This is a genomic window from Indiicoccus explosivorum, from assembly GCF_002167005.1.
GTDB lineage: Bacteria > Bacillota > Bacilli > Bacillales_A > Planococcaceae > Indiicoccus > Indiicoccus explosivorum.
In genome coordinates this window covers 1-41,482 of sequence record NZ_NHTN01000011.1, presented here as the reverse complement: position 1 = coordinate 41,482, position 41,482 = coordinate 1, and the positions used below count along the sequence as shown (strand labels likewise).

Sequence of the window (41,482 nt, the reverse complement as noted above, 5' to 3'; positions counted from 1 at the left end):
CAACTCGGGCATGGCAGGAACCTGCGATGTGTGGCGGGAATGTGGCATGGGATGAGGCGGATTCTCGGTTATTCTCGAATCTCCCCTGTTTATTCTCGAAATTGGGTTGTTTATTCTCGAATACGCCACGTTTATTCTCGAATTCACCCCCATTATTCTCATTTGTGCGTTTTCAGCCGATATCCCGCATCGCATTTGCACAAATGAGTGCCGGCATTCAACTCGGGCATAGCAGGAATCTGCGACGTGTGGCGGGAATGTGGCATGGGACGAGGCGGATTCCCGGTTATTCTCGAATCTCCCCCGTTTATTCTCGAAATTGGGTCGTTTATTCTCGAATATGCCACGTTTATTCTCGAATTCACCTGCTTTATTCTCATTTGTGCGTTTTCAGCTGATATCCCGTCCCGCGATATGCCCCTACTCGCTCCAAATCCATCTCACGCAGCAACCTATTGACGATTTTCACCTTATCCAGCCCCAGCATCTCCCTCGCTGCCCGGTTCGTGACCGGCTCACCCGTGATCAGCAGCCAGTCCCGGATCGCCCGCTTATGCGCGTCCTTATCCTTCGCCCCGCAGCTGCACACCCAATAGCCGTGCACCCGCCGCATCCCGAGCCGCCCGCAATCCTTGCACCACACACCCTTTTTCATCAATGAAACCGGGTATCGCTTATCCTTGCAAATCGGCGCATGCACATACGGGCGGTGATACCGCAGCATCTCGTCCGCAATCTCCCGCATCTCGGTCTCGCGCAACACCGCGGGCTCTGCCTTAAGCTTCGCGAGAAACATCGGCAGCTGATGCGAGAACAGGACGATCTGCCCTGGCGGAATGCCTTCGGGAATCTGCTTAGGATACGAAAACACGAGGATCGTCCGGATGGGCGCGATGAGATTGTGACGCATGAGCCACTCCTCCAGCAGCCAGGCATGGGTCTCCAGCTCTTCGACGGGGCTCCGCCTGCCGGATGCCGAGCCGTCGTCTTTCGTATGGATGCTCTGCGCCGGGTTGGTCCGTATTTCGGTGACACCTTTCAAATTCTTGACGGAAAATATGTACAGGCACCACGGCGTGATCATCACGGAGTCAAGCTGAAACGGGGATACCGATTTCAGTGACACGTCATGCAGAATGAGATGCGGAAACTTCGGTCCGCACCGGTCGATGTAAAAATCGAACCGCTCTTCGCCTCCCTCGCCGGCACAGGCCGCGGCGTATTCGTTCACCAGCAGGTCGGCACGCGGAAACCGGCGCATCAGAATTTCGAGACGCTCTTTATCCGCCTGTTTCCCCCTTCTTTTGATAATCAAAGCTGATCCCTCTTTTTGATTTTCACGTTACCACCCGCCGGACCGCTTGCCAATGCCTTTTCCCAAACCCGTAATTTGAATGCCTGAATCGGCGCAAATCCGTGTTTTGCGGACGTTTCGGCTGCCGCTGACCGTGGTTTATTTCCAAAATGGGATTTTCAGCGGGTGGCCGCCCCCAAAGACCCAATTTTGGCACATAAAAAACCCGCGGCCCTTTCGCCGCGGGTCTGTTTCATCGGACTTCCACCCAGCCGTTTTTGATGGCTGTGACGACTGCCTGGGTGCGGTCGTTCACCTGCATTTTCTGCAGGATGCTGGAAACGTGGTTTTTGACGGTTTTTTCGGAAATGAATAACGTTTCGCCGATCGCGCGGTTGCTCTGTCCGTCTGTCAGCAGCTGGAGCACTTCGCTCTCGCGCTTTGTGAGCAGGTGATACGGACGGCGGATCTCCGACTGATGGAACGAGCCCTTGTTCTCCCGTTCGCTCAGGCGGCGGAATTCCGCCACGAGGTTGCGCGTCACTTTCGGATGCAGGTACGAGCCGCCCTTGGCGACGACTTTGATCGCCTGGACGATCGCTTCGGCGTCCATCTCTTTCAGCATGTACCCGAGCGCGCCCGTCTTCAGCGCGTGGGTCACATAGGATTCATCGTCATGAATGGAAAGGATGATGACTTTCGCATCGGGGAACTGGGCAATCAGTTCGCCGGTCGCTTCCACGCCGTTCTTCTGCGGCATGTTGATGTCCATCAGGACGACGTCCGGCTGGTGCTCTTCGTACAGCTTCGTGACTTCCGTGCCATCCCCGCCTTCCGCCACAACGTCGAATGTCTCTTCAAAATCCAGGATCCGCTTGACTCCTTCGCGGAACAGCTGGTGATCGTCAATAATGATAATTTTCGTCATCAGTCATCCTCCTCCACTCGAAAATTCAGCTTTCGTTCAACGGTATTTGAAACATCAGCACAGTCCCCGAACCGGGTGCCGAGTTAATGAACAGTTTACCATCAATGAGGTCGACACGCTCGCGCATGCCGAGCAGCCCGTAAGACTGCTGCTTGACGACGGACGGATCGAACCCGGTTCCGTCGTCCTTTACAATGAATGTCACCTGGTTTTTCAGCCATTCGGCCTTCACCTGGATGTGCCTCGCCTTGCCGTGGCGGATGGCATTGGATACCGCTTCCTGCACCATCCGGAACACCGGCACTTCCCGGTTCGCCGGGAGCCGGCGCTCCGTGCCTTCCGACTGGAACGTAATCCGGCATTCAGTGTTATAATCTTCAATTGTCGCCAAGTATTTCTTCAGCGTCGGCACGAGGCCGAGGTCATCGAGCGCCATCGGGCGGAGATCGTAGATGATCCGGCGCACTTCGATGAGGGCGTTGCGGACCATCTCCTTCAGCGAACTGATTTCCTGGAACGCCTGCGCCGCCCCTTTTTCGCGGTAGGTCCGCTCGATCAGGTCGGAGCGCAGCAGGACATTCGCCATCATCTGGGCCGGCCCGTCGTGGATTTCGCGGGAGACGCGCTTGCGCTCCTCTTCCTGCGCTTCGATGATCCGCAGGCTGTAATCCTGTTTGAGCTTGGCGTTCTCCAGTTCACTGCTGACTTCCTTCAGGTCGGTCGTCAAATAATTCACGACGACATTGACTTGATTGACAAGGTGCTCGGCGCGTTCGATCGTCTGGAGCAGCTGATGGAGCCGCCGCTCCAGTTCGTCCCGCTTATGCCGGAGCTGTTTTTCTTCGGACCGGTTGACTGACAGCTGCACCTGAAGATCGTTCGCCTGTTCGTATGCCAGGCGGACTTGGCTTTCCGTGAAGGAACTGAAGCGTTTCGAGACTTCCGCCAGCCGTTTTCTCGCCACATGGGCCTTTTCTTCAAGCACGTCGCCTTCGTCGATGACCCGGTGGATGTCGGAACGGACCTTTTCGAGTTCCGCCAGCATTTCTTCGTAACTTCGGCGGCTCTGTTCGCTTATAATGAAAATATCTTTCTTCGACTGGTTCATCGTTTCGACCATCCGGTTGAAAATGAGATCCAGTTCATGAGCGTCCACTTTCTTGGAAGTCACGTGCAACCCGCCTAACGTGTGCTGAAAAATTTGCTTCAGTGCTTCTTTTGAAGAACCGGAATAATTGTTGTTACCTACTGCCTATAACTTCTCAATTATAGCATGAAGAGCCTAGGACCATATTAAGAAATCATTACAAATAGTCTGATTATATTTTACACCAGGGGGAACTAAAATGCGAGCCAATTACAAAACGATCCGTGCGTTTTCTGCTGCGGAAGTCAGCATTCAAAAGTCCCGTTTCATCGGGCATGCCGCCCGGGCGGAAACCGAGGAAGAGGCGCTGGAATTTATTCGAAAAATCAAACAGGAACACAGCGGTGCGACCCACAACTGCTCCGCCTACCTGATCGGTGAACATGATCAGATCCAGAAGGCGAACGACGACGGCGAACCGAGCGGCACTGCGGGGGTGCCGATGCTTGAAGTACTGAAGAAGCAAGGGCTGAAAGATGCCGTCGTCGTCGTGACCCGCTATTTCGGCGGCATCAAGCTTGGCGGAGGCGGCCTCATCCGCGCGTATGGGCGGTCGGTGACGGAAGCGCTGGATGCGGCTGGCATTGTGGAACGGCGCCTCCACAGCCTGATGAAAGTATCGATCGACTACACATGGCTCGGCAAGGTGGAAAACGAGGTCCGGCAGTCCGTCTATCCGCTGAAAGAGATCCTCTATACGGACAGCGTCGATCTGTATGTGTATGTTCCGGCCGAAGAGACGGACGCGTTCACCGCCTGGATGAACGAACTGACGAACGGCCAGGCAAATATTGAGCAATCTGGAGAAGAATTCCTGGAGTTTCCGGTCTGAAATCATTCATTTTACTCAGCGTCCTCCCCGTTGTATAATGGAAGTTAGGCATCAATCGTGCAACCGAAAAATGAATCGATGACGGATATGGAAGAACGCCGGCAAGAGCCCGGCCCCATTTCATTTTCTTGGAGGAGTCTAATACGATGAACAGAAAAGAGTACCGCAAGAGGAAGAACGGCAGGCGAAGGAACGTTCTCAAAGCGGTCTTGGCGATAGCCGTCACGCTGCTGCTCGCCTTGTCGGCTTACGGCATTTACTTGATGAAGCAGGCGGAGCACGCAGCGAACCAATCCTATGAAAGCCTGGAAGGGCGAGCGATGTCCGACCTGCGGACTGAAAAGGTGGAACCGCTCGAAGACAATGTCTCCGTGCTGTTCATGGGACTGGACGACAGCAAGAAACGCGATCAGTCGGAGAGCAATACGCGGACGGACGCACTGATCCTTGCGACGCTCAATAATGACGATAAGTCCGTCAAACTGGTGAGCATTCCGCGTGATTCATACGTCTATATCCCGGAAATCGGCGCATATGACAAAATCACGCATGCCTACGGCTATGGCGGCGCCCGGTCGACGATCGAAACGGTCGAAGAACTGCTCGACGTGCCGGTCGATTATTATGTAAAGATGAACTTCAATGCGTTCGTCGAAGTGATCGACGCGCTCGGCGGCATTACGGTGGACGTGCCATATGCGCTCGAAGAGAAGAACGAAGCGGATATCCACGGCGCCATCCAGCTGGAGCCGGGGATTCAGGAAGTGAACGGCAGCGAAGCGCTCGCGCTCGCCCGGACACGTCACTACGATAACGACATCGAGCGCGGCAAACGGCAGCAGATGATTCTTGAAGCGATCCTCGATGAACTGCTGTCAGCCGGTTCGATCTTCAAGTACGATGACGTGATCGATGCGGTCGGCAGCAACATGAAGACCGATCTGACGTTCAAGGATATGCAGGCGTTCCTCGAATACGCTAAAGACGGCAGTCTCGATATCGAGAACCTGACACTCGACGGTTACGATGACATGTCGACCGGCGTCTACTACTGGCAGCTCGACGAGGAATCCCTTGAAGAGATCCAGGATGTGCTCCAAAGCCACCTCGGCTTCAAACCGGACACATCGACGCTCACGAACAGCGATTCTTCCTACACCGGTGAAACGGAAAGCGGCGAATACGCAACGGAATGATACGGAAAAGCCCGCCAGCCGGCGGGCTTTTCGTTTGCCTATTTTACTGCGCCGGTCCGCCTGAAGGATCCTGATCAAAAAACAGACCGCCGAGCCCTTTCACGGGTCCAGCGGTCTGTCGTTTATTGTCAGGAATGAAACCGCGTCAGTTCTTCCCGGTCACTTTCCGGTCGGGCCTGAGCAGGTTCAGGAGCGGCCGGTAGTTCTTGCCGGCCAGGCCGATGACTTCCACGAACAGCTCGATGACGATCAGCATGACCGTGATGAGCAGGATCGCGCCCCACACCGTCGCCTGTGAGAACAGGAGCGCGGCCAGGCCGAACAGCGCCGCAATCCCGTAAATGATCAACACCGTCTGGCGGTGTGAGAAGCCCGCGCGCAGAAGGCAATGATGCAGATGGGATTTATCGGCAGCCGACAGCGGCTGTTTCTCCCGAAGTCTCCGCACGATGGCGAAGAACGTGTCCGAGATCGGCACGCCGAGCATGATGATCGGGATGATCAGCGCGACGGCAGTGACGTTCTTGAAGCCCATGAGCGCGAGGACCGAGATGATGAACCCGAGGAACAGCGCCCCGGTATCCCCCATGAAGATCTTCGCGGGGTGGAAATTGTAGAACAGAAAACCGAGCGTGCTGGCGACGAGCAGGCCGGCCATGACGAGCACGAACATGTCGCCCATGATATAGGCCATGCCGGCAAGGGTGATCATGGCGATCGTCGAGACGCCGGCGGCCAGTCCGTCAAGCCCGTCGATCAAGTTGACGGCGTTCGTGATGCCGACGATCCAGATGATCGTCAGCGGGATGCTCAAGTAGCCGAAATCCACTTGTCCGCCGAACGGCAAGTTGATGAATTCGATCTGCAGGCCGCCCCACGTGACGACGATGGCGGCGGCAAGGAGCTGTCCGGCGAGTTTCGCCTTTGCCGTGATTTCCAGCATATCGTCAAGGACACCCGTCGCGACGATGATCGCGGTGCCGATCAGGATCGGCAGCACGGCCGGATCTTCCGGTCTTGCAATGATATATCCGATCAGAAAAGCACAAAAAATGGCCAGACCGCCAAGACGCGGCATAATTCTCGCATGCACTTTCCGGTAGTTCGGCTGGTCGACGGCACCGACCCGGAAAGCGATCCGCTTGACTATCGGAGTCAGTATGATGGATGCAATGAATGCTGCTACCAGCCCTAGGTATAGCATGGGTTTCCTCCTCTGGCACTTTTCGTGCGCATAAATCCGCTTCTTAGTATACCATGTTCCCATTTCCAAATAAACAGAAACATCTGCCCAACTCAAACAATTGGACGCGCAACGCCGGCAAAGGTTTCCCGCTCCGGTAGAGATTACTGCAAAACTCTGATAAAATAGGCAGGAAGCATTGCCTAAAAAAGGAGATTACATCGGATGGTATCGTTATTTAAACGCTCAGATAAAACAAACGCCCGCCAGCTAAAAAAGTATCAGCGGACCGTCGAACGGATCAACAGCCTGGAGTCCGTCTACGAAGCCAAGACGGACAGTGAACTGCAGAATGCGTCGGCGGAATTCCGCGGACTGCTCGCGGACGGCAAGAAACTGGAGGACTTGATCCCCGATGCGTTCGCAGCCGTCCGGGAAGCTTCCCGGCGAGTGCTCGGCATGCGCCATTTCGATGTGCAGCTGATCGGGGGACTTGTCCTCGCGGAAGGAAACATCGCGGAAATGCCGACCGGCGAAGGAAAAACGCTCGTCTCTTCCCTCCCTGCGTACGTGCGCGCGCTGACCGGTGAAGGCGTACACGTCATCACGGTCAACGATTACCTCGCGCAGCGGGATTACCGCCAGATCGGCCAGATCCATGAATTCCTCGGTCTCACCGTCGGCCTGAACTTGCCGCAGATGGATACCGGGGCCAAGAAGGAAGCGTATGCCGCCGATATCACCTACGGCGTCGGCACGGAATTCGGCTTCGACTATCTGCGGGACAACATGGCCGGGACGAATGCCGATAAAGTCCAGCGCCCTTACCACTATGCCATCATCGATGAAGTCGACAGCGTCCTGATCGATGAAGCGAAGACACCGCTCATCGTCGCCGGCAAAATGGCCGGGAACAGCGACCTCCACACCGTCGCCTCCCTTCTCGCCCGCCGGTTCGAGAAAGGCCGTGACTATGAGTTCGACAGTGAAACGAAAGCGACGTCGCTGACGGATACGGGAATCGGAAAAGTCGAGCAGGCGTTCGACGTCGGCAACCTGTACGAACTGGAACACCAGACGCTGTATCATTATGTGATCCAGGCGGTCCGTGCCCACGTCATGTTCGAGCGGGACGTCGACTACATCGTCAAAGACGGCAAAGTGCTGCTGATCGACATGTTCACCGGCAGGCCGATGGAAGGCCGGACGCTGTCTGAAGGGCTCCATCAGGCGATCGAAGCGAAAGAGAAACTCGAGATTACGGAAGAAAACAAAGCGCAGGCGCAGATCACCATCCAGAATTATTTCCGGATGTATCCGCTCCTTTCCGGCATGACCGGCACCGCCAAGACGCAGGAGCGGGAATTCCGCGAAGTGTACGGCATGGACGTCATCCAGGTCCCGACGAATAAACCCGTCATCCGCCAGGATCTGTCCGATCGCTTTTTCGATACGGCGGACCAGAAATACCGGGCAGTCGCCAAGGAAACGGCGGAACGCCACCGGTCAGGACAGCCGGTGCTTGTCGGTACGACGTCCATCATCCAGTCGGAAGCGGTCGCCCGCTACTTGCGCGAAGAAGACCTCTCCTTCCAGCTGCTGAACGCCAAGAGCGTCGAACAGGAAGTGGAGCTCATCTCCCAGGCCGGCCAGCCGGGCAACATCACGGTCGCGACCAATATGGCCGGCCGCGGGACCGACATCATGCTCGGTGAGGGCGTCGCCGCCCTCGGCGGACTTCACGTCATCGGCACGGAAAAGCACGAAAGCCGCCGTATCGATAACCAGCTCCGCGGGCGGTCCGGCCGGCAGGGCGACCCGGGCTCTTCCCAGTTCATCATTTCGCTGGAAGACGACATGTTCCGTCGCTTCGCCGAAGAAGACACCGAAAAATTCAAGAAGAAGAATTTCCCGGATGCCGAAGGCGAATACCGCGGCAAAGCGGTCCAGGAACTGTCGGACCGCACGCAGCGGATCGTCGAAGGCGCCCATTTCTCAATGCGTGAATACAACCTGAAACTGGATGACGTGATCAACGAACAGCGGAAAATCGTCTATGATCTGCGGAGCCGCGCACTGAATGGCGATGAAAACGGCCACTTGCTGAAGACGATGCTTGAAGACGCGGTTTCCTTCATCCTCGATGAAGCGCTGCCGCCCGACGGACTCATCGAGCCGGAGCAGCTGCAGACAGCGGAAGCGGCACTCCAGGAACTGTTCGGCGGATCGTTCCGTCTGCCGCAAGACCTGGACAGACGGAAACAGGCGGATGCGCGGACGGCGCAGCCTATTGCCGAAGCAGGGCAGATGATCGACGCCCAAATCGGACACCCCCGCGTGAATGCGGTCACGACGAACGTTCTCCGGACATTCATCGATCAGATGTGGGTCAAACACCTGGAAATGATGTCCCACTTGAAAGAAGGGATCGGACTTCGGATGTACCAGCAGGAAGATCCGATGCGGATTTACCAGCGTGAAGGGCTTGAACTCTTCACCATGAACTTTCAGAACTTGCGGATGAAATCAGTGACGGAACTCCTGTCATTCATGCGGCTGCGGGAGTCAGAACAGAAGGAGGCAAACTGAACATGGGAATTTTTTCATTCTTTAAGAAAACGACCAAGACCGGTGCGGACACAACTGTCGAATCATCGGAATTGACCGGGCAGACAGACGAACAGGAAGAGCTGGAGGGCCAGGAACCGGAGCCCGGTCAGGAAGGGGCTGGCCAGGCGGAAGCTCCTGCGGAAGTCGGCACTTCCCTCTCGGTCCATCCGGACTGGGAAGTGAGCAAAGAACAGGAATACGTGCTGAAATTCCTGTCGAACGACTTGCCGAAATTGAAAGCGAACCAGCTGTCGCTGTCCGGCATCGACATCGAACCGGAAGAAAAAACCGGGAACTGGCAAGTCGAGGCCTTCCTCCGTTCTTCGCTCAATAAAGAAATCAAGCTCGGCAGCATGGAGCTCCTCGTCCTCGACAGCAGCGGCAAACCGGTCGCTGCCCAGGAATTCGATATGTCGGAACTCGGCACCATCCCGGCCCGCTCGGACCGGCCGTGGGTATTCGAATTCCGGAAAGAGAACATCCGGACGGAGGAAGTGCCGGGTGAAGGCTGGAAGTTGACATTCAACATCAAGTCGCTGCTGCCGCATATGCTGGATCTCGATCCAACATGGAAGGACGCGCTGACGGACGACCAGAAGAAAGTGCTCGCCAAAGCGGTCAGCACGCTGCCGAAGCTGAAGCCTGGCGAAGTGAACGTGACCGGCTTCCAGATCCGGCAGCTTGACAACGGGGCGCTGGCTGTTTCCCTTCTGATCCGGAACGGCCGCAAGCGGAACCTGGTCATCGAGAAGATTCCGCTCGAAGTTCTTGATGCGCAGGGCCGCCGGGTCGCCGCTGGGTCCTTCAACCTGGACAAGCTGCAGGTGCGGGCGAACACGACGAAGCCGTGGAATTTCATCTTCCCGAAAGAGATGCTGCTGGTCGATGAACCGGACTTCTCCCGCTGGACGGTCCGCGTCATCCAGCCGAAAAAAACCGACAGCAAACCACCCGTGCAGTGATCATAGTAAAAGCTTGCAGCCAGTGTGCTGCAAGCTTTTTTGATTCACCGCTTCCGCCCTTCGGCAAGCAGCCGCTGTTCCCGTTCTGTGGAAATGCCGGTTTTCAGCAGGCGTCCCTCGGAGCGGAACCATTCGCGGGTGTCTTCGCCGGTTTTATTCACCGGAGTGAACACAGCGCCATGCCGTTTGGCTTTCGAGTTGTCCGTGAGCAGGAAGCCTTCGGGATAGTCCGGCGATTCCGGGATCCACAGCGGAATTTCGAACGGCTGGACCCCTTCCTCCGTCAGCGAATCATCCGGCACCCATACGAGGGAAGCGGCACCAGTGCCGACCTGCTGCGTAAAGGTTTCCATCTTCATCGGATCGGCGGCTACGTTGAACATGCCGGCCGTCTTTTTTTCTGTCTGTTCCACGGTGAACCGCGCCAGATCCCTTGCATCGATCCACTGGATCTGCCGGTCCCGGCTGCCCGGCACAGGAAGCGGCCCATCTTCGGCCAGCTTCACCGCCCAGTATGTAAAGCGGTCGGTCGGATCGAACGGTCCGGCCACGATGCCCGGCCGGATGACGAGCGCCTGACTGCCGAACTTTTCAGCGATCCGTTCTTCACACATCACTTTCAGCGGCCCATATGTCTCCCCTGTCACTTCATCCGTCTGCGGACGTTCGGTATGGACGGGTGATTCTTCGGTCACCGGCCCGCGCGCGAAACTTTCGTAGACGGAGATGGTGGAAATGAAGGTATAGTGGCCAGTCCTGATGTTCCGCAAGACCGGATCCAAATCCGCCGGCGTGTAGGCGCTGACATCGATGACCGCATCCCATTCCTCCTTCGCCAGCTTTTTGGCGTCCGTTCTCCGGTCGCCTTTGATCCGGGGCAAATCCGGAAAGGCATCCGGATGGCTTTTCCCTCTATTGAACAGTGTGACGCTGTGTCCACGACTAGCCGCTTCCGCGGTGATATGGCGTCCGACGAAAGAAGTTCCGCCAAGAATCAAAATTTTCATAAAATACCCTCCTAAAATAAAGTTTCATGCTTTTCTTTTCGGGAAAATGTGATATGATATTGCAAATCAACTGAACGGCTGAAACATAAAATCCCCCCGGCAAGCGTCCGGGCGGACGGATGCGAAGCCGGCCAGGACCAAATCAACCAAAACAGAGGTGCTCAACACAATATGAATGACGAATTTCGCGAGTATGCCGTAAAGACGCACTGGTCTCCTTATGATGAGGCAGCCGTTCTCCGCATGGATTGGCTGAAACGGGCGGAGCTGGCAAAGTCCATCACGTGTCAAGGGTTGCTTGTCGATTTGTCACTGGATCAGCATCCGGAAGTCCGGGAAGGGGCTGCACAAAACCCCAAAACACCGGTCTCCACACTGAAACGGCTTTCGGAGCAGGATCTCTGCAGCAGCGTCCAGGATGCTGCAAAGCGGACATTGGATTCACTGATGCCGGCGTCATCGTAAACGAAAACCGTATCTGTTGCAGAAACAGGCTCCCGGCATACCGCCGGGAGCTTTTACAATTGTGCCGCGCAATACTGGTAGACGTGTGCGGTCACCAGACAGTCCCCGAGCGCATCATGCGCATCGTGTTCCAGCTCGAGGAAGGCGGACAGCGTCGTCAGTTTGTGGTTCGGTACGTTCCGCATCACCCGCTTGGCCAGCCGGACCGTATCGATAACGGTGTAATGCGGGACGGGTACGATGCTGCTGAGCGCGCAGAGGAAACCCATATCGAACGGCGCATTATGCGCGACAATCGGAAGTCCGCCGATGAATGCGATCAGGTCCTCCGCCACTTCTTCGATCACCGGTGCATCCGCGACGTCTTCGTCCCTGATTCCGGTGATCCGGGTGATGGTGCGCGAAATCGGCTGTTCCGGGTCGACGAGCAAATAAAGCGTCTCCGTCCGGACATGGCCGATGTACTTCACCGCACCGATCTGGATGATTTTATCCTCACCTGCCCGAAGGCCCGTCGTTTCAAAATCGAGCACGACATAATCTGGTGAGATTTCCATACTCATTGTGTAGTTCCTGCGGGACGGGTTCCGCCGCGCAGTGGGCTGCGTTTTTCTTTTTTGTTTCAGCCAATAGCCGGCTGCCTGTCTCTTCATTCGATTCCCTCCTGGACTTATGATTCATTTTACAGGAAAGCGTTTCGTTTTTCCGCTTCGGGGAAAAGAATAAGACTAAACCTGAAGGAGGAACCCAAGATGGGTAACAGACTCACTGAACAGGTAAAAGGGGCTGTCAGCCGCGCGAAAGGCGAACTGAAAGAAAAAACCGGAACCCGGAGCGGCAAGGTCGGCTTGCAGCGGGAAGGCCGGTTCGAGAAAGTGAAAGGGGACATCCAGACAAAAATCGGGACTCAGAGACGTCGCCGTCCGAAATGACCCGGGACGCGGCATACTGGAGGAGACGTTGAAAGCGGTGGTGCCTGGCACCATTTTTCTGAATTTTCTTCAAACATGTAACTTTTACAGAAACGGATAACAAAAAAGCCGCCCGCTGGCGGCTTTTTTCGTGTTTTCCCTATTCGTCTATTCGTCTGCCGATTAGAAGAATCTCGGTGACGGCGGCAGGTCGTCATCGCGCCGTTCCTCGTAGTTCTTGTCACGCTTGTCGATGATTTTGACTCGCTCATCCCCCTTTACGTCACGGCCTCTCCGCTCCTTTTCTTCCATCAGATGCTGCTCCTCGGAGTCGCGGCCGAATGGTGCCGGTCCAAGATTCGGATCATTGCCCGGCGACGGTTCGTCATCGCTCCGGTTCACGCCTTCACGTTCATCTTCGTATGGATGTTCCCGCTTTTCATCTGCTTCCTCTTCTGTTCTCCGGACCATCGGCGGTTCGTGGTTATCCCTTGCCGGTGATGCCGGTTCGAGGTCACCGTCGCTGGAAGACGGATGGATCGGTGCTCCGTGCTCCCGACGGCCGTCATCTGATCTGCCGCGTTCTTCACTGTACATCGTTCTCTCTCCTTTCTCCACATCTTCATCATCTATCTGCGGATCGTCATGCCGGAGTTCGTCCCGTTCGATGTCCCGCCCGAATGGGGACAATGCCGTATTGCGCCCTTGTACATGATCGCCGGTCACATCCCGGTCGGTGACGTACCGCGTGTCCTCATAGCGCGGGTCGACATGGGATTCGCCTTCGTTATTCGTCCGGCGCCGCTTGTGGTCAGCCGGGCTTTGCCCGACAGGCTCCACATCCGTATCGTCACCTTCAAAATTCGTTCCCGCCGCAATAACCAGGCCGTCATCGAATTTATCCCCGATATCGACGCCCCGGTCATTGATCCGGTCACGATACGGAACCTGATGATCGGTATAAATGATGGCCGCCCCATTACTCAGGTCGTCCTTGAACTTCCCTGCATCCTGGTCCGTCAAGTTCAATGTCCGCATCCGCTCCTCGTTGATGTCGCTTTCTGTGTAAAACGACTTGAAGCGCGTAACATCGTGCTTTTCACGGTCAACCAGCTTATCTTCGTTATTCGAGAGGACATGGAGATCGTGGGCTTCATACCCCTGTCCTTTCAGTTCATCCAGTTTCTGGTCGAATTCACCTTGCGTATAAACCACTTCCACTTTTCGGTCCTCGGATTTCATTGTTTCAGCCTCCTGTCTTCCGTTTTGGATCTACTGAATGTTTACCCGGGACCGTGAATCCATTAAACCAAACCCTGCCGGCATTTAGCCTGCGGATCAAGCTGGGAAAAGGGCTTTCCGAAAAGCCCAGTCCCCCTCAGACATGGTTCCGGGCAGCGACGCGTTCAACCGCTTCGGCGACTGCCTGGTGGACGGCAGGGTCGAGCGCGTGCGGCACGAGATCGCCTTTCTTCGTATGCGCCACAATCGCTTCCGCTGCGGCAATCAGCATGTCATAAGTGATGGCATTCGCGCGCGCGTTCAGCGCGCCTCTGAAAATCCCCGGAAAACCGAGTACATTGTTGACGAGACGGCCATCCGCCGCAAAAGCGGCGCCGGCTTCCAATGCGTCTTCCGGACGGATTTCAGGATGCGGGTTCGACAGCGCCAGAATGACTTGCCCTTTCTTCACCATCTCCGGCTTGATCAGTCCGGATACTCCGGTCGTCGCGATGACGATATCGCAGCGGTCCATCAGCTCATCAAGCGAATCGAGCGTTTTGCCGCCGTACCCTTGGAGCCGTTTGACCGCTTCCTCGTTCAAATCGACGCCGAACACATCCTTCACGCCATACTCCATGAGCATCCGGCATATGGCGATCCCTGCTGCACCGAGGCCGATCTGCCCGACGTCTGCTTCCGCGGGATCGATGCCGGCCGCCTTGCAGGCAGTCAGGAAAGACGCGAGCGTTACGACCGCTGTGCCGTGCTGGTCATCATGCATGACAGGGATCGGCAGTTCCTTCTTCAGGCGCTCTTCGATTTCAAAGCAATGCGGCGACCCGATATCTTCCAGCAGGATGGCGCCATAGCTCTGATGGATATGCTTGACCGTTTCGACCACTGCGTCGGGATCGCTTGTGTCCAATAAAATCGGCACGCCGCTGATACCGGCGAACTGGTCGAACAGCACCGCTTTCCCTTCCATGACCGGCATGCCGGCGACCGGTCCGATATTCCCGAGACCGAGGATCGCCGTGCCATCCGTCACGATCGCCACTGAATTCCCAATGCTGGTGAAATAGCGCGCCTGCTCCGGATCCTTTTGGATTTCTTTGCAGACATTCGCCACCCCAGGTGTATAGACGCGGCGCAAATCACTCAATGAGCGCACGTCCCTCTTGCTTTTCATATGGATTTTTCCGCCTTCATGCGCTTTCAGCACATCGTCGGTCACTGCGTGCACTTCAACGCCGTCGACCGCCCGGACGGATTCGACCACCTGCTTCAAGTCATCTTCTGTTTCGCAGACCACCGTGATGTCCCGCACGGTGGACAGCGTTCCGATTTTAATGGTTTTAATGTCTCCGATATCCCCGTCGGCATCACCGATCGCTGTCGCGACTTTGGCGAAGTTGCCGGGCGCGGATGGAATTTCCACAATCAATGTGCGGATTGTCTGTTTTTCGATCATCCAAACCCTCCTCAGTAAAATTGGTCCTCTACGTTATTGCATACCCTTTTTGGCGCAGAGCAAAAGTGCAGTCGCCGCTTTTTGTGCCCGTCCGGCCGAAATGCACGTTTTCCCTTATTGACCCCTTCCCCTCTCAGGAGTACGATGCAAGTGAACAAACTATTTCGCCAAGGAGGCGCATGGAATGAGACTCGAAGGGAAAGTGGCAGTCGTGACAGGCGGGGCAAGCGGAATCGGGGAAGCGACAGTCCGGAAATTCATCCAGGAAGGTGCGAAAGTAGTCATCGCCGACTTCAATGAAGAAGCCGGAAGGAAACTTGCAGATGAACTCGGGGACATGACGGCTTTTGTGAAAGTGGACGTGTCGGACGAAAAGCAGATCGATCAGATGATCGCATCGGTTGTCGATACATTCGGCAGAATCGACATCCTGTTTTCGAATGCGGGCATCGGCTCACTCGCTCCGTCCCATGAAGAATCGCTCGACCAGTGGAAGAACGTGGTGGATATCAATTTGACAGGCGTTTTCCTATGCGCGCAATATGCACTGAAAGAAATGCTCAAGCAGGGCAGCGGCAGCATCATCAGCAACGCTTCGATCCTCGGCCATGTCGGCCAGGCACAGACAGCGGCATACACGGCAGCGAAAGGCGGAGTCGTCAATCTGACACGGGCGCTCGCCGTTGAATACGCGCCGCAGGGAATCCGCGTGAATTCTGTCTGCCCCGGCTACATCAACACGCCTCTCTTGGATCAGCTGGATGAAGAAATGAAAAACCACCTCATTTCCCTTCACCCGGTCGGCCGGCTCGGCGAACCGGAAGAAGTCGCGAATGCGGTCGCATTCCTCGCCTCCGATGAAGCGAGTTTTGTCACCGGTGTCAATTTCCTAGTGGATGGCGGCTATACCGCCCAATAAAAAAACGGGCTGTCCGGCGCACCTGTAAGGCGCGGTTCCGGACAGCCCGTCCGCTTGTCATTTCTCAGGATTTGATCGGGTCTCCGTTTTGCTCATGCCGGCGCGCGGCCGTTCCACAAGCGGTTTTTCCCCGGTCGTGAAGGAATAATGGTGCACATCCTTCAGAAGGATCGGGAACACATTGAACGTACCTGTCGGAATGAATGTCTCCCCTTCATCATACCGTTCTTCCTGCTGGCCGTATTCGTTGTCGACCGAATTGACGAACTGGTTCGTCGACGGGCTGATGTGCGCGTCCGGCGCCGTAGCCGAACGATCTTTGTAATCGCCGTCTTCCGCCACATCGACCGGTCCGCGTCCTTCCCTTCCAATATCATCCCGTTCCTCGACATATAAAAGCACACCGCCGCTGCGGATAGCTTCCCGGGATTTCTCGCGTTCCGCTTCCGTCAGATTCAGCCGGTCGAGCCCTTCGTCCGCCTGTTCACGGCCGCCCAGGAAATTCTTGAACTTATCCGTAAAGGATTCATGCGGGTGGTCCGACTCCACATGGACTCCGAGCGTCCGTTCCCAGGAACGGAATTTATCTTCATCATCCGCGATGATATGGATGTCACGGGCTGCATAGCCTCTTTTTTCAAGTTCCGCGATCCAGTTTTTCGCCTCTTCATCGCTGAAGGCGATTCCAGCGTACCGTTTATCAACGTTCATGCATAAAACCTCCAGTTAGCTTCTTTTCAGACTCTTTACCCGTAAAAAGCGGCCCTGTAAACACAAAAACCCTCTGCCAAAAAGGCAGAGGGCTGCTTCGTTTATTCCGCTTGCGGCTCGTATTCGCCGCTGGTGCCTCTCGGCGCAATCGTAAAGCCGATCAGGCCGTAAATGATGGAAATCAGCGGCACTGTGTAATTAAAGACGGCAAACGCCGCATACTCGAACGCACTGACGCCGAGGGTGCCGAGAATGAACACACCGCACGTGTTCCAGGCGAAGAAAACGGAAGTCAGTGTTCCGCCGTCCTCCAGTGCACGGGAAAGGTTTTTCGAAGCCAGGTTCTTTTCTTTGTACGAACTTGCGTACATCCGCGAAGGGACGACGATGGAGATGTACTGCTCCGCACACATCGCATTCGTCGCTGTCGCCGAGACGACCGTGGACGCCACGAGACTGCCGCCGGTTCTGGCGAGTTTCAGGATTTTTTCCATGATCGCCTTCAGCATCCCGGTGTATTCGAGGATTCCGCCGAACGACATCGCGACGAGGATCAGCGACACCGTGTACATCATGGAATCGAGCCCGCCCCGGTTGAACAAGTCATCCACGAGCACATTCCCCGTTTCGATGACATAGCCGCCCTGGAGCACACCGACGGCTTCCGCGATCGATCCGCCCTGGATGAAAATCTGGGCCAAAGTCCCGAGAAACGCGCCGATCAAGAGTGCCGGAATGGCCGGGACTTTGAATCCGACCATGACGAACACCGCGAGCGGGATGAGCAGCAGCCACGGTGAAATGACAAAACTGTCCTGCAGCACTCCGACAGTCGTTGCGATATCCGCTGTATCCGTTCCGGCTGCCGAGAATCCGCGTCCCAGGAACCAGAACGCAATCAGCGCGATGGCAAATCCGGGAACTGTCGTCCACCACATGTGCTTGATATGTTCGAAGAGGTCCGTGTTCGTCAGGCCGGCCGCCAGATTGGTCGTGTCTGAAAGCGGTGACATTTTATCGCCGAAATATGAACCGGAAATGACGGCTCCGGCAATCATAGCGGCAGGAATGCCCATACTGAGGCCGATCCCCATGCCGGCCACACCGATCGTCCCCATCGTCGACCATGAACTTCCGATGGCAAGCGACACGACGGCGCAAATGACGGCGATCGTCACAAGAAACAGCGAAGGGCTCAGGATTTCAAGCCCATAAAGGATCATCGTCGCCACGACGCCGCCGCCGATCCAAGAACCGATGATGAGTCCAATCAGAATCAGAATGATCACAGCGGGGAGCGCGAGGCGGATGCCTTTGTAGATGGCTTCTTCAATTTCCGGCCATTTCGAACCGTTGCGCCAGGCGACAAGAGCCGCTACGGCGGTACCGAACAGCAGCGGCATGTGCGGCCCCTGTTCCAAATAAACGATGGTGATCAGCATGGCTGCCACCATGGCGATGAGCGGTACGATCGCCCACCAGAAAGAAATCTGTTTTTCCATTTTTGTTCCCCCTCGAAAGGTTAAATGATAACTTTTTAAACATTCTCTACTTTATTCACTGAAAAAGCAAGGTCTCCTCTCAAAAAGTGCATAAATGTTAGTAGATGCTTCAGCCCTAGGAGGACCAGAAGAACTAACGACCCCTTGGACATTCTATACGAAAATAGATTCATTTTATGAATTTTCTCAAAAAATAGGAGTTCTTTTTTTGTAAAAAGTGGTAGTATGAGATTCATAGAATTGAGAGAACAGAATCGGAAATGGAGGCGGAAACCATCGTACTAGGCAGCCGTTTGAATACGTCCGTGACTAAGAAAGACGGACGCTCCGCTCGTTATGAAAAATCGATCATCACCACTTTCCTGCCTGTCGGGTCTGAAAGGAGAAGCCGCATGGATTTAGGCGCACGCATCAAGTATCACCGGAAGAAGCAGAACATGGAACTGGAAGAGCTTGCTGAAGGTCTTCTGTCTCCTGCTGAACTCAAAAAGATTGAGCTGGGCGATATGGCCCCTTCCGCTGATCTGCATAAAGCGCTGTGCGAGAAACTCCGGATTCCGCTTGCGCCGGTGGAAAACCCGATCGGCCAGCAGCTCATCGAACAATTCAAGGAATTGCTGCTGCACCCACAGGATCGAGTGCGGATCCGGGAACTTTACTCAATGATTTCAGAGCATCCGCTTCTGAATATTGATGAGGAAATCGAGATTGATTATAGCATCCAGCTAATTCGCTTTTTTATCGTAACTGGTGACTTAGATAGTGCGGAAGAAAAAATAGAAGACATGGAACAATTAAAAGAATTCATGAACCAAGAGCAATACTTTTTGTTCCATAAATACTGCGGCACTTTCCAATACATGAATCGGAACTTTGAAACGGCACTGAACTTGTACCTCCTTGCCGAAAAAATAGCCCCCGCAAATATTTCGCCGACAGAATGCGGGGATTTATATTACTCGATCGGAATTTCTTCGACTCAAGTTAAAAAGAACGAAGCTGCTGACAAATATACCAGAATGGCTCTGGCTATATATGAAGAAGAATTTCTCCCTAAAAGAGTGGTAGAGTGCCATATAAATTTAGGCATAAGTCAGCAACGCATGAAGAATCTCAGGTCATCAATCGAGCACTTAAAAACAGCACTTAAAATCAGTAAAAAATTGGATTTCGAACATCTTTTATATGTAGCGGAATATAATTGCGGAGTCTTCTATTTTATGCACGGCGAAATCCAATCTGCTATTTTCATATGAAAACTCTTTAGAGTATGTTCCAGAAGAATATTTAGCAGATATTCTTTCAGCATATTCAGTTCTTGTTAAGTCTTATCTGGAATTAGGAGATAAAAATGAGCAGCGTAAATGGGTGAACAAGGGGCTAGAATTAATTGCAGATAAAGAAATTGATTTGGAAGCAATAAACGACGGTAAATTTGTTGAAGCTTACCACGAATTTATTTCTCTTCAATATCTTGTAAACGGAGATCTCTTGAGCTTTGAGCAAAATGTTATAGAAAATTTAATTCCCGCATTAAAGATTGATATTAATTTTTCTGATTTAGGATATTACTATGGTAAACTAGGAAATGTTTACTTAGAATTAGGAAAATATAAGAAATCTGCTATAATGTTAGACAAGGCCCAAAAGGCCACAAGGCAATTTATGATTTTAACCTAAAAGGAGGAGAGAAGATGAAAAAAGCAGGTTCTTTATTACTAATGGCTGGAATTGCAGCCGCGGCGTTGTTGAATGGACCAGTCAGTCCTAAAGAAGTGAATGAACAAGACTTGGCTGTCCAAGTTACTGTTCCACCGCCATTTGTCTCAAGCTATGATGTCGCTGTTCAAGTCACTGTTCCACCACCATTCAGCATCAAAAGCGACCTAGTTTAATCAGCCCTACATAAACCGCCGCCATCCTGCGGCGGTTTAGCTTTGCCTTCACTTTCCGCCAAAAAACCGGTTTCCGCTGTCTACAGAAACCGGTCAATCGGGTCGTGGTAGTAAATATAGGCGAGGATATCTTCCCCCTGTTCAGACTGCCACTCCACCCATTCCTTGTGCTCCTCGTCGAAGTGTTCGAGGCCGAACAGGTAGTTGGACTTCCGGTCCAGCCGTTCGAATTCCTGAATAAAGATTTTGATGACTTTCGCGGCCGTTTCGACGGAATCCACGTCGTATTCCCGGAACTGTTCTTTCTTTCCGTTCACGAATACAGCAAACCAGACTCTGTATTTCCCCGCGTTCTCTTCTGTCATGGAATCCAATCCCTTCCGTCCGCTCTTCAGCTCCTTTAGATCTAATGCAATCCCTTAGCCCGCGATTTCGCGCTTTCTGCAAACAGTTTCCGGACATCCGGATTGCGGATGAACCACTCACAGTAATCGGCGATCATATCCGCTGCGCCAGTCGGCACGACCAGACCGGCGGGGCCGAGCCGATTCCCTTCTTCCCCGTAAAGCAGGTCGATCGTTTCCGGGGTGCCCACCGCAATCCATGGCACCCCTATCTTCATACCTTCCATCATATAATGCGCTGCGGAATCCGAAATGCCGACGAACAGGCACAGATCGAGACGCGCGAAAAATTTGTCTGCTCCTGCCATTCCCACATCGACTGTCTCGTACAGCCGGATTTCCCCTGTATTGAACGCCGGTTGATTTCCCTGTCCCGCCATCCTGGCCAAGACTAGCTTGAACCGGCATTTCCGTTTCCGCAGAAGTTCAGCTGCAGTCAGCAGCGTATGTACTGAATCGGCCGGTTGTTCCGTGCAGAAGGCACCGATACAAAAGATCTTCGCCTTCCCTTCGCTCCCGGTCACTTCCGGGGCGTCCGTATTGAACATACTTTGCGGCGGATTCCCGTTCATGGATAGCCGCCGGTCATCGGCTGCTGCAGATTTCATCGTTACCAGTCCCTTCTGAACATCTCCCGCAGGGCCCTGCAGCTCACCGGTTTTCATTTTTCCCCTACAGCCGGATCGTCTCCAGTTCTTTTACAGCCGCATCGAAAAGTCGCTGCTTCTGCTCGAAGCGGTAGTGACGCCGCCACGTGATGAAAATTTCTTTGACCACACCCAATTTTTTCGCGCCTTCCGAAGCGGTCAGCTGCTCGACCACACAGGTTTCGTACATCACTTGTCTCAGCGGCTTATTGAATTCCCGTTCAACGACTCCCTTGTACTGTGCATAGCGCATGCTTTTCACCTGCCCCTAGTATTTGGAAAGACTCATTGAACCCCCTGATTTTTTATCTCTGTGAATTCTCTTGGTTTTTCGGTTCCCTGGACATATATTCCGTGACAAGTTCCTCTGCAAACTCATACAGCGGCAGCATCCCGGCTTCCGGGTCAAGCCCTTCGCTTTCAGCCCGGCGCTTTTTGTAATACGCGACGTTTCTGCTGATTTCTTCGGCAAGTCCGCGGAGAGAGGTTTCATCCGCATACTTTGGAGGGCTATTCAGCACTTCGGCGCCGGCATCCGCAGCAAATTCTTCACCTCGTACATCCAGCTCGGTGACGGCCCGATCGAATGCCAGCTGCTTCGGTTCCAGGCGGTAGTGATGACGCCAGTAGATAAACATCTCTTTCGGTACGCCCAGACGCTTCGCACCTTCCGAAGCGCTCAGCCGTTCTTCCTTGCACAATGAACGCATCAGCGAGCCGAGCGGTTTACCGAATTCCCGTTCCACCACTTTTTTATACTGGCCGTATCTCATCTTCACCCTCCTCGCCGTTGAAAAGCTGGACCGTGACAATGAAACTAAAAAGTACTAAATTTTTAGAATAGTTTATCATAGGTTCTAACTTTTTGAAAGCCACAAATCTGCAAAATGAAGGACCTAATGTCTACAGAATTTACCTTTTTACACCTTTCCTTAATCCAAAAGAGTGTCATGACAGTATTGCTTCTAGTAATAAAGGAAAAAAGGTCTATTGACCGCCCCCCTCTTTTTTCTTAATAAATGAATCCTAGGAACTAAAAAAAGAGCCCGGAAGCTTTTGCTTCCGGGCTCTTTCGTTATCTGTTTATTTTTTCCAAAGGCCGATAATTCCATTCCGCCGATAAATCAGCTCGTTACTTTCCAGTATTTTCAATATTTTTGTAAGCGTCTGGTGGGGCATATCCAATTCCCTGGTCAATTCTTGGATCGTCCGGAATAAAACCCCCTCTTCTGTCGCATGATACTGAAAATATTCCAGAAAGCGGTCCCCTTTTTCAGCAAGTGCCGGCGATGCGGAGCGGAGGCTGTTTTGGCACTCCTGGATGCTTCGTTGCTGAGGGTAGTGAACTTTTTCCGTATTACGGTAATTAATGGAAGATGACATCCGATAACCTCCTAAACTGCTGAGTAAAATCCATCTCTATAAGATTATACCCATAATCCGACAAATTACTCAATGAATTTTTAAATTTTTAGATAGTTCTTTTTAAGCAATTCTCCCCCAGCAATTTTAATCGGTCAGCCGGGACCACCGGCTGCCCGATTTTATGCCTACTCCTATTCCGGAACGGCGACATCCGGTCAACGGATGATCCGGTCGAAGGTTTCGGCGGCTTTCATGCTGTTTTCCTGCCCGAATGCTTCTTCCATGTAAAGTTCCGCCATGAGCGCATAGCGGCCGCCGAAACGCTCGGCCCATTCCGAAGCGACCACGCTTTCATAGCATTTCGCCATGTCTTCCATCAGCTTTTTCGCTTCCACCGTCTGCCGGTCATGGCCGTAGTCCGCAAACCGTTCCAGCTTTTCACAGAGTTTTGCGATTTCCCGCCGGGCGGCTGCCGGCAAGCCGGCCTGCCGCTGTTCAAGGTGATCGATGAACAGAAGGTGGCCGCTGAATTTATTGACAAGACGAATCAGTTCGAGCGCAAGGATGTTCGCGGTGCCTTCCCAGACGGTCAGGACTTGGGCGTCACGAAGCAGCCGGGGCGTCACGAAGTCTTCGATGTAGCCGTTCCCGCCATGGAGTTCGATCGCTTCGTGGGCGAAACGGACCGCCTGTTCCGCGGTCTCTTTTTTCATGACGGCGATGAGGAGGCGGCACAGGATGCTTTCCGCTTCCGTCGTCTGCCCGGCAGTCACCCGGTCATACAATCCGATCAGGTCGAACAGCGCGGCGGTTTCCATCTCCTGTTTAACGGTGAGTTTCACGAGCGTATCCCGGACTGCCGGGTAGTCGGTCAGGTAGCTGCCGAACGCCTGCCTCCGGGATGTGTAATCGAGCGCTTCGGTGAATGCCCGCCGCATGATGCCGACCGAAGCCGCGGCATTGGAGATCCGCGACAGGTTGAGGGCTTCCATCATGTATTTGAGGCCGTTTTTCGGATCGCCGACGATGAATGCTTCCGCCCCGTCGAATTCCACTTCGCCTGACGGGACCGCGCGCACGCCGAGTTTGTCCTTCAGCCGCCGGATACGGATGCCGTTCAGCGAACCGTCTTCTGTGCGCCAGGGCACCGCGAAGAGGGTCAGCCCTTTTGAACCGGCCGGCGCGCCTTCCATGCGGGCAAGCACCATCGCGACGCCCGCCATCCCCGCGTTCGAGGCGAAGTACTTTTCGCCATAGAGCCGCCACGTGCCGTTTTCTTCAGCCGCTTTCAGCGAATTCGCTCCGACGTCCGACCCTCCCTGCCGCTCCGTCAGGAAGGTCGCCCCTTCGAACAGTTCCGTCTCCCCGGTCGAGCAGACGTGCGGAAGGAATTTCCGCTTCAGTTCATCATCCGCAAAGTGATCCAGCAGATAGGCGGTGGCCATCGTCAGTGTGACGGGGCAGTAAAAACCGGGTTCCGACTGGGAGAGCACGTAGCCTTGGGCGAAGCTGTACGTGTAATTGCCGGTCCTGCCGAGCTCGGGGATCTCTTTATGGACGTAAGCGGCGATACCCGTCCGGTACGTTTCATCGACCGTCCGGCGGTACCCTTCGTTTACCCATACTTCGGAAACCTCTTCGCCGTACTTGTCATACCTGATCAGCTGCGGCGCCCCGTTCCGGTCCGTATGGCGCGCCCGCTCATCGAGTTCGCCCGCGCACTTCGCCCCGAATTCCGTAAGCTGCCGGTCTGCGTAGCCGAAAAACGGGCCGTCCAGCGAGTGTTGCAGGATGCGGCGGAGCGTCTCATCCGTCGTGTAGAAGTTCGGCCGCCCCCCATGTGCTGCCTCACGCGACAGTACAGTCATGTCATCATCCCCCTCTTCTTTTTTTCGGAATGTCCCTGTTTTCCATTTTATCACTGTCACTAGCGGATGCAGCTTATTTTCTGAAAACTTTTTTTGGCAATAAAAAACGGCTCCCTTTACGAAAAAGGGAAGCCGCTGATCATGCCCGCTGCCGGAGGAGGCTGAGCTGAAGCTCACGCTGCCGGCTCATCCGGCGGTTCGTATTGCGTTCGAATTCTTCATCATACCGTTCCCGGGACAGCGGCTGGTGGAGGATCGAAAATGCCTCCTCCAGGAGCGCCTGCTGGGCGTCCCCTTCGGCGTACAGTCTTTTTTTCTGTTCATAGGCGGTTCTGATTTCCTTGCGGGAAGCCAGCTGGGATACACCCAGTACGTAGTAGTAGTTCGTGAATTTCTTCATCTTCCCTGTCTCCCCTCTCCGTGTCGCTCTTATCATTCATTATAATCACTTCACTTGATTTTGTACAGGCTTTTTGACCTATTACTAATTTTTAATTGGAGGGCTGAAAGATACAGGAATGTTTCGCTATTTAGGTGCAGGAAAAGGACGGGCTACGCAAAAAACGCGGGAAAAGGAGTCGGTTTCCTTTTTCCGCGTGCGGCTGAAGTTAAGCTTATATTTTGAACCGGCCGATCAGGTCATTGAGCGCGCCTGCAGAACGGGACAGTTCTGTCGAGCTGCCGGCGACTTGTTCCATCGATGAGCTGATCTGCTGGGACGAAGCCGCCGTCTCTTCGATGCCCGCTGCCGCCTCCTGGGAAATGGCGGCGATCTCTTCGATGTTCGTGCTCATCTTCCGGCTGTCTTCGGACACGTCTGTGATCTTCGCAGTGATATCCTCGATCCGGACGACCATGCCCGCAAGATTTTCACTGATGACTGTGAAGGTCTCGCCGGTCGATTTGATCTGTTCCGTGCCTTTTTCGACTTCATGATAGCCGCCTTGCAGCGACTTGGCGACTTCGGCGGATTCCTTCTGAATGCCGGATACGATCCCCGTGATATCCGTCACGGAATTGGCGACCTGCTCGGCGAGCTTGCGCACTTCGTCCGCCACCACCGCAAATCCCTTGCCGTGCTCACCGGCGCGGGCCGCTTCGATGGCCGCGTTGAGCGCGAGCAAATTCGTCTGGCCGGCGATTTCTTTGATGACCGACACCAGTTCGCCGATCCGTTTCGACTGTTCGTCGAGGCCGCTGACTTTTCCGACCGCTTCCTGCACGATCCGGTCGATCGCCGCCATCTGCCGGACGGAGGCCTCCATGAGCCGGCTGCCCTGTTCCGTCAGTCCGGCCACTTCGTTCGCCGACTCCCAAACGGTCTCGCCGGTTTTATTGACTTCAGCCATTTTCTGCGAGAACTGTTCCATGGACTGGGACAGGTCGACCGTGTGGTGGGTCTGCGATTCCGTCCCGGATGCCAGTTCCTGCATCGTGGCGGCCATCTGGTACGATCCTTCTTTCACTTCTGTCGCCGCATGCGTCAGCTCATCGCTCTGCACAGAGACGTTTTTGGACACGCCGGTGATCTGGCTGACGAGGTCCCGCATGCTGCTGTTCATGATGTTCACCGCGTGGATGAGCTGGCCGGTTTCATCTTTCGACCGGACTTCGAGCTGGCCGGTGCTCAAATCGCCTTCCGCGACGGCGGTCATGCGTTCGGTCACCCGTTTCAGCGGGCTGGCGATCAGGCGGGCTGTGTAGAGCGCGACCGCGATACCGGCCGCAAAGACGGCTGCAAGCAGGATGAGGGTGATGAGTTTGCTTCTGTCCCCCTGCTTCATAGCTGCCGCGCCTTCAGCTTTGATGCTCGCTTCACGTCCGTCGGCAAGGGCCGTGAATCCTTCGATCACTTTCTCGGACACCGGCGCCAGCATGACGTCCAGGTTGTAGCGGGCGTCTTCCGTATTGCCGGCATCGTATTCGTCGAACACGTCGGTCTTCAGCGACTGCCGCCAGCTGATGCTTTCCGCGATGAGTTTGGCGGCTTCTTCCGAAGTGGAATGCTCCAGCAAGTAGTCCTGCAGCGGCTGACTTTCTTCCGTCAGCGCCTTGAAGTCCTCTTTGTACGTCAGCTTCCCGAGCAGGATGTACCCTCGTGCCGCGGAGAGCTGCTGCGCCATGATGAATGCCAGTTTTTCGTCTACAAGCAGGAATTCCAGCTCTTGTTCCGCGATTTTCTCTGTCGTGCGGTTCATATTGGATACGGACTGGTAATTGACAGCCCCCATGATGAGGACGAGCGCGATCACTGCAGAAAAGCCGAGCAGGATCTTCGCTTGAATGCTGCTGAATGACAACCGGCGGCCGGTTGCCGATTGGATCGGTTTCGGTTTTTTCCATTTCTTCCATTTGCCGGATTTGCTGACGGCCTTTTCTTTATCCATCCCCTGTACCTCCAGTTCGCTGATTGCCTGTGCGGATTCCTGTTACGATGGATATATCGGCCTGACCGGCGTAAATTTCACTCTCTTCCGCCAATTTTTCGTGTTTGTCCTGAAACAGCGGCGGGAAAATAAGGAATACCGAATCAAACAGGAGGGATTTCAATGGCTGCATATCATTCCGATCAGAATAAGAGCAATCAGGAAAAAGCGGAAGAACTCCTGAAGAAAAAGCGCCGGGAAGAAGATGAACAAGCTGCCGGCAACGACTTGAAGCAGGAGCAGCAATCTCTGGAAGACCAGGAACGGCTGCCCGATCAGCAAAACCGGATGAAGCCCACCGTCGCCAACCGGAAGCAGGCCGGCGAAGACCTTTAAGCGCGACAGGATCTGCCGCGGACAGCAAAAGGCTGCCTCGGACTGCCAGTGTTCACTGACAGTCCGGGCAGCCTTTTTGTGGTGTTCAGGAAATCGAGCGGATGAACGCTTCCAGCCGGTCCATCCCTTCTTTGAGCACCGGCATGCTGTATGCGTAGGAGATACGGAGGAAACCTTCCCCATATTCCGTGAAGGCGGATCCCGGCACAGCCCCTACGCCCCCTTCCTTCAGCAGCCGTTCCGCGAATTCCGCCGAAGACAGACCGAACTTCCTGATCGAAGGGAAGATATAAAAGGCCCCGGTCGGCCGCACGACGTCCAGCCCCATTCCGGACAGCCGGCTGTACACGAAATCCCGGCGTTCAATGTAGGCTTGATTCATTTCGGCAGGGACATGTCGCTGCCCGTTCAGCGCTTCGATGGCCGCATACTGGCTCGGAAGCGAAGCGCAGGCGGCGTTGTACTGGTGGACTTTCAGGACGTGCTGCATGACGGAGGCCGGCCCGGCGATGAAGCCGAGGCGCCAGCCGGTCATCGAGTGCGACTTCGACAGGCCGTGCACGATGAACGTCCGGTCCCGGAGCGCCTGGAAATGGGCGAATGAACGATGGATGCCGTCGAAGCGGTTCTCACTGTATACTTCGTCCGAGACGATGAACACCTCGTGCCGCGACAGGACGTCAGCCAGCTGGCCGAGACGGGCATCGCCCAGAGTGACGCCGGTCGGATTGGTCGGGAAGTTCATCAGGACCGCTTTCGTTTTCGGCGTGATGAGCGCCTCCAGCCGGTCGGGGTCCGGCTGGAATCCCGTATCCGATGTATCCAGGAACACCGCTTCCGCCCCCGACAGCCGGATCAGCGGCGCGTATCCGGGATAGGCCGGCGCCGGGATGATCACTTCATCCCCTTCTTCCAAGATGGTGCGGAAGATGGAATCGAGCCCTTCACTCGATCCGTTCGTCGCGATGATTTCACTGGCCGCATCGTATGCAAGCCCGTGCACTTCACTGAAGAACGACCGGATGGCCAGCCGCAGATCCATCAGCCCCGCGTTGTGAGAATAGCCGGTTTTATCGTCCGAGATGGCCCGCATCCCCGCTTCCTTCACGGCTTCGGGCGTCGGAAAGTCGGGCTGTCCGACCGTCAGCCCGACCGCATCCGGGTAATCGGCCAACAGATTGAAAAACTGCCGGATGCCGGAAATTTTGATCTCCTCTGTCCAGCTGTTGATTGAAATTCCCATGGACTCGCACCTTTCTCTCTTCTGCTGAATCCTCACATTATCGCATAAAAACGGGTGCCTGGCACCAAAATTCACGATTGTGTGAGCAATTGTGAAAAATGGTGCCAGGCACCGTAAAGTAGCGTCTCAAAAACCGAGCCGGTCCCGGATGTCCGCTGTGAAGTTCTGGCTGATGGGCAAGAGCGAGCCGTCGGCCATCTTCAGCAGCAGACCTGATGAGATGTCGCGGGTGATTTCCTTGATCCGACCGGTATTCACGATATACGACCGGTGGCAGGTGAGGAAGGATTCGGGCAGCCGCGCGCGCAGTTCCTTCAATGTAAAGGAAGTGCTGAACCGCCCTTCTTCCGTGCAGAACCATGTCTTTTTCTGCTGGCTTTCGATGTAGAGGATATCGTTCACCGGAACCGGATGCCAGCGATCGTCCGATTTGCCGGTGAGTACGGTCACCGGCCGTTCTTTTTTGACTATGTAAGCGGAAGGCAGCAGTACGATGATCGCCCCGCCCGGAATCGGATAGCCGACGCCGCAGCAGTCCGTCTCCCCCAAAAACCGCATCCCCCGCCGTTCGATCCGTTCGCCCGTTTCCGCCACCTGCCAGGCGAGGCTTCCCGGTTCGACCGGCTGTCCGGGGCGGATGGACACGCCGGGCACGCCCGGACGGAAGTAGATGTACTTCCCGTTTCGGGCCACCGCGACCGCCGCTTCGTCCGGTACCCAATCCAGCCAAAACCCTTCGAATTTCAACACGTCCGTCCATTCCACGATCACAAAACCCCTTTCATCCGCTTATTTCGCCTTTCGTCCCCCAAAATCGGTGTTCTGTCGGAATCTTGTTTCAAACAGAAAATTCTGTACTATATTAGAAACACGATAACATACTGTTATAAAACAGTAAATCTTTTTCCGAAAGGTGTGGGATGTTTGGTGAATAAACAACTGCAAATCGATGAACTGGAAAAGACGTGGACGGAAGACGCCCGATGGCAAGGCATCGAGCGGCCGTATTCAGCGGAAGATGTCGTGAAGCTCCGCGGTTCTGTGATGATCGAGCACACGCTCGCGAAAAGAGGTGCCGAGCGGCTGTACCGGTCGCTGCAGGAAGAGGATTTCGTCAATGCCCTCGGCGCCCTGACCGGCAACCAGGCGATCCAGCAAGTGAAGGCGGGGCTGAAAGCCATTTACTTGAGCGGCTGGCAAGTGGCGGCGGATGCGAATGTCGCCGGCCAGATGTACCCCGATCAGTCGCTGTACCCCGTCAATTCGGTGCCGCACGTCGTCAAGCGCATCAATCAGGCGCTGGAGCGGGCGGATCAGATCGATCAGACGGAGAACCGCGAAGATGGCTTCGACTGGTTCGCGCCGATCGTAGCGGATGCGGAAGCCGGTTTCGGCGGCCCGCTGAATGTTTTCGAATTAATGAAAGCGATGATCGAGGCGGGCGCGGCGGGCGTCCATTTTGAAGACCAGCTCGCGTCCGAGAAGAAATGCGGTCATTTGGGCGGCAAAGTGCTGCTGCCGACGCAGAATGCGGTCCGGAACCTCGTTTCCGCCCGGCTGGCGGCGGATGTGCTCGGCGTACCGACGATCCTGATCGCCCGCACCGACGCCGACGCCGCGGATTTGATCACAAGCGACATCGACCCGGCGGACCATGGTTTTATTACCGGAGAACGCTCATCGGAAGGGTTCTACCGGACGGTTCCCGGCATCGACCAGGCGATTGCGAGAGGCCTCGCCTACGCACCGTACGCCGATCTCGTCTGGTGCGAGACCTCCCACCCGGATCTGGAAGAAGCGAAGCGGTTCGCGGATGCCATCCACGCCCGCTTCCCGGGCAAACTGCTCGCCTACAACTGCTCGCCTTCCTTCAACTGGCAGGCGAAGCTCGATCAGGAAACGATCGAGAAATTCCAAGTGGAACTCGGACGGATGGGCTATAAGTTCCAGTTCGTCACACTCGCCGGTTTCCATGCGCTGAACCACAGCATGTTCGAGCTGGCACACAGCTACCGCGACCGCGGCATGGCCGCCTACTCGGAGCTGCAGCAGGCGGAATTTGCGAGCGAATCGAAAGGGTACACGGCGACGCGCCACCAGCGGGAAGTCGGGACCGGTTACTTCGACGAAGTCGCCCAGGTCATTTCTGGCGGCACATCATCGACTACAGCCATGCGGGGTTCGACAGAGACGGCACAGTTCGTGCCGGTAACGTGAGAGGGGGGATGCACATGACTGTCAATCAGACTTCTGTTGAACGCATTACGGTCACAGGCGGGCCGGTGACGGGAAGCGACAGGATCCTGACCCCCGAAGCGCTGGAGTTCCTGTATGAGCTGCATGTGCGGTTCAACCGCCGGCGGGAAGAACTGCTGCACAAGCGGGACCGGCGGCAGAAGGAAATCGATGCGGGTGACCTGCCTGATTTTCTGCCCGAAACCGCACATATCCGGGAAGCGGAATGGACGATCGCGCCGCTCCCCCATGACATGCAGGACCGGCGTGTGGAAATCACAGGACCCGTCAGCCGGAAGATGATCATCAACGCGCTGAATTCCGGCGCCAGCATGTTCATGGCGGATTTGGAAGATGCCACTTCCCCTACATGGCAAAACATCATCGAAGGACAAGTGAATCTGCACGATGCCGTCCGGCGGACAATCACCTTCACGGACCCGAAGACCGGTAAGGCGTATGAGGTGAATAACGAAACGGCCGTGCTGATGGTGCGGCCGCGGGGCTGGCATCTTCCCGAAAAACATATCCGCATCGAAGGACGGCCGGCTTGTGCCAGCCTTGTGGATTTCGGCCTTTATTTTTTCCATAACGCACAGGAGCTGATCGACCGCGGGACCGGCCCTTACTTTTATTTGCCGAAGCTTGAAAGCCATCTGGAAGCCCGGCTCTGGAACGAAGTGTTCGGCTTTGCCCAGAAAGCGCTCGGCATTCCTGAAGGCACCATCCGGGCGACCGTGCTGATCGAGACTGTGCTGGCAGCCTTCGAAATGGACGAGATCCTGTATGAGCTCCGGGATCACTCCGCCGGCCTCAACTGCGGGCGGTGGGATTACATCTTCAGCATGCTCAAGCGGCTGCGCAGCCAGCCGAAGGTGCTTTTTCCCGACCGGGCGCAAGTGACGATGACCGTGCCGTTCATGCGGGCGTATACGCAGCTGGCTATCAAGACGTGCCACAGGCGCGGTGCCCCGGCCATCGGCGGGATGGCTGCACAGATTCCTGTGAAAGGGGATCCCGAAGCGAATGCGGCGGCGTCCGAAAAAGTGCGCGCGGATAAGCGGCGGGAAGTGAACGACGGCCACGATGGCACATGGGTCGCTCATCCGGCGCTCGTCCCGATCGCAAAAGCGGAATTCGATAAAGGGATGCCGGAGCCGAACCAGATCGGCCGGAAGCGGGAGGATGTCCAGGTGACGGCGGACGACTTGCTGGCGGTGCCGCGCGGCATGATCACCGAAGCCGGCCTGCGGGAGAACATTTCAGTCGGCGTGCAGTATTTGGCTGCCTGGCTGGACGGCCGCGGCGCTGTCCCGATCCGCAACCTGATGGAGGACGCCGCCACGGCGGAAATTTCCCGCGCCCAAGTTTGGCAGTGGATCCGCCATCCGCAAGGGTGCCTGCAGGACGGCCGGAAAGTGACCGTGCGCCTGTTCAAGGAAATGCTGGCCCAGGAACTGGAAGCCATCCGGGAATCCGCCGGCGGGGAAGCTTTCGCTGAAGGGAATTATGAAGCCGGCGCTGAGCTGTTCTCGTCCCTCGTACTCGAACGCGATTTCATCGAATTTCTGACGCTGCCCGGCTATGACAGATTATCCTAAAAAATCGGAGGCGATTCATTATGATGGAAACACTCGAATTTTACCGGAATTTGCCGAAAAAGGTGTGCATCGAATGCGGACAGGAAATCGAGGAACAGCATGAGTCGTACTTGTACGAATGCGAGCGCTGTATCGGCCACGGCGATGAATAAAAAATAAGGAGGCGGCCTTTTTCGAGGGCCGCCTCCTTGTGTGTTTGTTTCCGGCATTGTGCTTCATTCGCAGACGGGCCGGCACGCGGCGCATGCAGGTACTTGTACAAAGGGGCCGGATACTTGCGAAACCGGGCGGAATACTTGTGAAACCCAAGTGGATACTTGCAATACACCCCTGCCCCTGATTTATTCGCTGCACGGATGGCCGCCCGGTTCCATGGCTACATCCACGTGTTAAACAGCGGGCCATCTTCCCCGCGGACCGGATCCTGCGCCGGCAGCGGCACACTGGCGATCTGTTCGAGCGCGTAGGGCCGTTCCTCGGGTTCACCCAATTTTTTATTCGGGCTCAGCCCATCGGGATAGGCGCCGACCACCTGGAAGTCTTCGCTCGCGCTCAGTCTTTTATGGCCGGTTCCTGCCGGCAGCACAGCGACGTCCCCTGTCCGTACGGTGAACGTCTTCCCTCCCTCTCCGCCGAGCTGGAGTTCCGCCGTTCCGGATTTCACTCCGAGCACTTCATGCGTGTTGCTGTGGTAATGGTGATAGTCGAAGACCCCGTCTGTCCAGCTGTTCGTCCAGCCGTTTTCGTTGAAGGCGCGTTCGATCCGGTCAGGATCGGTCCGGAACGCCCCTTCATACAGCAGGACGGGCAGATGCGGATTGTTGGGGATCCGGCCGTCATCATCAAACCGGAAAGTCTGGAGTTGTTCCATGCATTTTCCCTCCTTTTCACAACCATTCCCGTTTCCGCGGCCGGTTTAACGCCGGAAGCCGCCGGGAATCAAAGAAATAAGGAGGGATTTTTGATGGCCGACAAAAAGGACTTCTTTGATAATGAAAAAGAGCAGGAACAGGAAAATCAGTCGATCAAGGACCAGGCACGGAAACCGGATCAGCAGAACAATATGAAACCGCAGGAAAATCAGCGGAAATAACAGCAGAGCGGCTGTCCGGAAGTCGGGTTACGGCTTCCCGGACAGCCGCTTTTTGGTATGATAGGGGAAAGGAGTGATTGCATGCGCGCGGCCATATTCGATTTTGACGGGACGCTGTACGCAGGCGAGACGTTCGACCTGCTGATGAGCCATCTCAAACACCACCCGACGCACAAAAACCGCTATAAAGCATTCTACCGGGCCATCATGCCCCCTTACCTCGGATACAAACTGAAAATCGTCCCGGAACCCGTCATGCGGGAGCGTTCCATGAAGGCGTATCTCTCGGCCTTCCATGAACTCCCGGAGCTGGAGTTGACCGGTTATTTCCAAGAAGTCGCGGAAAAAATGAAGGACGGGTTCAACCCGGAAGTCATCCACCGGATGCGGCAGCACGCCGATCAGGGAGACTTCGTCATGCTCGTTTCCGGTGCCTTCACGCCCCTTCTGGAGGCGGCGACAGAAGAATTGCCGGTCGATCAAGTGATCGGGACGCACGTCGCCTATCCGAACGGCGCGCTCGATAAGCGGTCGCCTGTCCGGCATATCCAGTCCGAACGGAAAATCGAGGAAATCAACGCGGTGCTCGGCGACCGGCAAATCGACTGGCGTGAAAGTTTTGCGTACAGCGACAGCGTTTCCGACCTGCCGATCCTCGAACTTGCGGGCCACGCCGTGGCGGTCCGGCCGGATGACCGGCTGCGGGCGATCGCCGCTGAACGCGGATGGGAAGTTCTCTGACAAAACGGATGGCCATCGATTCATTCGGCAGCCATCCGTTTTTTATTGCACTGTATAGCCGCCGTCCAGGACCACAGCCTGACCGGTCATGCCTTTTGCGGCATCGCTTGCCAGGAATAAGGCAAGGTCCGTGATTTCCTGCACATCCAGCAGCCGTTTTTGAGGGATCAGCGGGTACAGCACCTCTTCCAGCACCTTTTCCACTGGAATGTTGCGGGTTTTCGCCAAGTCATCGAACTGGCCGCGGACGAGCGGCGTGTCGACATAGCCCGGACAAATCGAATTCACGGTGATTCCGTCCGCCGCCGTTTCGAGCGCCGCCACTTTCGTGAGACCGATCACGCCGTGCTTGGCGGAATTATAGGCGGCCTTTCCGGCAAAACCGATCAGTCCGTTTATGGAAGCCATGTTGAGGATGCGGCCGGACTGCTGCTTTTTCATGTGCGGCAGTGCATATTTCATCGCAATGAACGGAGCTGTCTGCATGATCTTCACGAGCAGCTCGAACTTCTCCACCGGAAAATCCTCGATATACGAGACATACTGCATGCCCGCATTGTTGATCAGGACATCGATGCGGCCGAATTCCTTCACGGTGTAATCGATGGCGCCCCGGATGTCTTTTTCTTTCGTCACATCGCAAACGATGCCGCGTACATGGTGGCCGCATGCCGCAGCGGCGCGCTCCGCCGCTTCCTGATCCAAATCCGACAGCACTACGTTCGCACCCGCATCCGCGAACGATTTCGCAATATCGAATCCGATGCCGCGGGCAGCTCCTGTTATGAACAACACTTTCCCTTTCACAGCATCTCCTCCTGTCACTTCTCAGGGAGTGCCTGGCACCAATTATCTGACAATTGGTGCCAGGCACTATTTTTCACGCCCGGACTTCGCCGCGCAGTGCGGTTTTGAGCACTTTTCCGCTGGCGTTCCGCGGCAGGGTGCCGATGAATTCGACTTCCGCCGGCAGTTTGTAGTTGGCGATTTTGCCCCGGCAGTAATCGAGCACTTCTTCTTCCGCAAGGCTCTGCCCTTCTTTCAGGACGACGAACGCTTTCGGCACTTCACCGAGCACTTCGTGCGGCACGCCGACGACCGCCGCTTCGAGCACTTCCGGCATTTCGTACAGCACTTCCTCGACTTCGAGCGGGTAAATGTTCTCGCCGCCGCGGATGATCATATCTTTCTTGCGGTCGACGATGTACAGGAAACCTTCCTCATCGAACTTGCCGAGATCCCCAGAAAACAGCCAGCCGTCGCGGATCGTCTGGTGCGTCGCTTCCTCGTTCTTCAGGTAGCCCTTCATCACTTGCGGGCCTTTGACGATGATTTCACCGACTTCGCCCACCGGCAGCGCGTTCCCTTCCTCGTCCGCCACCCGTACACCTGTATAGAGGAGCGGTTTGCCGACCGAGCCGATTTTCTCAAGTGCCGACTCATCCGTCAGGCTTGTCGCGGCCGGCGCGTTTTCCGTCTGGCCGTACAGGTTCTGCACTTTGACGTCCGGGAACAGCGTCTTCACCCGCTTCACGAGTTCATACGGCATCGGCGAGGCGCCGTAGGTGAATAAACGAAGCGACGACAGATCGGTTTTTTCCAGCTGCGGCGTGTTGAGCAGCACGCTGTACATCGCCGGCACGCCGAAGAAGATCGTCACTTTCTCCTGTTCCATCACGCTCAAATTATGCTCCGGCGAAAACCCTTCCTCGATCACGACCGTCCCGCCTTTATGGATGAGCGGGATGCTGAAGACGTGGCTGGCCGCGCAATGGAATAACGGCGCGACGATGAGCACCCGGTCATCCGCTGTCATTTCCATCGATGCCGACCAGATTTCCGCAGCCGCTTCGACGTTTTTATTCGACAGCATGACACCTTTCGGTTTGCCGGTCGTCCCCGATGTGTAAAAAATGACGGACGTATCGTCCGCTTCCCGTCCGACAGGCAGCGCTTCATCGCCGGACTCCATGAGCTGATCGAGCCCTTCCCCACGCACGGCTTCATCCTCCAGCGCCGTCAGATCCGGCCGGATCCCATCGAGCATTTCCCGGTACGAACGGTCATAAATAAGGCCGCGCGCTTCCGAATGGGTGAGGATGTAGCGGATTTCGTTCGGCGCGAGCTTCGTGTTGACCGGCAGCACGGTGAATCCGCCGATCTGACATGCATAGTAGCAAACCAAAAAATCGTCGCAGTTCGGCAGCAGAAGCGCGACGATATCATCCGTCTTATACCCCTTGTCCTGGAAGTGACGGGCGAGCGATGACGCTTTCCGGTGCAGTTCACCGTAACTCGTCACCTTCCCGTTGAACACCGTGATCGGCTGATCCGGCTGCTGGCTCGCGAACTGTTCCAGTTTCTCTGCAATAAACACTCTTCCATTCCCCCTCGCAAAAAAAATGATTACTCATTCATTATACACAAAAAAGGATTGAATTTTACGAATTTTACATTAAATGATGCTATACTTTATTCGACTACATTTTGAAGGAGGATCTTCGGATGAAGACTGCACAAGAGACGCTGCTCGTGAACCGGTACGTGAACGGTGTGCTGGATCCCGGGCTTGACATGCTGGGGCCGGTGAAAGACGGCGGCCACATCATCGCCCATACGGCGCCGGGCTGCTGGGGGCCGATGATCACGCCATGCATCCGGGGCGGCCATGAAGTGACGCAGCCGGTCTACGTGGAAGGCGCCGAGCCGGGGGATGCCATCGCCATCCGGATCAAGACGGTCGAAGTGACGTCCCGCGCCACTTCGTCGGGCAACGATCAGCCGGTGGAAGGACGCTTCCTCGGCGATCCGTTCATCGCCGTCAAGTGTCCGGGCTGCGGCACGATGTACCCGGATACGGTTATTAAAGGCACGGGCGATGACTCCATCCGCTGCGCGAACTGCGGGGAAAACGTCACTCCGTTCGTGTTCACGAACGGCTACACCATGTTCTTCGGCGAAAACGGCGACGTCGGTGTGACGCTGTCGAAGGAAGCCGCGGAGACCATCGCCCGGGATGGCAAAGCGTATATGAAGACACCGGAACATTCGGTGCAGAATCCGATCGTCACGTTCGCGCCGCATGACCTCGTCGGCACCATCGCCCGCATGCGGCCGTTCCTCGGCCAGCTCGGCACGACGCCTTCCCGTCCGACGCCGGATTCCCACAATGCCGGGGATTTCGGTTCGTTCCTTGTCGGCGCGCCGCATGAATATGCGAGCACGCAGGAAGAACTCGACGAGCACCGCACCGACGGGCATCTCGACATCAGCCGCGTCCGGGCGGGCGCGACGCTGATCTGCCCCGTGAAAGTGCCGGGCGGCGGCGTGTATCTCGGCGACATGCACGCCATGCAGGGCGACGGCGAAATCGCCGGCCATACGACCGATGTATCCGGCATCACCCATCTTCAGGTGCATGTGCTGAAAGGCGTGAAACTGGACGGCCCGATCCTGCTGCCGCATCCGGACGATCTGCCGTATACCGCCAAACCGTTCACCGCCCAGGAAAAAGCGGCGGCCGCAAAAGTGGCGGCGCAGTGGAATGTGCAGACGCTCGAAGAATCCCTCCCCGTTTCGTTCATCGGGACGGGCCCGACGCTGAACGACGCCACGGACAACGGACTGCAGCGGGCGGCCGATCTGTTCGGCGTTCCGGTCCCTGAAATCCTGAACCGCGCCACCATCACCGGCTCGATCGAGATCGGCCGGCATCCGGGCGTCATCACCGTGACATTCCTGGCGCCGGAGCACTATTTGAAAAACGCCGGGCTGTACGAACTGGCGGACAACCAGTACCGCCAGCGGGAATAAAGGAAGGGATGCAGGCAGCCGGTCCTCCGGCTGCCTGCATAACTTATACATAGCTATTCGGATTTTATTTCAAAAAAACACAAAACCCCTTCACAAGGGACGACCAATCTGCTAAACTTCACTTTATCGAATTTTTATTCAATAAAGGGAGGATTTATACATGATAAAAAACAAATGGATGGCTGCCGGCCTGACATCTTTCGCGCTGACGCTCGGCGCGTGCGGCGCAGAGGAAGCTGCGGTCACGGAGGACGGCGCAGCTGAAGAAACGGAAACGGAAGTGCTCGAAATGGCGACATCAGCTGATTTTCCGCCGTTCGAATCCCGAAATGCCGAAGGTGAGTTCGTCGGTTTCGATATCGATCTGGCCAACTACATCGCCGATGAACTCGGTTATGAACTGGAAATCACGGACATGAAATTCGACGGGCTCATCGGCGCCCTGCAAAGCGAACGTGTCGACATGGTCCTCTCCGGCATGAGCGCGACGGACGAACGGAAACAGAACGTCGACTTCTCCACGCCGTACCACCATTCCGGTGAAATGTTCCTGACCCAGCCCGGCTCTGACATCGATTCCCTCGAAGACTTGGAAGGCAAGACGGTCGGCGTTCAGCTCGGCACCATTCAGGAAGACGGCGCGCGCAAATTGCTCGAAGAACAGGATTTGAACTTCGAAATCAAAGCGCTCGATAATGCCGGCATTCTGATCCAGGAACTGCTGACCGGCCGCGTCGATGTGGCTTATATGGATAAATCCGTTGCGGAAGGCTACATCGAAGAGCAGGGGCTCGAAGGATTCGATGACCCGACGACAAGTTCACCGGGCATGGCGGTCGCCTTCCCGAAAGGCAGCGATCTCGTCGATGACGTGAACGAAGTGCTGGCGGAAGCCGAAGAGAGCGGCTATCTTGCTGAACTGGAAGAAAAGTGGCTGGCAGAGGAATAAAACCGGACAGCTGACGGGCAGAGTCGCCGGACTTTGCCCGGCTTATTTTTTTAAGGCATCGCCGGGTTTATTCGGCTAAAAACAACACAGATGGGAGATTTGCATCATGGTGAAAAACAACTGGCTGCTCGCAGGGGCGGCAGCACTGACACTGGCGCTCGGCGCATGCGGAGAAGAGGCGGCGGACACCGGTGCCGCAGCTGCAGAAGAAGAAACGGAAGTCCTCGAAATGGCGACATCGGCGGATTACCCGCCTTACGAATCGCGCAATGCGGAAGGTGAATTCGTCGGCTTCGACATCGAACTCGCGCAGTATATCGCGGACGAACTCGGCCGCGAGCTTGAAATCACGGATATGAAGTTCGACGGACTGGTCGGCGCGCTGCAGGCGGGCCGTGTCGATATGGTGCTCGCCGGCATGAACGCGACGGATGAGCGCAAAGAGAACGTCGATTTTTCGACGGTCTACCACAATTCCGGGGAGACGTTCCTGACGCTTCCGGACGCCGGCATTGATTCCATCGGGGATCTGGAAGGCAAGACGGTCGCCGTGCAGCTCGGCACGATGCAGGAAACGACGATCGAAGGGCTCGTGGAAGAAAAAGGCATGGACATCGACATCAAATCGATCGATGACGCCGGCCTCATGATCCAGGAGCTGCTGGCCGGACGTGTGGACGCCGCTTACCTGGATACGACGGCCGCGGTCGGGTTCATCGAGGAACAGGGCCTTGCCGGCTTTGAAGATCCGACGGTCGAGTCACCGGGTGTCGCCATCGCTTTCCCGAAAGGCAGTGAACTCACCGAAGAAGTGAATGCCATCCTGGCGGAAGCGGAAGAAAGCGGCTACCTGCAGGAACTGAGAGATGAATGGTTCACCGAATGATGTGCCCGTCAAATCCACTGCAAAAGGTGTGTGTATCTGAATGAATCTTGATTTTTCGCAGCTTGGACCGTTTCTTCCGTTCATTTTTGCCGGAATATGGGCGACATTGCGGTTCGTTATTGTGGCTCTCATTTTCGGCTCGGTGCTCGGCGTCCTGCTCGCTCTGTGCAAGATCGGCAGCAGCCGGTTTCTCCGCTGGTTCGCCGACGCTTATACGTCGGTGTTCCGCGGCACGCCGCTCCTGCTGCAGCTGATGATCATTTATTTCGCCGTACCGCAGCTGACCGGTTATGACATCAGCGCATTCCTGTCGGCCGTTCTCGCGTTCGGGCTGAACTCGGCCGCCTACATTTCGGAAATCATCCGCGCGGGGATCAATGCGGTCGACCGCGGGCAGGTGGAAGCCGCGCAGGCGCTCGGCGTCCCGTACCGCGCCATGATGAAAGACATCATCCTGCCGCAGGCGTTCAAGAACATCCTCCCTGCCCTGATGAACGAATTCATCACGCTGACGAAGGAATCGGCGCTCGTATCCGTCATCGGATACTTGGACCTGATGCGCCGCGCGCAAGTCGTCGGCGCGGAACTGTACCGCAATTTCGAGCCGCTCCTGCTGGTCGGCGCCATCTACTGGGTCATGGTGATGGGGCTGACCATCCTCGGCAGACAAGTGGAACGGAGGCTGAGAGCAAGTGATTAAAACGGAAAATCTTTTCAAACAGTTCGGCAAGAATGTCGTCCTGAAAGACATCAATACGGAAATAAACGCAGGTGAGGTGATCGCCGTCGTCGGCCCTTCCGGCTCCGGAAAGTCGACGTTCCTGCGCTGCCTCAATATGCTCGAAGTCCCGACTTCCGGCAAAGTGATCTTCCGGGATCAGGAACTGACCGACCCGAAAACGAACATCCAGAAAGTGCGCGCGCACATCGGCATGGTGTTCCAGCATTTCCATCTGTTCCCGCACATGACGGTGCTCGACAACTTGACTTACGCTCCGCAGACCGTGAGCGGTGTGTCGAAAGCCGAGGCGCAGGAACGGGCCCGGACCTTGCTGGCGCGTGTCGGACTGGCGGAAAAAGCGGATGCTTACCCGTCCAGCCTGTCTGGCGGGCAGAAGCAGCGTGTCGCCATCGCGCGTGCGCTCGCGATGGAGCCGGATCTCATGCTGTTCGATGAGCCGACGTCGGCGCTCGACCCGGAAATGGTCAAGGAAGTGCTTGATGTCATGAAAGACTTGGCGAAGTCCGGCATGACGATGTTCGTCGTGACGCACGAAATGGGCTTCGCCCGTGAAGTCGCGGACCGCGTGCTGTTCCTGGATCACGGTGTGCTGATCGAAGAAGGCACGCCGACCGAATTTTTCGATCATCCGAAAACGGATCGTGCGCGGGATTTCCTGGAAAAAGTGCTGTAAATGCGTGTGTAAGAAAGCCCGCGTCCGGCGGATTGCCGGACGCGGGCTTCTTTTTTATGGGTGCCGTTTTGCTGGGTGCGGGTTAGTGGCGGCGCGTTAGGGGCGGATTGTGGGCGTCGTGCCGGAGGCGGATTTGATTCGGTGCGCTGAACGCGCATAAATCCCGCTGAACGCGCATAAATTCCGCCGAACGCGCATAAATC

44 protein-coding genes are annotated in these 41,482 nt (G+C 55.7%); 21 read left to right on the top strand and 23 right to left on the bottom strand.

The genetic code is table 11. The features are described 5' to 3' along the window. Positions 1-376 precede the first annotated feature (376 nt). The 3 genes from CCE92_RS03965 to CCE92_RS03955 form a co-directional block, all read right to left on the bottom strand. Positions 377-1,315, bottom strand: coding sequence for a nuclease-related domain-containing protein (locus CCE92_RS03965; RefSeq protein ID WP_088006225.1), 939 nt, complete (start codon positions 1,313-1,315; stop codon positions 377-379). Between the two features lie 232 nt (positions 1,316-1,547). Beyond that, positions 1,548-2,222 carry a response regulator gene (locus CCE92_RS03960; protein WP_088006224.1) on the bottom strand — a complete coding sequence of 225 codons (675 nt, stop codon included), beginning with the start codon at positions 2,220-2,222 and terminating at the stop codon, positions 1,548-1,550. Positions 2,223-2,247: 25 nt separating this feature from the next. Continuing rightward, positions 2,248-3,393, bottom strand: a complete 1,146-nt coding sequence (locus CCE92_RS03955; protein WP_088006223.1) for a sensor histidine kinase — start codon at positions 3,391-3,393, stop codon at positions 2,248-2,250. Between the two features lie 175 nt (positions 3,394-3,568). Here CCE92_RS03955 and CCE92_RS03950 point away from each other — a divergent pair, with 175 nt between their 5' ends. Further along, positions 3,569-4,201 (top strand): YigZ family protein, encoded by a 633-nt coding sequence (locus tag CCE92_RS03950; RefSeq protein WP_088006222.1) that lies wholly within the window; start codon positions 3,569-3,571, stop codon positions 4,199-4,201. 146 nt (positions 4,202-4,347) lie between these two features. Continuing rightward, a complete protein-coding gene (locus CCE92_RS03945; protein ID WP_088006221.1) occupies positions 4,348-5,397 on the top strand; it encodes an LCP family protein in 1,050 nt (349 codons plus the stop codon). A gap of 145 nt (positions 5,398-5,542) precedes the next feature. Here the strand turns inward: CCE92_RS03945 and CCE92_RS03940 are convergent, their stop codons facing one another. Next, positions 5,543-6,601, bottom strand: coding sequence for a glycosyltransferase family 4 protein (locus CCE92_RS03940; RefSeq protein WP_088006220.1), 1,059 nt, complete (start codon positions 6,599-6,601; stop codon positions 5,543-5,545). A gap of 204 nt (positions 6,602-6,805) precedes the next feature. Between CCE92_RS03940 and secA2 the strand changes: the two genes are divergently transcribed. Beyond that, complete coding sequence (secA2, locus tag CCE92_RS03935) at positions 6,806-9,169, top strand: accessory Sec system translocase SecA2 (protein WP_088006219.1); 2,364 nt, start codon at positions 6,806-6,808, stop codon at positions 9,167-9,169. A gap of 2 nt (positions 9,170-9,171) precedes the next feature. Further along, positions 9,172-10,152 (top strand): accessory Sec system S-layer assembly protein, encoded by a 981-nt coding sequence (locus CCE92_RS03930; RefSeq protein ID WP_088006218.1) that lies wholly within the window; start codon positions 9,172-9,174, stop codon positions 10,150-10,152. Positions 10,153-10,196: 44 nt separating this feature from the next. Here the strand turns inward: CCE92_RS03930 and CCE92_RS03925 are convergent, their stop codons facing one another. Beyond that, positions 10,197-11,159, bottom strand: a complete 963-nt coding sequence (locus CCE92_RS03925) for an NAD-dependent epimerase/dehydratase family protein (protein ID WP_088006217.1) — start codon at positions 11,157-11,159, stop codon at positions 10,197-10,199. Positions 11,160-11,330: 171 nt separating this feature from the next. Between CCE92_RS03925 and CCE92_RS03920 the strand changes: the two genes are divergently transcribed. After that, positions 11,331-11,624, top strand: a complete 294-nt coding sequence (locus CCE92_RS03920) for a hypothetical protein (protein WP_088006216.1) — start codon at positions 11,331-11,333, stop codon at positions 11,622-11,624. A 53-nt stretch (positions 11,625-11,677) separates the two neighbouring features. Here the strand turns inward: CCE92_RS03920 and CCE92_RS03915 are convergent, their stop codons facing one another. Continuing rightward, positions 11,678-12,277 carry a 3'-5' exonuclease gene (locus CCE92_RS03915; protein WP_088006215.1) on the bottom strand — a complete coding sequence of 200 codons (600 nt, stop codon included), beginning with the start codon at positions 12,275-12,277 and terminating at the stop codon, positions 11,678-11,680. 99 nt (positions 12,278-12,376) lie between these two features. Here CCE92_RS03915 and CCE92_RS03910 point away from each other — a divergent pair, with 99 nt between their 5' ends. Then, positions 12,377-12,556, top strand: coding sequence for a CsbD family protein (locus tag CCE92_RS03910; RefSeq protein ID WP_088006214.1), 180 nt, complete (start codon positions 12,377-12,379; stop codon positions 12,554-12,556). Between the two features lie 162 nt (positions 12,557-12,718). On the opposite strand, the gene CCE92_RS03905 is transcribed toward CCE92_RS03910, so the two are convergent. Both CCE92_RS03905 and CCE92_RS03900 read right to left on the bottom strand, forming a co-directional pair. Next, the gene (locus CCE92_RS03905; protein ID WP_088006213.1) at positions 12,719-13,777 is read right to left on the bottom strand and encodes a general stress protein; all 1,059 of its coding nucleotides are present in this window, start codon (positions 13,775-13,777) and stop codon (positions 12,719-12,721) included. A gap of 136 nt (positions 13,778-13,913) precedes the next feature. Then, the gene (locus tag CCE92_RS03900) at positions 13,914-15,230 is read right to left on the bottom strand and encodes an NAD-dependent malic enzyme (RefSeq protein ID WP_088006212.1); all 1,317 of its coding nucleotides are present in this window, start codon (positions 15,228-15,230) and stop codon (positions 13,914-13,916) included. Between the two features lie 184 nt (positions 15,231-15,414). Here CCE92_RS03900 and budC point away from each other — a divergent pair, with 184 nt between their 5' ends. After that, positions 15,415-16,149, top strand: coding sequence for a meso-2,3-butanediol dehydrogenase (gene budC, locus CCE92_RS03895; RefSeq protein ID WP_088006211.1), 735 nt, complete (start codon positions 15,415-15,417; stop codon positions 16,147-16,149). Positions 16,150-16,206: 57 nt separating this feature from the next. Here the strand turns inward: budC and CCE92_RS03890 are convergent, their stop codons facing one another. After that, positions 16,207-16,860 (bottom strand): general stress protein, encoded by a 654-nt coding sequence (locus CCE92_RS03890; protein ID WP_088006210.1) that lies wholly within the window; start codon positions 16,858-16,860, stop codon positions 16,207-16,209. Between the two features lie 101 nt (positions 16,861-16,961). Beyond that, entirely contained in the window at positions 16,962-18,362 is a 1,401-nt protein-coding gene (nhaC, locus tag CCE92_RS03885) for a Na+/H+ antiporter NhaC (RefSeq protein WP_088006209.1), read from the bottom strand. Positions 18,363-18,622: 260 nt separating this feature from the next. On the opposite strand from nhaC, the gene CCE92_RS03880 reads away from it, so the two are divergent. The 3 genes from CCE92_RS03880 to CCE92_RS03870 all read left to right on the top strand — a co-directional run bounded on the left by CCE92_RS03880 (position 18,623) and on the right by CCE92_RS03870 (position 20,257). Further along, on the top strand, positions 18,623-19,618 hold the full coding sequence (locus CCE92_RS03880; protein WP_088006208.1) for a helix-turn-helix domain-containing protein: 996 nt from the start codon (positions 18,623-18,625) through the stop codon (positions 19,616-19,618). A gap of 112 nt (positions 19,619-19,730) precedes the next feature. Next, positions 19,731-20,042, top strand: a complete 312-nt coding sequence (locus CCE92_RS15925) for a hypothetical protein (RefSeq protein ID WP_088006207.1) — start codon at positions 19,731-19,733, stop codon at positions 20,040-20,042. A 14-nt stretch (positions 20,043-20,056) separates the two neighbouring features. Then, positions 20,057-20,257, top strand: coding sequence for a hypothetical protein (locus tag CCE92_RS03870; protein WP_088006206.1), 201 nt, complete (start codon positions 20,057-20,059; stop codon positions 20,255-20,257). 80 nt (positions 20,258-20,337) lie between these two features. Here CCE92_RS03870 and CCE92_RS03865 read toward each other — a convergent pair whose 3' ends face one another. The 8 genes from CCE92_RS03865 to CCE92_RS03830 all read right to left on the bottom strand — a co-directional run bounded on the left by CCE92_RS03865 (position 20,338) and on the right by CCE92_RS03830 (position 26,928). Then, complete coding sequence (locus CCE92_RS03865; RefSeq protein WP_088006205.1) at positions 20,338-20,622, bottom strand: hypothetical protein; 285 nt, start codon at positions 20,620-20,622, stop codon at positions 20,338-20,340. A gap of 41 nt (positions 20,623-20,663) precedes the next feature. Next, positions 20,664-21,269, bottom strand: a complete 606-nt coding sequence (locus CCE92_RS03860; protein ID WP_162287806.1) for a glycosyltransferase — start codon at positions 21,267-21,269, stop codon at positions 20,664-20,666. Between the two features lie 64 nt (positions 21,270-21,333). Further along, a complete protein-coding gene (locus CCE92_RS03855) occupies positions 21,334-21,561 on the bottom strand; it encodes a hypothetical protein (protein WP_088006203.1) in 228 nt (75 codons plus the stop codon). A gap of 52 nt (positions 21,562-21,613) precedes the next feature. Further along, on the bottom strand, positions 21,614-22,081 hold the full coding sequence (locus tag CCE92_RS03850) for a hypothetical protein (protein ID WP_088006202.1): 468 nt from the start codon (positions 22,079-22,081) through the stop codon (positions 21,614-21,616). A 310-nt stretch (positions 22,082-22,391) separates the two neighbouring features. Further along, complete coding sequence (locus CCE92_RS03845) at positions 22,392-22,691, bottom strand: winged helix DNA-binding protein (protein ID WP_088006201.1); 300 nt, start codon at positions 22,689-22,691, stop codon at positions 22,392-22,394. A gap of 197 nt (positions 22,692-22,888) precedes the next feature. Further along, positions 22,889-24,541 (bottom strand): acyl-CoA dehydrogenase family protein, encoded by a 1,653-nt coding sequence (locus CCE92_RS03840; RefSeq protein ID WP_088006227.1) that lies wholly within the window; start codon positions 24,539-24,541, stop codon positions 22,889-22,891. 139 nt (positions 24,542-24,680) lie between these two features. After that, on the bottom strand, positions 24,681-24,941 hold the full coding sequence (locus CCE92_RS03835) for a DnaJ domain-containing protein (RefSeq protein ID WP_088006200.1): 261 nt from the start codon (positions 24,939-24,941) through the stop codon (positions 24,681-24,683). A 214-nt stretch (positions 24,942-25,155) separates the two neighbouring features. Beyond that, positions 25,156-26,928, bottom strand: coding sequence for a methyl-accepting chemotaxis protein (locus CCE92_RS03830; RefSeq protein WP_088006199.1), 1,773 nt, complete (start codon positions 26,926-26,928; stop codon positions 25,156-25,158). A 162-nt stretch (positions 26,929-27,090) separates the two neighbouring features. Between CCE92_RS03830 and CCE92_RS03825 the strand changes: the two genes are divergently transcribed. Beyond that, positions 27,091-27,303, top strand: a complete 213-nt coding sequence (locus tag CCE92_RS03825) for a hypothetical protein (protein WP_088006198.1) — start codon at positions 27,091-27,093, stop codon at positions 27,301-27,303. 85 nt (positions 27,304-27,388) lie between these two features. Here CCE92_RS03825 and CCE92_RS03820 read toward each other — a convergent pair whose 3' ends face one another. Next, positions 27,389-28,546, bottom strand: coding sequence for an aminotransferase class I/II-fold pyridoxal phosphate-dependent enzyme (locus tag CCE92_RS03820; RefSeq protein ID WP_088006197.1), 1,158 nt, complete (start codon positions 28,544-28,546; stop codon positions 27,389-27,391). A gap of 126 nt (positions 28,547-28,672) precedes the next feature. Continuing rightward, positions 28,673-29,311: a LytTR family DNA-binding domain-containing protein gene (locus CCE92_RS03815; protein WP_162287805.1), complete on the bottom strand. Its 639-nt coding sequence runs from the start codon at positions 29,309-29,311 to the stop codon at positions 28,673-28,675. A gap of 159 nt (positions 29,312-29,470) precedes the next feature. On the opposite strand from CCE92_RS03815, the gene aceA reads away from it, so the two are divergent. Genes aceA through yhfH form a run of 3 tightly spaced genes read left to right on the top strand, consistent with a single transcriptional unit; the run spans position 29,471 to position 32,534 of the window. Next, entirely contained in the window at positions 29,471-30,763 is a 1,293-nt protein-coding gene (gene aceA / locus CCE92_RS03810; RefSeq protein WP_088006195.1) for an isocitrate lyase, read from the top strand. 14 nt (positions 30,764-30,777) lie between these two features. Continuing rightward, a complete protein-coding gene (gene aceB / locus CCE92_RS03805) occupies positions 30,778-32,382 on the top strand; it encodes a malate synthase A (RefSeq protein WP_088006194.1) in 1,605 nt (534 codons plus the stop codon). 23 nt (positions 32,383-32,405) lie between these two features. Continuing rightward, on the top strand, positions 32,406-32,534 hold the full coding sequence (gene yhfH / locus CCE92_RS03800; RefSeq protein ID WP_088006226.1) for a protein YhfH: 129 nt from the start codon (positions 32,406-32,408) through the stop codon (positions 32,532-32,534). A gap of 224 nt (positions 32,535-32,758) precedes the next feature. On the opposite strand, the gene CCE92_RS03795 is transcribed toward yhfH, so the two are convergent. Beyond that, complete coding sequence (locus tag CCE92_RS03795) at positions 32,759-33,253, bottom strand: cupin domain-containing protein (protein ID WP_088006193.1); 495 nt, start codon at positions 33,251-33,253, stop codon at positions 32,759-32,761. 93 nt (positions 33,254-33,346) lie between these two features. On the opposite strand from CCE92_RS03795, the gene CCE92_RS16295 reads away from it, so the two are divergent. Together CCE92_RS16295 and CCE92_RS03785 are read left to right on the top strand one after the other, a co-directional pair. Next, the gene (locus CCE92_RS16295; RefSeq protein ID WP_277621512.1) at positions 33,347-33,475 is read left to right on the top strand and encodes a hypothetical protein; all 129 of its coding nucleotides are present in this window, start codon (positions 33,347-33,349) and stop codon (positions 33,473-33,475) included. Between the two features lie 81 nt (positions 33,476-33,556). Then, positions 33,557-34,216, top strand: coding sequence for an HAD family hydrolase (locus CCE92_RS03785; RefSeq protein WP_088006191.1), 660 nt, complete (start codon positions 33,557-33,559; stop codon positions 34,214-34,216). 42 nt (positions 34,217-34,258) lie between these two features. Here CCE92_RS03785 and CCE92_RS03780 read toward each other — a convergent pair whose 3' ends face one another. Together CCE92_RS03780 and CCE92_RS03775 are read right to left on the bottom strand one after the other, a co-directional pair. Then, the gene (locus tag CCE92_RS03780; RefSeq protein ID WP_088006190.1) at positions 34,259-35,023 is read right to left on the bottom strand and encodes a 3-hydroxybutyrate dehydrogenase; all 765 of its coding nucleotides are present in this window, start codon (positions 35,021-35,023) and stop codon (positions 34,259-34,261) included. A gap of 73 nt (positions 35,024-35,096) precedes the next feature. Beyond that, the gene (locus CCE92_RS03775) at positions 35,097-36,593 is read right to left on the bottom strand and encodes a class I adenylate-forming enzyme family protein (RefSeq protein WP_088006189.1); all 1,497 of its coding nucleotides are present in this window, start codon (positions 36,591-36,593) and stop codon (positions 35,097-35,099) included. 128 nt (positions 36,594-36,721) lie between these two features. Here CCE92_RS03775 and CCE92_RS03770 point away from each other — a divergent pair, with 128 nt between their 5' ends. From CCE92_RS03770 to CCE92_RS03750, 5 genes are all read left to right on the top strand, one after another. Further along, positions 36,722-38,029, top strand: a complete 1,308-nt coding sequence (locus CCE92_RS03770) for an acetamidase/formamidase family protein (protein WP_088006188.1) — start codon at positions 36,722-36,724, stop codon at positions 38,027-38,029. A 160-nt stretch (positions 38,030-38,189) separates the two neighbouring features. Continuing rightward, positions 38,190-38,978, top strand: coding sequence for a transporter substrate-binding domain-containing protein (locus tag CCE92_RS03765; RefSeq protein ID WP_088006187.1), 789 nt, complete (start codon positions 38,190-38,192; stop codon positions 38,976-38,978). 106 nt (positions 38,979-39,084) lie between these two features. Continuing rightward, on the top strand, positions 39,085-39,864 hold the full coding sequence (locus CCE92_RS03760; RefSeq protein WP_088006186.1) for an ABC transporter substrate-binding protein: 780 nt from the start codon (positions 39,085-39,087) through the stop codon (positions 39,862-39,864). 40 nt (positions 39,865-39,904) lie between these two features. Next, the gene (locus CCE92_RS03755) at positions 39,905-40,564 is read left to right on the top strand and encodes an amino acid ABC transporter permease (protein WP_088006185.1); all 660 of its coding nucleotides are present in this window, start codon (positions 39,905-39,907) and stop codon (positions 40,562-40,564) included. Continuing rightward, positions 40,557-41,279 carry an amino acid ABC transporter ATP-binding protein gene (locus CCE92_RS03750; RefSeq protein ID WP_088006184.1) on the top strand — a complete coding sequence of 241 codons (723 nt, stop codon included), beginning with the start codon at positions 40,557-40,559 and terminating at the stop codon, positions 41,277-41,279. The genes CCE92_RS03755 and CCE92_RS03750 overlap by 8 nt, the downstream gene beginning before the upstream one ends. Positions 41,280-41,482: the final 203 nt, after the last annotated feature.

Bases quoted from the DNA above. Each gene is read 5' to 3' on its own strand.
- CCE92_RS03960 (WP_088006224.1), bottom strand. From the start codon at position 2,222: ATGACGAAAATTATCATTATTGACGATCACCAGCTGTTCCGCGAAGGA.
- CCE92_RS03950 (WP_088006222.1), top strand. From the start codon at position 3,569: ATGCGAGCCAATTACAAAACGATCCGTGCGTTTTCTGCTGCGGAAGTC.
- CCE92_RS03945 (WP_088006221.1), top strand. From the start codon at position 4,348: ATGAACAGAAAAGAGTACCGCAAGAGGAAGAACGGCAGGCGAAGGAAC.
- CCE92_RS03940 (WP_088006220.1), bottom strand. From the start codon at position 6,601: ATGCTATACCTAGGGCTGGTAGCAGCATTCATTGCATCCATCATACTG.
- secA2 (WP_088006219.1), top strand. From the start codon at position 6,806: ATGGTATCGTTATTTAAACGCTCAGATAAAACAAACGCCCGCCAGCTA.
- CCE92_RS03930 (WP_088006218.1), top strand. From the start codon at position 9,172: ATGGGAATTTTTTCATTCTTTAAGAAAACGACCAAGACCGGTGCGGAC.
- CCE92_RS03925 (WP_088006217.1), bottom strand. From the start codon at position 11,159: ATGAAAATTTTGATTCTTGGCGGAACTTCTTTCGTCGGACGCCATATC.
- CCE92_RS03920 (WP_088006216.1), top strand. From the start codon at position 11,331: ATGAATGACGAATTTCGCGAGTATGCCGTAAAGACGCACTGGTCTCCT.
- CCE92_RS03915 (WP_088006215.1), bottom strand. From the start codon at position 12,277: ATGAAGAGACAGGCAGCCGGCTATTGGCTGAAACAAAAAAGAAAAACG.
- CCE92_RS03910 (WP_088006214.1), top strand. From the start codon at position 12,377: ATGGGTAACAGACTCACTGAACAGGTAAAAGGGGCTGTCAGCCGCGCG.
- CCE92_RS03905 (WP_088006213.1), bottom strand. From the start codon at position 13,777: ATGAAATCCGAGGACCGAAAAGTGGAAGTGGTTTATACGCAAGGTGAA.
- CCE92_RS03900 (WP_088006212.1), bottom strand. From the start codon at position 15,230: ATGATCGAAAAACAGACAATCCGCACATTGATTGTGGAAATTCCATCC.
- budC (WP_088006211.1), top strand. From the start codon at position 15,415: ATGAGACTCGAAGGGAAAGTGGCAGTCGTGACAGGCGGGGCAAGCGGA.
- CCE92_RS03890 (WP_088006210.1), bottom strand. From the start codon at position 16,860: ATGAACGTTGATAAACGGTACGCTGGAATCGCCTTCAGCGATGAAGAG.
- nhaC (WP_088006209.1), bottom strand. From the start codon at position 18,362: ATGGAAAAACAGATTTCTTTCTGGTGGGCGATCGTACCGCTCATCGCC.
- CCE92_RS03880 (WP_088006208.1), top strand. From the start codon at position 18,623: ATGGAGGCGGAAACCATCGTACTAGGCAGCCGTTTGAATACGTCCGTG.
- CCE92_RS03870 (WP_088006206.1), top strand. From the start codon at position 20,057: ATGAAAAAAGCAGGTTCTTTATTACTAATGGCTGGAATTGCAGCCGCG.
- CCE92_RS03865 (WP_088006205.1), bottom strand. From the start codon at position 20,622: ATGACAGAAGAGAACGCGGGGAAATACAGAGTCTGGTTTGCTGTATTC.
- CCE92_RS03860 (WP_162287806.1), bottom strand. From the start codon at position 21,269: ATGAAATCTGCAGCAGCCGATGACCGGCGGCTATCCATGAACGGGAAT.
- CCE92_RS03855 (WP_088006203.1), bottom strand. From the start codon at position 21,561: ATGCGCTATGCACAGTACAAGGGAGTCGTTGAACGGGAATTCAATAAG.
- CCE92_RS03850 (WP_088006202.1), bottom strand. From the start codon at position 22,081: ATGAGATACGGCCAGTATAAAAAAGTGGTGGAACGGGAATTCGGTAAA.
- CCE92_RS03845 (WP_088006201.1), bottom strand. From the start codon at position 22,691: ATGTCATCTTCCATTAATTACCGTAATACGGAAAAAGTTCACTACCCT.
- CCE92_RS03840 (WP_088006227.1), bottom strand. From the start codon at position 24,541: ATGACTGTACTGTCGCGTGAGGCAGCACATGGGGGGCGGCCGAACTTC.
- CCE92_RS03835 (WP_088006200.1), bottom strand. From the start codon at position 24,941: ATGAAGAAATTCACGAACTACTACTACGTACTGGGTGTATCCCAGCTG.
- CCE92_RS03830 (WP_088006199.1), bottom strand. From the start codon at position 26,928: ATGGATAAAGAAAAGGCCGTCAGCAAATCCGGCAAATGGAAGAAATGG.
- CCE92_RS03825 (WP_088006198.1), top strand. From the start codon at position 27,091: ATGGCTGCATATCATTCCGATCAGAATAAGAGCAATCAGGAAAAAGCG.
- CCE92_RS03820 (WP_088006197.1), bottom strand. From the start codon at position 28,546: ATGGGAATTTCAATCAACAGCTGGACAGAGGAGATCAAAATTTCCGGC.
- aceB (WP_088006194.1), top strand. From the start codon at position 30,778: ATGACTGTCAATCAGACTTCTGTTGAACGCATTACGGTCACAGGCGGG.
- yhfH (WP_088006226.1), top strand. From the start codon at position 32,406: ATGGAAACACTCGAATTTTACCGGAATTTGCCGAAAAAGGTGTGCATC.
- CCE92_RS03795 (WP_088006193.1), bottom strand. From the start codon at position 33,253: ATGGAACAACTCCAGACTTTCCGGTTTGATGATGACGGCCGGATCCCC.
- CCE92_RS16295 (WP_277621512.1), top strand. From the start codon at position 33,347: ATGGCCGACAAAAAGGACTTCTTTGATAATGAAAAAGAGCAGGAACAG.
- CCE92_RS03785 (WP_088006191.1), top strand. From the start codon at position 33,557: ATGCGCGCGGCCATATTCGATTTTGACGGGACGCTGTACGCAGGCGAG.
- CCE92_RS03770 (WP_088006188.1), top strand. From the start codon at position 36,722: ATGAAGACTGCACAAGAGACGCTGCTCGTGAACCGGTACGTGAACGGT.
- CCE92_RS03765 (WP_088006187.1), top strand. From the start codon at position 38,190: ATGATAAAAAACAAATGGATGGCTGCCGGCCTGACATCTTTCGCGCTG.
- CCE92_RS03760 (WP_088006186.1), top strand. From the start codon at position 39,085: ATGGTGAAAAACAACTGGCTGCTCGCAGGGGCGGCAGCACTGACACTG.
- CCE92_RS03755 (WP_088006185.1), top strand. From the start codon at position 39,905: ATGAATCTTGATTTTTCGCAGCTTGGACCGTTTCTTCCGTTCATTTTT.